This is a genomic window from Clostridium sp. AM43-3BH (assembly GCF_003479985.1).
Classification (GTDB): domain Bacteria; phylum Bacillota; class Clostridia; order Lachnospirales; family Lachnospiraceae; genus Otoolea; species Otoolea fessa.
The window spans coordinates 57,672-115,342 of the sequence record NZ_QUIH01000006.1; the positions used below are offsets into that span (position 1 = coordinate 57,672).

At 50.5% G+C, this 57,671-nt stretch carries 52 protein-coding genes (2 of these 52 cut by a window edge); 7 read left to right on the top strand and 45 right to left on the bottom strand.

Features of this window, described 5'->3' with window-relative positions:
• From DW931_RS10560 to DW931_RS10630, 15 genes are all read right to left on the bottom strand, one after another.
• On the bottom strand, positions 1–467 hold the 5' portion of the coding sequence (locus DW931_RS10560) for a hypothetical protein (protein ID WP_181357194.1). 127 nt of this gene lie to the left of the window's left edge; the window shows 467 of its 594 coding nt (coding positions 1–467); the start codon lies at positions 465–467; its stop codon lies off the left edge, out of view.
• Positions 468–655: 188 nt separating this feature from the next.
• Entirely contained in the window at positions 656–2,401 is a 1,746-nt protein-coding gene (locus tag DW931_RS10565; RefSeq protein WP_107000690.1) for a D-alanyl-D-alanine carboxypeptidase family protein, read from the bottom strand.
• A 14-nt stretch (positions 2,402–2,415) separates the two neighbouring features.
• Complete coding sequence (locus tag DW931_RS10570; protein ID WP_107001004.1) at positions 2,416–3,372, bottom strand: glycosyltransferase family 2 protein; 957 nt, start codon at positions 3,370–3,372, stop codon at positions 2,416–2,418.
• Between the two features lie 110 nt (positions 3,373–3,482).
• Positions 3,483–4,376 carry a LicD family protein gene (locus tag DW931_RS10575; RefSeq protein ID WP_107000691.1) on the bottom strand — a complete coding sequence of 298 codons (894 nt, stop codon included), beginning with the start codon at positions 4,374–4,376 and terminating at the stop codon, positions 3,483–3,485.
• 121 nt (positions 4,377–4,497) lie between these two features.
• Positions 4,498–5,853, bottom strand: coding sequence for a lipopolysaccharide biosynthesis protein RfbH (rfbH, locus tag DW931_RS10580; protein ID WP_022360072.1), 1,356 nt, complete (start codon positions 5,851–5,853; stop codon positions 4,498–4,500).
• Between the two features lie 94 nt (positions 5,854–5,947).
• Entirely contained in the window at positions 5,948–7,012 is a 1,065-nt protein-coding gene (gene rfbG, locus DW931_RS10585) for a CDP-glucose 4,6-dehydratase (protein ID WP_107001005.1), read from the bottom strand.
• 295 nt (positions 7,013–7,307) lie between these two features.
• The gene (gene rfbF / locus DW931_RS10590) at positions 7,308–8,081 is read right to left on the bottom strand and encodes a glucose-1-phosphate cytidylyltransferase (protein ID WP_022360069.1); all 774 of its coding nucleotides are present in this window, start codon (positions 8,079–8,081) and stop codon (positions 7,308–7,310) included.
• Between the two features lie 26 nt (positions 8,082–8,107).
• Positions 8,108–9,571: a hypothetical protein gene (locus tag DW931_RS10595; RefSeq protein ID WP_107000692.1), complete on the bottom strand. Its 1,464-nt coding sequence runs from the start codon at positions 9,569–9,571 to the stop codon at positions 8,108–8,110.
• Positions 9,568–10,503 (bottom strand): glycosyltransferase family 2 protein, encoded by a 936-nt coding sequence (locus DW931_RS10600; RefSeq protein ID WP_107000693.1) that lies wholly within the window; start codon positions 10,501–10,503, stop codon positions 9,568–9,570. The genes DW931_RS10595 and DW931_RS10600 overlap by 4 nt, the downstream gene beginning before the upstream one ends.
• Before the next feature lie 16 nt (positions 10,504–10,519).
• A complete protein-coding gene (locus tag DW931_RS10605; RefSeq protein WP_118482410.1) occupies positions 10,520–12,709 on the bottom strand; it encodes a hypothetical protein in 2,190 nt (729 codons plus the stop codon).
• 78 nt (positions 12,710–12,787) lie between these two features.
• A complete protein-coding gene (locus DW931_RS10610; protein WP_107000695.1) occupies positions 12,788–13,423 on the bottom strand; it encodes an SIS domain-containing protein in 636 nt (211 codons plus the stop codon).
• Between the two features lie 37 nt (positions 13,424–13,460).
• Entirely contained in the window at positions 13,461–16,058 is a 2,598-nt protein-coding gene (locus DW931_RS10615) for a potassium transporter KefB (protein WP_147353629.1), read from the bottom strand.
• Positions 16,059–16,117: 59 nt separating this feature from the next.
• Complete coding sequence (locus DW931_RS10620) at positions 16,118–16,735, bottom strand: HAD family hydrolase (RefSeq protein WP_022360062.1); 618 nt, start codon at positions 16,733–16,735, stop codon at positions 16,118–16,120.
• Positions 16,728–17,798, bottom strand: a complete 1,071-nt coding sequence (locus DW931_RS10625) for a GHMP kinase (RefSeq protein ID WP_117796297.1) — start codon at positions 17,796–17,798, stop codon at positions 16,728–16,730. Before DW931_RS10625 ends, DW931_RS10620 begins: the two co-directional genes overlap by 8 nt.
• Positions 17,792–18,499 (bottom strand): nucleotidyltransferase family protein, encoded by a 708-nt coding sequence (locus tag DW931_RS10630; protein WP_117796298.1) that lies wholly within the window; start codon positions 18,497–18,499, stop codon positions 17,792–17,794. The genes DW931_RS10625 and DW931_RS10630 overlap by 7 nt, the downstream gene beginning before the upstream one ends.
• Positions 18,500–18,843: 344 nt before the next feature.
• On the opposite strand from DW931_RS10630, the gene DW931_RS10635 reads away from it, so the two are divergent.
• Positions 18,844–20,187: an MATE family efflux transporter gene (locus DW931_RS10635; protein ID WP_117796299.1), complete on the top strand. Its 1,344-nt coding sequence runs from the start codon at positions 18,844–18,846 to the stop codon at positions 20,185–20,187.
• Positions 20,188–20,354: 167 nt separating this feature from the next.
• A complete protein-coding gene (locus DW931_RS10640; RefSeq protein ID WP_207664449.1) occupies positions 20,355–20,594 on the top strand; it encodes a hypothetical protein in 240 nt (79 codons plus the stop codon).
• Between the two features lie 119 nt (positions 20,595–20,713).
• Here DW931_RS10640 and DW931_RS10645 read toward each other — a convergent pair whose 3' ends face one another.
• Both DW931_RS10645 and DW931_RS16405 read right to left on the bottom strand, forming a co-directional pair.
• Positions 20,714–21,709 (bottom strand): hypothetical protein, encoded by a 996-nt coding sequence (locus tag DW931_RS10645; RefSeq protein WP_118481825.1) that lies wholly within the window; start codon positions 21,707–21,709, stop codon positions 20,714–20,716.
• Between the two features lie 39 nt (positions 21,710–21,748).
• Positions 21,749–21,967: a transposase gene (locus DW931_RS16405; protein ID WP_118481826.1), complete on the bottom strand. Its 219-nt coding sequence runs from the start codon at positions 21,965–21,967 to the stop codon at positions 21,749–21,751.
• 26 nt (positions 21,968–21,993) lie between these two features.
• Here DW931_RS16405 and DW931_RS16485 point away from each other — a divergent pair, with 26 nt between their 5' ends.
• The gene (locus tag DW931_RS16485) at positions 21,994–22,164 is read left to right on the top strand and encodes a hypothetical protein (protein ID WP_347559443.1); all 171 of its coding nucleotides are present in this window, start codon (positions 21,994–21,996) and stop codon (positions 22,162–22,164) included.
• 209 nt (positions 22,165–22,373) lie between these two features.
• Here DW931_RS16485 and DW931_RS10660 read toward each other — a convergent pair whose 3' ends face one another.
• Entirely contained in the window at positions 22,374–26,366 is a 3,993-nt protein-coding gene (locus tag DW931_RS10660; protein ID WP_117796862.1) for a glycosyltransferase, read from the bottom strand.
• 16 nt (positions 26,367–26,382) lie between these two features.
• Positions 26,383–27,963 carry an ABC transporter ATP-binding protein gene (locus DW931_RS10665; RefSeq protein WP_117796861.1) on the bottom strand — a complete coding sequence of 527 codons (1,581 nt, stop codon included), beginning with the start codon at positions 27,961–27,963 and terminating at the stop codon, positions 26,383–26,385.
• A 199-nt stretch (positions 27,964–28,162) separates the two neighbouring features.
• Here DW931_RS10665 and DW931_RS10670 point away from each other — a divergent pair, with 199 nt between their 5' ends.
• The 3 genes from DW931_RS10670 to DW931_RS16490 all read left to right on the top strand — a co-directional run bounded on the left by DW931_RS10670 (position 28,163) and on the right by DW931_RS16490 (position 30,464).
• Positions 28,163–28,627, top strand: coding sequence for a methylglyoxal synthase (locus tag DW931_RS10670; RefSeq protein ID WP_117796860.1), 465 nt, complete (start codon positions 28,163–28,165; stop codon positions 28,625–28,627).
• A gap of 87 nt (positions 28,628–28,714) precedes the next feature.
• Entirely contained in the window at positions 28,715–30,028 is a 1,314-nt protein-coding gene (locus tag DW931_RS10675; protein WP_118481828.1) for an MATE family efflux transporter, read from the top strand.
• Positions 30,029–30,302: 274 nt separating this feature from the next.
• The gene (locus DW931_RS16490; protein WP_338108853.1) at positions 30,303–30,464 is read left to right on the top strand and encodes a hypothetical protein; all 162 of its coding nucleotides are present in this window, start codon (positions 30,303–30,305) and stop codon (positions 30,462–30,464) included.
• Positions 30,465–30,598: 134 nt separating this feature from the next.
• Here the strand turns inward: DW931_RS16490 and DW931_RS10690 are convergent, their stop codons facing one another.
• The 18 genes from DW931_RS10690 to DW931_RS10775 all read right to left on the bottom strand — a co-directional run bounded on the left by DW931_RS10690 (position 30,599) and on the right by DW931_RS10775 (position 48,221).
• On the bottom strand, positions 30,599–30,805 hold the full coding sequence (locus tag DW931_RS10690; RefSeq protein WP_107000704.1) for a hypothetical protein: 207 nt from the start codon (positions 30,803–30,805) through the stop codon (positions 30,599–30,601).
• A gap of 436 nt (positions 30,806–31,241) precedes the next feature.
• Positions 31,242–31,520: a helix-turn-helix transcriptional regulator gene (locus tag DW931_RS10695; protein ID WP_107000705.1), complete on the bottom strand. Its 279-nt coding sequence runs from the start codon at positions 31,518–31,520 to the stop codon at positions 31,242–31,244.
• Between the two features lie 17 nt (positions 31,521–31,537).
• A complete protein-coding gene (locus DW931_RS10700; protein ID WP_107000706.1) occupies positions 31,538–32,668 on the bottom strand; it encodes a type II toxin-antitoxin system HipA family toxin in 1,131 nt (376 codons plus the stop codon).
• Between the two features lie 364 nt (positions 32,669–33,032).
• Positions 33,033–34,169, bottom strand: coding sequence for a hypothetical protein (locus DW931_RS10705; protein WP_181357195.1), 1,137 nt, complete (start codon positions 34,167–34,169; stop codon positions 33,033–33,035).
• 116 nt (positions 34,170–34,285) lie between these two features.
• Positions 34,286–35,692, bottom strand: coding sequence for an MBOAT family O-acyltransferase (locus tag DW931_RS10710; protein WP_107000708.1), 1,407 nt, complete (start codon positions 35,690–35,692; stop codon positions 34,286–34,288).
• 137 nt (positions 35,693–35,829) lie between these two features.
• Complete coding sequence (locus DW931_RS10715) at positions 35,830–36,645, bottom strand: ABC transporter permease (RefSeq protein WP_022360049.1); 816 nt, start codon at positions 36,643–36,645, stop codon at positions 35,830–35,832.
• Positions 36,646–36,663: 18 nt separating this feature from the next.
• Positions 36,664–37,218, bottom strand: a complete 555-nt coding sequence (rfbC, locus tag DW931_RS10720) for a dTDP-4-dehydrorhamnose 3,5-epimerase (RefSeq protein ID WP_022360048.1) — start codon at positions 37,216–37,218, stop codon at positions 36,664–36,666.
• 90 nt (positions 37,219–37,308) lie between these two features.
• Positions 37,309–37,692, bottom strand: coding sequence for a DUF2304 domain-containing protein (locus tag DW931_RS10725; RefSeq protein ID WP_107000709.1), 384 nt, complete (start codon positions 37,690–37,692; stop codon positions 37,309–37,311).
• A 4-nt stretch (positions 37,693–37,696) separates the two neighbouring features.
• Complete coding sequence (locus DW931_RS10730; RefSeq protein WP_107000710.1) at positions 37,697–38,434, bottom strand: glycosyltransferase family 2 protein; 738 nt, start codon at positions 38,432–38,434, stop codon at positions 37,697–37,699.
• Positions 38,424–39,374: a glycosyltransferase gene (locus tag DW931_RS10735; protein ID WP_107000711.1), complete on the bottom strand. Its 951-nt coding sequence runs from the start codon at positions 39,372–39,374 to the stop codon at positions 38,424–38,426. Before DW931_RS10735 ends, DW931_RS10730 begins: the two co-directional genes overlap by 11 nt.
• Positions 39,371–40,246, bottom strand: coding sequence for a glycosyltransferase family A protein (locus DW931_RS10740; protein WP_338108854.1), 876 nt, complete (start codon positions 40,244–40,246; stop codon positions 39,371–39,373). Before DW931_RS10740 ends, DW931_RS10735 begins: the two co-directional genes overlap by 4 nt.
• 230 nt (positions 40,247–40,476) lie before the next feature.
• On the bottom strand, positions 40,477–42,537 hold the full coding sequence (locus DW931_RS10745; protein ID WP_107000712.1) for a DUF2142 domain-containing protein: 2,061 nt from the start codon (positions 42,535–42,537) through the stop codon (positions 40,477–40,479).
• 128 nt (positions 42,538–42,665) lie between these two features.
• Positions 42,666–43,385, bottom strand: a complete 720-nt coding sequence (locus DW931_RS10750) for a phosphocholine cytidylyltransferase family protein (protein ID WP_022360042.1) — start codon at positions 43,383–43,385, stop codon at positions 42,666–42,668.
• Complete coding sequence (locus tag DW931_RS10755; RefSeq protein WP_107000713.1) at positions 43,382–44,473, bottom strand: aminotransferase class V-fold PLP-dependent enzyme; 1,092 nt, start codon at positions 44,471–44,473, stop codon at positions 43,382–43,384. Before DW931_RS10755 ends, DW931_RS10750 begins: the two co-directional genes overlap by 4 nt.
• A 196-nt stretch (positions 44,474–44,669) precedes the next feature.
• A complete protein-coding gene (locus tag DW931_RS10760; RefSeq protein WP_338108855.1) occupies positions 44,670–45,953 on the bottom strand; it encodes a lipopolysaccharide biosynthesis protein in 1,284 nt (427 codons plus the stop codon).
• Positions 45,953–46,813, bottom strand: coding sequence for a LicD family protein (locus DW931_RS10765; RefSeq protein WP_118481829.1), 861 nt, complete (start codon positions 46,811–46,813; stop codon positions 45,953–45,955). The genes DW931_RS10760 and DW931_RS10765 overlap by 1 nt, the downstream gene beginning before the upstream one ends.
• A 119-nt stretch (positions 46,814–46,932) precedes the next feature.
• Positions 46,933–47,415, bottom strand: coding sequence for a threonine/serine exporter family protein (locus DW931_RS10770; RefSeq protein ID WP_243015195.1), 483 nt, complete (start codon positions 47,413–47,415; stop codon positions 46,933–46,935).
• Positions 47,415–48,221, bottom strand: a complete 807-nt coding sequence (locus DW931_RS10775) for a threonine/serine exporter family protein (protein WP_022360037.1) — start codon at positions 48,219–48,221, stop codon at positions 47,415–47,417. The genes DW931_RS10770 and DW931_RS10775 overlap by 1 nt, the downstream gene beginning before the upstream one ends.
• Positions 48,222–48,465: 244 nt before the next feature.
• On the opposite strand from DW931_RS10775, the gene DW931_RS10780 reads away from it, so the two are divergent.
• Positions 48,466–49,059, top strand: coding sequence for a cupin domain-containing protein (locus DW931_RS10780; RefSeq protein ID WP_022360036.1), 594 nt, complete (start codon positions 48,466–48,468; stop codon positions 49,057–49,059).
• 138 nt (positions 49,060–49,197) lie between these two features.
• Here the strand turns inward: DW931_RS10780 and DW931_RS10785 are convergent, their stop codons facing one another.
• The 8 genes from DW931_RS10785 to DW931_RS10820 all read right to left on the bottom strand — a co-directional run.
• Positions 49,198–50,397 carry an amidohydrolase family protein gene (locus DW931_RS10785; RefSeq protein WP_118626969.1) on the bottom strand — a complete coding sequence of 400 codons (1,200 nt, stop codon included), beginning with the start codon at positions 50,395–50,397 and terminating at the stop codon, positions 49,198–49,200.
• Between the two features lie 260 nt (positions 50,398–50,657).
• On the bottom strand, positions 50,658–52,325 hold the full coding sequence (gene leuA / locus DW931_RS10790; RefSeq protein ID WP_118626970.1) for a 2-isopropylmalate synthase: 1,668 nt from the start codon (positions 52,323–52,325) through the stop codon (positions 50,658–50,660).
• Positions 52,326–52,634: 309 nt separating this feature from the next.
• Complete coding sequence (locus tag DW931_RS10795) at positions 52,635–53,189, bottom strand: phosphatase PAP2 family protein (RefSeq protein ID WP_270231201.1); 555 nt, start codon at positions 53,187–53,189, stop codon at positions 52,635–52,637.
• A gap of 23 nt (positions 53,190–53,212) precedes the next feature.
• Positions 53,213–54,565: an MATE family efflux transporter gene (locus DW931_RS10800; protein WP_118481830.1), complete on the bottom strand. Its 1,353-nt coding sequence runs from the start codon at positions 54,563–54,565 to the stop codon at positions 53,213–53,215.
• Between the two features lie 153 nt (positions 54,566–54,718).
• A complete protein-coding gene (locus DW931_RS10805; protein ID WP_118481831.1) occupies positions 54,719–56,008 on the bottom strand; it encodes a hypothetical protein in 1,290 nt (429 codons plus the stop codon).
• Positions 55,995–56,843, bottom strand: a complete 849-nt coding sequence (locus tag DW931_RS10810; RefSeq protein WP_022360030.1) for a DNA adenine methylase — start codon at positions 56,841–56,843, stop codon at positions 55,995–55,997. The genes DW931_RS10805 and DW931_RS10810 overlap by 14 nt, the downstream gene beginning before the upstream one ends.
• A gap of 188 nt (positions 56,844–57,031) precedes the next feature.
• Positions 57,032–57,427, bottom strand: coding sequence for a prepilin-type N-terminal cleavage/methylation domain-containing protein (locus DW931_RS10815; protein WP_118481832.1), 396 nt, complete (start codon positions 57,425–57,427; stop codon positions 57,032–57,034).
• Between the two features lie 212 nt (positions 57,428–57,639).
• On the bottom strand, positions 57,640–57,671 hold the 3' portion of the coding sequence (locus DW931_RS10820) for an MATE family efflux transporter (protein ID WP_118481833.1). The gene runs 1,312 nt beyond the window's last position; the window shows 32 of its 1,344 coding nt (coding positions 1,313–1,344); its start codon lies off the right edge, out of view — the gene reads right to left on this strand; it ends in the stop codon at positions 57,640–57,642.

Here is a 57,671-nt window from a genome sequence, read left to right on the forward strand (position 1 = left end):
GAACCACTGATAAACCATGCGTCCTCGTTATCCTGGTCGCTCTCCGGAACGATGCTGTAGGACAGTGCATACTGTTTCCACAGTCCGCCGTAGGAATCTTCACCGGACATCTCAATCGAGAAGTCCTGGGTGTGGACAATGTCGTTGAATCCCTTGATTAAATCTTCCGCATAGGTTCCTATCTGATCATCCGGCAGATCATCTGCCACTACCCAGATCAGCATGATCTGTTTCTTGTTCGGCTCCATATAGAAATGGAAATCGCGGCCGTACTCGTAGGTACTTGTATCCTTAAACATGTCTTCCGCGTCCGTGCTGACCTGTGTCCAGTCGATCTCAACATTTTCCTGGGTCTCAAAATTCGGATCTCCGACTACCGTCTCAGAAGTCGGTTTTACAATCGTACTCTCCGTGCATCCGCTGAGCAGCGCCATACACGCAACCATCATTATCAGAAGTTTTTTCATCGTGTTCTTCTATCCCTTCATTCACTCATTCACAGCCGGAACCAGCCCGAACCGCATGGCTATTATATAATATCGCCTTTTGTTTTTGTAGTCATTTTAGAAAAATTCAAAAAATCTTCATACTTTCCAAAATTTCCCGTAAACAATCCATCTGGACCATTTTACCGCCATTTAGCGCATCCAGGTTGTCAATCCAAATCCTCAACCGTAAGCTCTGTGTCATCCTCCTGCACACCCTGCTGTGTTTTGGCATCCTCTGCCTCTTTCTGTGCAGGTTTTTCTTTCAGCGGCTTCTTTTCCGTGGAACCAGTTCCTACTTTTCCACTCTCTGCCAGCCGGGACGCGGCTGCATCTGCCGCCGGAACCTGTCCTGAACCAGATCGCACATCCATGTCAGACTCCGCCTGCTCTGTGCTCTCATCTGCATCCGCTGTGCCAGGCGCCCTGTAGGACGCGCCCATCCGCTTTTCAAGCAGTTTTTCAAACTCTTCCCGCGAACAGCCGATCTCCTGCAGACGCTGTCTTCTCCGTTTTCTCCGCTCCTCCTGGCGTCTCTTTTCTTCCTGATGACGCTGGTAGAACAACCATACAAGCGCCGCACACGCCGCTGCCAGAAGCACACTGACGACCACAATCAGCACCGTTCTCACCGATACTTTCGGAAGTTTCGGCAGGATCAGGTGGAACGAAGATTTCGCCTGCTTCGGTTTTCCGGACGCGCCTGTATTGGATGCTGCCGGATCCGATGCCGTATTTCCGTCATCCGGAGCCGTCTCCCCGTTTGCTGCCGCTTCTGCCGCCGATGCGCTGATCAGATACACCTGTCCGATCTTGCGGTCGTTGTATTTGTAAGAAAGCAGTGCCACCGCGCCCAGCGGTGCATCCTCCGGCAGATCCGTTACCACCGTCTTCTCCGCATCCGCAAACGAAGCATCCTTCGGGATCGTGATGACTGCCGACGTATCCATCGATAAATCGGACGGCTGATAGCTATTGTCTCCGATCTGCACCGGCTGATCGCCGCTTGTGTATGCCGTCTCATTTTCCGAAATATTTACATTTTCAAACCGTAGAAAGCCGAAATCCAGCAATGCAATCGTATCCTGATAATGGGTCGCCTGCGTACTCTTCATCGTGACCGCAATCTGGCGTCTGTCATCCTTGATCGCATAGGTAACAAGCGTCTGCCCGGCAATCGATGTGTAACCGGTCTTTCCGGCTACCGCATATGGATAATAGTTCGGACTCTCTGTGTCAGTCGTGATAAGAAGCTTGTGCTCCGGCTGGATGGTCACACCGTCCGGATTGTTCTTCGTCGCCGGTAATCGGTAGCTCTTATCCTTACTGATCGTTAAAAGCGTGTCATTTTTATACGCCGCCGATGCGATCAGCGCCATATCATACACCGAAGTGAGCTGTGTGTCGTCATTCAGACCGGACGGATTCGCAAAATGGCTGTTCTCACAGCCAAGCTCCGCCGTCTTCTCGTTCATCATCTTCACAAAACCGTCGCGGCTTCCGCCCACATGCTCCGCCAACGCATTCGCCGCCTGGTTGGAAGAACGCATCAGCAGCAGGTAGAGACAATCGCGCACCGAAAGCGTGTCGCCCTCCTCGATGGCGTTCTTGTTTCCGCTGCCATCTTCCACGTTGTAAACGGCATCGTGGGAAAATGTGACCGTATCATCCAGACTGCTGTTCTCAATGACTACGAGCGCCGTCAATATTTTCGTGATACTTGCCGGTGCCTTCTGCACATGGATGTTCTGCCCGAATAAAACCGCCCCGGAGTCCGCATCCATGACAATGCCTGCCTCCGACTCGATCCCCGTATCCGAGGGCCAGTCCGGCTTTGCAAATGCCGTCATCGGCATTCCGGCAGCCATCAGTGCCGTGATCATCAAACTTATCAGTAAACGTCTTAATCTCTTCATACGATTCCTTCCTGTCAGCTTTCCTTTTCCGGAAATCCTTTTGTATCATGAACGATATAAATTGGACGATCCTTCAATTCTGTAAACAGGATCGCGATATACTCCCCGATAATTCCCACAATCACGAACAGCATCGCGAACATAAAGCATAAAAGCACTACGATCGTCGCGTAACCATTGGGCGTTCCTTTGACCGCCCACTCATAAATCGTTTCCAGCATCACGAGCAGCCCCAGAAAGCCCACGATAATTCCCGAGTAAATGCCGAGCTTTAGCGGCAGATCCGAAAAGCAGAGAATCGTATTGATCGAAAATTTAAATAATTTCCGAATACTGTACTTGCTCTCGCCCGCCACCCTGGCTCTCGCCTCATACTCGATGGTCGTCCGGTTAAATCCGATATTCTGCACATAGCCGCGCAGGAAACGCACTTTTTCCCGGTAATTGGTCTTTAACACCTGCGCCGCATTGGCAGTCAGCGCAAAGAAATCGGATGCGTTATTTTCCAGCTTCACATCTGAAATCTTGTTCAAAAATTTATAAAAAGCAGAAGACGTCAGGTTTTTGATGAATCCAGCCGATTTATTTTTCGTCCGGACCATGTTGATAACCTCATAGCCCTCTTCGAATTTTTCGATTATCTGCGCCACACATTCCGGCGGATGCTGCAGATCGGCATCCATACACACGATGCCCTCCCCGATGCTGTGATCCAGCCCCGCAAGCATCGCCGCCTCATGGCCAAAGTTGCGGGAAAAGTTGATCACACGTACCCGCGGATCCGCTGCTGCCAGTTCTGCCAGAATCTGCCCCGAGGCGTCCGCACTTCCGTCGTTGACAAAAATCAGTTCGTAATTCCACGGCAGCGCCTCAAAAACCGGAGTTGCCTCCCGATAGAACTCATGCAGCGCCTTTTCCTCGTTGTAAACAGAAATCACGATCGAGATCGTCTTTGGTTTCTGTCCGTTCATATTTTCCATCCTGTTCTGCATGGTCGACTGTCTGGTTTCATTTTTCTTCTTATCTTCCATGCTGTCTGTCCGTTTTTTCTTATCTTTCTTACTCATATTTCATCTTTCAATTAAGCATCCGGGTCATCCAAAATTTCGATCGCTATCGAAGAATGTGCCGGAACCCGTTTTTCCACCGGCGGCAGCGTCATATAGTCGCCGTAAATCCACTCCAGCACATGCTCATAGCCCACCGGCACCATCAGCTTTGTGTCCTCAAACGGCAGATCCACCGCGTGCTCGCACCATGCGCCCTCCAGCGTTACATAGAGATAATCCGGCTGGTAATTGCTGTAATACCAGTGTTTCGTTTTCTTTTTGCGATCCTTCGCCGCTGCAAGTCTCTGCAGCTTAAATAAAACCGGCATCGGGACAAGGTGTCCCACACCTGCCAGCACACCAACCCGCAGCTTATCCATCAGGCTGTATTTGCTGAAATCAATCTGATCACGGTGTGCGATCGCCATTCCATAAATAATCTTCTGAAGAAATTTTGCGCTCCACGCGCCCACCTTACTATCCGGCAGGCGGTCAAGGACGAACAGATCCACCCAGAGATGGTTTAATTTTCCCTCATAAAACTGCATCTGCTCATTGTCCTCATGGACGCGGCTGTTGTCATAGATGACGCGCGTTGTAAAATCATAAAACACCTTGCCACCCCGGATCTCCTCCGGGCGCAGCAAGGACATTCCCTCCGGCAGCTCCCGCGGCGCTACCTTCAAAAACATCTCATAATTGGCACGTGTAAATGCCAGATCGACATCATCATCCCACGGGATAAATCCCTCATGACGCACTGCGCCCAAAAGTGTCCCAGAATCCAGCATATAGGAAATCTTGTATTTCCGGCAGATCCGGTCTATCTCCTTCAAAAGGCGCAGATTCGCCCGGTGAACCTTCTCAAGCCCCGGATACGGCGGCAGTTTGACCGCCCTGCGGCTCTCTGATTTTTCCTCATTCATGATGGTTGTCCCCTCATTTTCTCCTGCAACTGCTCATTCTCTGTCACAGCTGCTCATTTTCACAGGCATTTTCTTACAGGCAGAGTATCTCCCCGCCTGTGAATTGCCGCGGTCCCCGTCCCTACTGACGGCATGCCTCACGAAGTGTCTTTGCCATATAATCAATCATTTCATCTGTCATGCCCGGATAAACGCCAACCCAAAAGGTATCGCGCATGATACGGTCGGTATTTTCCAGAGTTCCGGCTACGCGGTAGCCGCAGTTTTCTTTCCGCATCTCATCAAAGCACGGATGCTTGATCAGGTTTCCGGCAAAGAGCATACGCGTCTGCACGCCCTTTTCCTCGACATATTTGACTACCTTGTTCCGATCCACGCCCTCTTGGCAGGTCAGAAGGAAACCAAACCAGCTCGGATCGGAATGCTCACAGGCAACCGGCAGGATATATGCGTCCTCGGTTCCGGCAAGTCCCGCTTTCAGACGGGCGAAATTGTGTTTTCTGCGCTCCACGAAGGATGGAAACTTTTCAAGTTGCGCGCAGCCGATCGACGCCTGTAGATCGGTCGCCTTTAAATTATATCCAAAATGGGAGTATACATATTTATGGTCGTAGCCAAGCGGCAGCTCACCATACTGGCGGTCAAATCGGTGACCGCATAGGTTATCGCAGCCGGACGGGCAGACACAGTCGCGTCCCCAGTCGCGGAAGGAACGGATAATCTTGTTTAAAAGCGGATTGTCCGTGTACACGGCACCGCCCTCGCCCATCGTCATGTGGTGCGGCGGATAAAAGCTGGACGTTCCGATATCTCCGATCGTACCGGTAAAATGCCACTCGCCGTTCAGCTCATAGCGGCTTCCGAGGGCATCACAGTTGTCCTCCACCAACCACAGGTTATGACGGTCACAGAATTCTTTTACCTTCTGTAAATCAAACGGATTTCCCAGTGTATGGGCGATCATAACCGCTTTCGTCTTCTCTGAAAGCGCCGCCTCCAGCTTATCGGCGTCGATGTTGTATTGTGGAATCGTCACATCCACAAACACTGGAACTGCGCCATACTGGATCGCCGGGGTTACCGTCGTCGGGAAACCTGCCGCAACCGTGATAATCTCATCGCCGCGGCACACCCGGCGCTCTCCCAGCAATGGGGAAGTCAGCGCCATAAATGCGATCAGGTTCGCGGAGGAACCGGAGTTTACAAGGGAACAGTATTTGACGCCCAGGTAGTTCGCAAGCCCCGCCTCAAACTGATCGGTGTAACGTCCGGAGGTCAGCCAGAACTCCAGCGCACTGTCTACCAGATTGACCATCTCATGGTTATCGTAAACGCGAGACGCATACGGAATCCGCTGTCCCTCGGTAAATTCTTTTTTCTGATTATGATATTTATCACAATACTCTGCCACCAGATCGAGAATCTGCTGACGCGCAGCCTCTTTTCCGTCCGACAAGGTTACTTTTTCTTCTGACATGTTTCTCCTCCTGCTTTTGCTACCGTTCTCTACCGCAGCCGTATCAGCTCTGCCTGCTGCCAGACACACCTTTCGTGCAGCCGCCTGCATCTATCTATTTTTCTTCAAACCGAGCCGCATACGCCCGGATCTGCTCATCCGTCACCTCGCGCATATCCGCTCCGGCAAGCCACTTCTTCGACCATTCCACCGTCGCAGCCATCGCCTCTTCTACATGGAAGTGCGGCTTCCAGCCAAATACCTTTTTCACTTTGGAACAATCCAGTTTCAGAAAATTCGCCTCATGCGGACCTCCATCATAGCGGTTGATCCAATGCATCCCGCCGCCCCATGTTTCACAGAACAGATCCGCCAGACGTCCTGTATTGACGCAGTCACAGTCATCCGGTCCGACGTTATAGCAGCCCGCCAGCTCCGCATTTTCCCACTGCGCCTTTGCCACCGTCAGATACAAAAACAGCGGCTCTAACACATGCTGGAACGGGCGCGTCGAATGCGGATTCCGCACGATGATCGGCTCTTTCTTTTCCGCTGCGCGCACGCAGTCCGGCACGATCCGGTCCGCCGCAAAATCACCGCCGCCGATCACATTGCCAGCACGACAGGTTGAGACGGCGCAGCGGCCGTCCGTGAAGAACGACTGCTTATAGCTGTGTGTCACCAGCTCCGAACAGGATTTGCTATTGGAATACGGATCGTAGCCGTCCAGCGGGTCATTTTCGCGGTAACCGTACTCCCATTCCTTATTTTCATAAACCTTGTCCGTCGTCACATTGACGAGAGAGCGGACGGATTCACACTGTCTGGCGCATTCCAGCACATGAACCGTACCCATGACATTCGCCGCATACGTGCCGACCGGATCCCGGTACGACTCGCGCACGATCGGCTGCGCTGCCAGATGGAGTACAATCTCTGGCTTCGTCTCATCAAACACCTGTTTTAAATGGACAAAATCGCGCACATCCCCATCCACATGGTGAATCGTCTCCCCCAGATGCAGGATCTCAAACATCGACGGCTCGGTCGGCGCTTTCAGCGCATAGCCGGTCACCTCCGCCCCCGCCAGATGGAGAATGCGGACCAGCCAGCTTCCCTTAAAGCCTGTGTCACCGGTCACAAGGACCCGTTTTCCTTTATAAAAATCAAGAAGTTCCATGGTTTTCCTCTTTTTAATTATTTCGTGTTCGTTCGTTAATGGCGCAAGAAAAGAATATGTCTGCTTCGCAGCCGCATTCTTTCCTTCTGCGCTCATTATATCATACTTTCTTACAGGATTTGTGTCTATTCCTTGAATTTTCCCTTACAGTATATTATTGTTACTGTTCACGGGTAGGCACTTTTGGAACCGAAAGTGCCGTAAGAAAACGTGGTGGCAGCAGGAATTTGCCGTATTTAAATGCGAAGCCACGGCAAATTCCGTTACTGGGCACGTATGCGTGTACAGTAACATATTATTTCCACAGCTTCCAGGGTGCATTGCCTTCCTGCCACATCTGTTCCAGCTGCATCTTGTCACGCTGGGTATCCATACATTTCCAGAAACCGTCGTGGCGGTATACCATCAGCTGTCCGTCCTTGGCAAGCTGCTCCAACGGCGCTTTCTCAAAGACGGTATCATCGCCCTCGATATAGTCAAAGACGCCCGGTTCGAGTACCATGAAGCCGCCGTTGACGATCTTGCCGTCATCATCGTTCTTCTCACGGAACTCGCGGATGTGTCCGTCGCTGTCAACATCCATGACACCGAAACGCTGTCCGATGTTGACGCCGGTCAGGGTCGCGATCTTGCCATGCTGCTTGTGGAATGCCACCAGCGCGTCCAGATCCACGTTGGAAACGCCGTCGCCGTAGGTCAGCATGAACGTCTCATCCCCAATGTAATCGCGGATACGTTTGATACGACCGCCCGTCATCGTGTGCAGTCCGGTATCGACCAGCGTCACGCGCCACGGCTCGGAATAGTTGTTATGCACCTGCATCTCGTTCTTCGCCAGATCGAAGGTCACATCCGACGTATGCAGGAAATAATCGGCAAAATACTCTTTTACTACATACTGTTTGTAGCCCAGACAGATCACAAAATCATTGAATCCATACTGGGAATAGTGCTTCATGATATGCCAGAGAATCGGCTGTTCTCCGATCTCGATCATTGGCTTTGGTTTTAAATGGCTTTCCTCGCTGATTCGTGTGCCGAATCCACCCGCTAATATTACAACTTTCATTGCACTTCTCCTTCCGTCCATCGTTTTTATCGAAATATGTTCAAATGGTTTTCTTCCAAAATTCTCATCGCATCCCGCACTGCATCCGGGTCGTTATGCAGGTAGGTTTCCAGATCCTCATCGCTCGCCGTCCGGTAATTCAGTCCCAGCTCCCTTGATACCTGTAAATATGCTTTCCGGTACGGCGCTGTCCGGATTTCTGCCCGGGTTGTCCATGCATTTCCAAAGACCGTCAACACGGTAAATGCCAGCATACAGACCTTTAAAGGTGTGCGTACTGCCCGTTTCTCCGGTGCGCGTGTTTTCGCCTTATCTGCCTCTGTTTCCTGCGCCTTTTCCCGGCACATACTCCAGACGAGTGCAAACGTAAGCAGAATTCCTACAATTCCCATCTGATACTGTATCTCGTACCGCGAGGACATCCCGTACTCGTCCTTCAGGAAAATCCACCGCGCCGCCAGCACCAGCAGATGGTTACAGCCGCCGCTGAGAACCAGCAGAAGCGGAAAAATAGTCTTTTTATAAAGCTGAAACCGCACATTCAGATACAGTGCCAGCAGATACGAAACAAACACTGCCAGCCCCAGCAGATACACCAGATGCAGCCGGACAAACCAGGGGCTTCCTGCCTCCAGCTCCTGAATCTGCGCCACGCCGATCACCGACGATGCCACCGCTTTCAGCAGAAACCGCAGGAAAAAGAGCGGCTGGGCGACAAATTCCTGAGCGATTGAAACATCAGTCACTGCTCCACGGTGTACGTAAACTGCCTGTGAACTGCTCCAAAGATATAATACCATCGCAAGAACCGTTGTCAATGCCCCGATGCACCAGGTTCTCCGGCACTTTCGGCTCCAGGAGCGGCTGCTTGTTTCAGCACCCCCGCGCCGATCCGCCAGCCACAGTGCGCCGTATGCCAGCACCAGAATCACCGCATAGCCGCCGCTGTACGGTCCTGCCACCAGCACGACCAGCAGGATCGGCAGAATTGCCAGAAGCACCCGGTCAGACATATTCCGGCACCGGGTCGCCGCTGCATGGTCGAGGACTGCAAAATGGAATAAAAATCCGGAGATCGACAGAGTGCAGACCCAGCCGGTCCCGTTCGTCATCATTTCCCATTTATTCAGGCTGAAATATACAAACTGAATCAACAGGAAGGAAAGATAGCCGACCGAGCGGTTCCGCTCTGCGTAGAGCGCCAGCACCGCCGCGCCCGCACCCAGACTCAAAACACCCAGAATCATGTCAAAATACGTATTATAGCCAAATAGTTTCACATTGATAATGCGCCCCAGATACGTGATCGGAACGCGCGTCAGGATATCCGGTACAAAGAATTTCGCCGGATTTGTCACATCCGGCAGATATGAATTGATCAGCCGGATATAATCCGAATACGCCACATTGTCTGAGGCATGAAATATATACCAGATATAAAATAAAATCCCCAAAATAACCGGAAGCCCTAAAAATACACGGCGTTTCATCCGTCTCTCCTCTTTAAAATGCTCAGCTGGTTCAAGTAAAGTTCAAATAACTGACGGTGTTTCTTCGTGATAACCTCCAGAATCACACCGCTGATCCACAGCAGGAACGAAATCACATAAAGCCCGGAACACGCGATCAGGGTCGGGAACTTCGGCACCATGCCGGTTGCCAGATAGCCGCCAAGCACCGGCGCGAAAAATGCCGTTGCAATCGCAAAACAAATGAGTCCCAGCCATCCAAAGAACGCAAATGGCTTGTAATCCCGGAAGAGTCTCGCGATCGTGCGTAGCACCTTAAATCCATCCGAAAATGTATTTAACTTTGACACACTTCCCTCCGGGCGGTCACGGTATCCAACCGGGATCTCCACCAGCTTAAAGTTCTTGTCCAGCGCATGGATGCTCATCTCCGTCTCAATCTCAAATCCGGTCGAAAGAATCGGGAAGCTCTTGACAAATTCATAGTTAAATGCACGCGCGCCTGTCATGATATCCTTGATATTACTCTTGAAAATCAGGTTGATAAGCCCACGCACCAGACGATTTCCCGTATTGTGGAACGGACGCTTATTTTCGGTAAAATACGTCGAAGAAAGGCGGTCGCCGATGACCATATCCGCTTTTCCCTGTAAAATCTGGTCTGCCAGCTTTCTCGCGTCCTCCGCCGGGTAGGTGTCATCGCCGTCCGTCATGACATAGCACTCCGCGTCAATGTCGCGGAACATGCTGCGGATGACATTTCCCTTGCCCTGCTGGTATTCATAGCGCACAACCGCGCCTGCCTCCCTGGCAATCTCATCCGTGTGATCCGATGAATTATTGTCATATACATAGATCGTTGCCTCCGGCAATGCCTCGCGGTAGTCCTTGACCACCTTGGCAATCGTCTGGCCTTCATTATAACACGGAATTAATACCGCTATCTTGTCCATTTTTCTCCTCCCGTTTTCACTCTTCCACCGTTTTGGCGGACCATTCCGGATTGATCACAACAGCCCGTTTTGTCTCAGCTGTACTTACCAGTTCCAATTTTATCTCTCCCTGAAGCCCTGTCAGATCAAGCTGTACTTCCATCGGTTCATATTCCTTCTGCCCCGCCTGGATCACAGCTGCCGTCCGGCTGTTTGTCCCATCCGAGACGATGATCTCCACTTCAAATGGCTGCTTCATCATCCAGTAGTCCGGATCGCACAGAACCGCCCGGATAGTCGGATGATCGTCCCCGCTGGCATTCTCCCAGCGCCATTCTGGTACTTCTTTTTCCGTTTCCTGTGCATCCATGAACGTCTTCTGCGTGCGGTACCAGCAGTTTTCGCGACCATGCGCCATCTCAAGCCCTGCCAGCGTAAAAGACTGGACACCCTGCAGGATTGTTTCCTGATATTCCATATCATGCACGTACCATCCCGCCTCATTCATCCATTCCAGATAGCCTTCCAACGTCTCAAGCCCCTGCGGTATCATGTCATAGACGCCCTCGCCTGTCTCCATCGCCGCCTCGATTTCATCGATATAGGCGTCTTTCTGCTCCGACAGCTCATTGACGATCGAATACCGGTTCCAGACCGGCACATCTTCGCCCGCAAGCCGCGCATAACTTCCCACATCCGACCAGGTCAGGAAAATGCGGTCAATCTTGGAACGTTCTTCCGGTGTAAACAGCTGATGATCGTGAAATACGTAAGGCAGGTTGCTGCGGATACTCTCACGGCTCACCGCCCGCATCGCCCATTCCCCGCCGTTCCAGACACAGGTATAAGCATCGTAAGCGCGCCCGGCGTAAACAACTATAAACATAATTGCAAATACAACGCCGCCTGTCAGCCTGGGAGAAACGGAAGCCATTCCCTGCAGCGCCAGGAACCCGCAAAGCATTCCGGCAAATAAGATTCCGCCCATAAAATAGCGGCTGTGTCCCGTCGTTGCCGCCCAGAGAATAAAGGATGCGGCATACAGCAGAAATAGGGTTCCCGTCCTGCTGCTAACCCGCTTCCAAATCCAGCAGAGCCCGGCTCCCGCCGCTCCCAGATACATCAGCGCCAGATCCAGGTTGTATTTCGCCGGGATCTCACTCAGGCGGTAATCTGGATGCCGGATCATCGAATATGCCCACAAAAGAAACTCTTTTATATTGCTGGGTCCCCATCTCGGGTCCTTAAAGTCCGTTTCCCCAAAATACGGCGAATGAAACAGGCTGTTATAATAAGGATAAACTGGATTTTTCATCGCTATCCCATTGTAAATCAGGTACACGCTGACGGGAATCACCCCCGTCACCAGACACCCCAGAAACAGCTTCGGTGTCAGATACTTCCGGATTTTCCACAGATACAGGAGCACCAGCGGCACCAGACACACGATATTCGTCATCTTGAGGCAGAACAGGATTCCACCAAACAGGCAGAATAAAACCGCCTCGCGCTCCCGCTTCGCCTCATCCAGCCCGCGCAGAAGCAGAAATACCATTTCCAGCAGAAACGGCAGCGCCAGAAGCTCGACCATGTAGCTACCGCTCTCCTGAATCAACTCCAGGCGGCTGACAATCAGAAATGCCAGTACCGGCGCAAGATGCTTCGACCAGCTGCATTTTCTTTCCAGCCGGTCTGCCTCCATGCTCAGGAACACAGTTACCTGCCGATAAATCACAAGCATCGCCAGTGCGTTTAACATTGTCCCCATCCGAAGCCCAAAAAGCGCCCTGAATGGATAAAACATCCGGTCGCCCAGCCGGAAACCGAACATCTGGAACCGTCCCGGTATCACATGATAATGAAGGTTGTCCACAAATCCGGGTATCTGCGACAGCAGGTGATAGTTCTGCGTATCATAGCTCTGATCCGGGGCAAATCCCTTGACCGAAAAGAACGCCAGGATGAACAAGCTTCCCACTATAAAAAGCGGACTCACTCCCGCATGGTCCCATTCAAATCTTCCGATTGCCACCATGACAGCGCCACATAAAACGAGCGCTGCCGCCCGCGACAAAACCGTTCCCTGTGGTACATGTAAAAGCCATGCCAGAAGATCCAGCACTTCCAGCCACCAGATAAAAAGCGTATAGGCAAGCAGCACTGCAAAGCTGCGGGTACTGACTCTCCATTTCGCCGTTTTGTCTGCCGGCCTGTTTCCAAATAACATACTTTTCCCTTGTAATCATCCAGTTTTCTTCATGAACCTGCTGAATCATTACTTCCTTTCCATGAAACAAAATATATCTTAAAAGAAATATTCTTCCAGCATCAGGCACAGTGCATGGTACACCGGAAGATGCAGCTCCTGAATCTTAAATGTCTCCTGCTCCGGCACGACAATCGCAGTGTCGCTGTACCCACGGATCCGCCCGCCGTCGCGTCCCAGAAGCCCGATAACCTTAAGCCCCTTTGCCTTTGCCGTCACGGCTGCATACAGGACATTTTTTGAATTGCCCGAGGTTGAGATTCCGAGGAACACATCCCCCTCTTTTCCATATCCAAGCACCTGTTCCGCATAAGTCATGCTGCCGTCCACATCATTCATAAATGCGGTGGTCAGTCCTGCATGACCAGTCAGCGCGATCGCCGGAAGTCCCTGCTGCAGCTTTTCGGAAAGTTCCGCTCCCATCTGCGGATCCACCGTTTTCAGTGCCTTTTCTATCTCTTCCGAAACTGGGCGTTTCTTCACAAACCCCTTCATCAGCTCGCCCACGATGTGCTCCGAATCCGCACAGCTTCCGCCATTTCCGGCAATCAGAAGTTTTCCGCCGCGCTCATAGCACTCTTTCAGCGTCTCATACGCAGTGCGAATATCCGCTTTCACCGGTGCAAGAACCGGATAGCGGCTGATCAGCTCGTCTAGGTACTCGTATTCCTTCATGATTTCTATTTCCTCCTGTCAGTTTTTTCGATGTCTATTAAGCTTCTGCATCATAAAATAAATACTCCCGCTCAAACAGTTCCAGATTGTTCTGCGCTTCTTCCTCCGGCACCGCTGTGTCGGATACCCGCGCAAGCATATTTCCATTTTCAAAAAACAGATCGGTCAGGCTGCCTCTGCGGATCAGCTCCCGCAGAAGATCCAGACTCCACTCCCAGCTTCCCGGTCCCAGATAGCCTGCTTCCGCGTAGACATAATCTGTCTTCGCATACGCCATATAGGTTTCAAACGCCTCCGGCGAGTTGACGAGTTCGACGTTGCCCCACGGCGATGTAATATCCTTATACGACTCCACATTGCACGGGAACTGCAAACAGTACGGATGCGTTCCAAATGCGATCACCCGGTTTTCCGGATTCTGCGACACTTCCTGCCAGATCAGCGTATTTCCCTTTTCCTCTATCCGCGCCTGTTCCTGCGCCCGGTGATTGACACGCCCTTTATTCAGAAGATGAATCTCCGAAAATCCAGCCGTCCACGCCCAGCTGCTGATCGCCGTGACAATCAGATTTAATACCAGCAACGGCGCCAGGCACTTCGACGCGAGCGGATAAAAGCCGATTTTCTTAAAATACACCATCGCCCGGCATGCCCCCAGAATCAGCATAGAATACAGAAGCATGAAATAATTTCCGTCGATCTGGTAAAGCATCGACAGGCTGATCAGGCTGACGATCACAAATGGGAAGAAAATTACCAATGCCGCGTTCCAGATATGGGACTGCTCATCTCCCTTTTTGGAGAAAATCCCATAAAGCACCAGCATCACAATCAGCACCGCCATCAGCGAGGTTCCCCACGCCAGAATTACATGCCCCATATCTTCACCCTGCGGCTGCATCAGCATCTGCCAGATGCGCCGCGCCAGCACATGAAGCGTTGATTCCTCCTGATAATTCTGCGGCAGCTCCGAGGTAGCAAATGGGTATTTCATTTTAAAACCAAGCCATGCAAAAATCGAAGTAAACACCGAAGTGACCGGCATTCCCGTGATCTTCATCGTCCGCGCCCAGATACCGGCCAATGCCCCAAACGGCAGGCATAAGGAGCCAATCAGGCGGACCAGATGGTGAAACAGGTCAGCCGCCGCCCCGCGCTCATGAAACCAGAACCACAGAAGGTACAGCCCCATCATGCCAAATACGGCAGTGGAAAAGACCAGGGAGGTCGGCTTCATCGTGAGGGACAGGAAATAGGAACCGGCTGCCCCGGAGAGGAATATCCAATGATTTTCATACACATGAATATACTGAAAGAAACATCCCAGCATAATAAGCTGCAGCAGCCACGTAATCAAATCCGCCTTGGCTGTAAGCGCCATATTCATGATGCCCGGCACCGAAACCGTCAAAACAGCTGCCATAATTCCCGGCAAGACGCTGTGATACGTTAGTTTCTTCTCTGTTCCCGCCTTCCGGCTCTCTGTCTCCTGCTTTCGATTGCCCGTCAGCAGCACCGCATTCCAGACCATCGCCCCAATTCCCAGAACTGCCAGCCAGAGGTTAAAGAACGTCAGGTAGCTGTGGCTTGCCAGATCGCAAAGCGGCAGAGTCAGCACCTCAAAGCCCTTCGAATACACATAAACCATGCCGACCAGCCCCGGATTCTCATACAGCCCGGTTCCGCCTGCCACAATGTACTGGGAACGCACACCATACCAGAGTGTATCAAAGTCGAGTGCGATATTCAGGCGTCCCACCTGAATCAGGAACATCAGGGCACACCAGCCAGCCGCCAGCGTCCATGCCCGGCGCACCCGGCGCGGTATTTCCCGCGATCCCCCGCTGCCAGCCGGTTTGTTACTGTTCACGCATACGTGCCCAGTAACGGAATTTGCCGTGGCTTCGCATTTAAATACGGCAAATTCCTGCTGCCACCACGTTTTCTTACGGCACTTTCGGTTCCAAAAGTGCCTACCTGTGAACAGTAACGCCTGTTTCCCTGCCTCAATCACATGAACCGACACCTTGTCCCTGCCATCCAGCATCCAGGAAAGCGTCTGCCATCCCATGATGCACTGGCAGGAAATCGAGGAAAAATCAAAGCCCAGCGCCGCCACACCCAGAGCATAGACGCTCAGGCGCATCCAGGCGATTTTTCCAACGCCAAGGGCAGAAAGGAGGCAATACACAACGATTGCAAAGGAGGCGCCAAAAAGGAAGTCCATATAAAAAGAAAAATAAGGCCGCTCCCAGACCGTTCCCCTGAAAAACACCTGTTTTCTCAAAAACCGCCCGATCGTCAACAGGCTAATCAGATACACCGCCGACACCACCATCGGCAGAAATACCACATGAATCCAGGAAAACACCAGCACAACCGCCGTCAGCCAGTACATCCGGCTGCGTCCGCGCTTCAAAAGCGCCAGCCCCCCAAAGATCAAGACTGCCAGAATCGCAATCTCCACATACATCCGTTTCGATTCCGTAAAATGAATGTAATCCGCAAAAAAACCATTTCCCGTAAACAGCGTTTTCGCCGGAATCAGAACCGCCGCCACACAGAACAGCACCAGAAAAAGACCAGCCATGCGCACGGCTGCGTCTGGTCGTCCGTTTTGTCTCCGATTCTGCATGTCGATGGTTCCTCTCTTTCTAGTTTATGTACTCCCGGAATCTTTTTGTGAGCCGCATTCTATATACGCCCGCCTAAAATCCCGCGCACCGCATCCAGCAGCGTCTCCGCATACGCATCATAACCGCCCGCCGGACAGCTTCCGTCCTCTTTTATAAGTCCAGCCGCCCTATCTTCCGCGTGTTCTTTTGCCCCATAGCCAGTTCCGACAAGGACTCCGGTCACGCCAAAGTTTTTTCCTGCCTGCGCGTCGATGCGCTTGTCCCCGATCATATAGGAATGCACCTTATCAATGCCCTCCGGCAGATCGCGCTCTGCCATCTCAAACATTCCCGTCTCCGGCTTGCGGCAATGGCATTTTTTCTTATAAAGTCCAATCCCATGCTCCGGGTGGTGCGGGCAATAGTAGAACGCATCTACGTGTGCTCCGTCACGCTCCAGCACCTCATTCATATAATCATGAAGGATTTTTACATCCGCCTCGGTATAGTAACCTCTCGCCACACCCGCCTGGTTGGTAATGACGATCACCTTATATCCAGCCTCGTTCAGGAGACGGACTGCCTCTGCGGTACCGTCAATCAGCTTCAAATCTTCTTTTCGGTGAAGATAATTGACCTCCACGTTCATCGTGCCATCACGGTCGAGGAATACTACTTTACAGCTATTTTTACACATGGAATGTATACTCCTTATCCGGCATCTGCACCTGAATATCGCGGTAGTCCCAGCGGTCCTCATCGCAGATCCAGCTCTGAGCGCCGCGCAGTTCGAAATTCCAATCCATCAGCTGTCCGCCTGCCGCTTCCAGACGGCGCGCCACCTGATGTTTAACGTTGTATGGGCAGTACACAAGAAGGAAGCCGCCGCCGCCAGCACCTAAAAGCTTTCCGCCGAGGGCGCCCGCTTTTTTCGCCTCGTCATAGAGCATATCAATCTGCGGATTTGTGATCTTGCTGCTCATCCGCTTCTTGCTCTCCCAGCCGTAATCCAGGAGGCGGCCAAAATTGTGGAGATTTCCCTTTAAAAGCTCGTCCTTCATCGCATAGGAAAGCGCCTTTACCTCGCACATCGCCTGAAATGCGTCTGGTTTCTTATAGTTGCTTACCTGATCCTTGATAATATTCGCGGATACATGGATATTGCCCGTGTAGCATAACAACAGGTTATACTGCAGCTCATTGATAATATCGCGGCGGATGCGGAGCGGGTTTACCACGACGTTGTTGCGTCCGTGAAATTCGATAAAGTTAAAGCCACCGAAGGTCGCCGCATACTGATCCTGATAACCGCCGGAAATTCCCAGATCGATCCGCTCCACGCCGTAAGCCAGATCCGCCATCGCATAATTATCCATCGTAATTCCTTTCCAGCGCGCCATCGCGGTCAGAAGACTTACCATGACAGTCGAGGAGGTTCCAAGTCCCGAACCAGCCGGAGCATCACACTGTAAATAAACCTCGCATCCCTGCTTGATATCCATCGCCCGCAGCGCTGCCGTGACAAGATCCAGCCGTCCATCGCAGACGTAATTTTCCTTCGCATTGTACTTGACTGTCATATCAAAATCCAGGGAATGAACCGTGATCTGGTCATCATTCCTCGGAATGATCGAACAATATGCATATTTATTGATAGTACTTCCGATAATGGCACCGCCCTGTTCTACACAGAATGGTTCTACATCCGTACCGCCGCCGCCAAAGCTCACGCGCAGCGGCGCTCTTCCTCTGATTACCATGTAATGTCTCCTTTTCTTACGTCCTCCTGAAACCGGAAATAATCCTCCGGCACACCAATATCAATAAAATAGCCGTCATTTACGATGCCGCCGAGACGTCTTCCCTCCTGCATCCACCTGGGAATGCACTCATTTTCCAGCGAAACTTTTCCCTCCGGAATCTCATCCAGCAGCGCCCGCTTCATCAGGTACACACCGCCGTTGATCGTGCCCGCCCCAGTATTGCCATTTTTCTCATTAAAAGCGGTCAGCAGCCCGTCGGTCAGGCGCGCCGCCCCATAGCGGGAAATATCCGGCACACCGCGCAGAACCAGCGCCATCTCCAGATTTTTTTCCTGCTGAATCCGGCTTAAATCGCCGAAATCCATCTGATAAAATGTATCGCCATTCAGGACAAAAAACTGCTCGTCCGTCACATAATTCCCGGCATTCTTGATCGCGCCCGCCGTGCCGAGCAGCTCTTCCTCATACGCATACCGCGCCCGGATGCCAAACTGCGATCCGTCTCCAAAATATTCTTCCACCATGCCGCCCTTATAACCGACGGCAAAAATAACATCGTCAATTCCGCTTTTTTTCAGCCCCTGAAGCACATACTCCAGAAACGGCTTACCCGCAACCAGCGCCATCGGTTTCGGACGGTCGCTTACCACACTGCGAAGCCGCGTCCCCAATCCGCCAGCCAGAATGATTGCCTGCATACTGTATTTCCTTTCTGTCTGTTATTTCCAACTCAATTTTTACTGTTTTGTAACTGTTCAGTTCCTTCACAGTTACGAAAGATCCATTTTTTACTCTTGTCAATCTGTCAAATGCTATTAAGTCCAGTTTAACTTATATATCTTACCACATTTCCCTAGTGATTTCCACTAAATAGGACGGTTTTATGCTGTTACCACTTTCCCATCGGATCCGCAGCGTTTCCTTGCGGAAATCGCAACAATTTGTTGATTTTTTGGCATAATGCGACAGATTTTTTTATTTGGCAGGCACTCTGTTCCGTGCTACAATCTTAGTTATAAATTGGGATTTGGAGGAAATGCTTATGGCTCGTGATATGACAAAAGGGAATATAACCGGACACCTGATCGCCTACGCGGTTCCGCTGGTGTTCGGCAACCTCTTCCAGCAGCTCTACCACACGGTCGATTCGGTAGTCGTCGGACAGTTTTACGGAAAAGAGGCGCTGGCGGCAGTCGGTGCGGCGGGTCCGATCATGAATATTCTGACCTTTCTGATTGTCGGGCTGTCGCTCGGCGCATCAATTCTGATGGCAAGCTATTTTGGTGCGAAAGACTATCAGGATTTAAAGGATGAATTTGCGACCTCGGTGCTCTCCGGGCTGCTTTTAACCATTGTCCTCTCCGGTATTTCACTGGCAGGAAGCCGCCTGTTTATCCGCCTTACCCAGACACCGGAAGAGATATCGGCACCGGCGTCCTTGTATTTGCAGATTATCTCACTGGGTCTTATTTTTACCTTTTTTTACAATATTTTCTCCGCCGCCCTGCGCGCAATCGGAGATTCCAGAGCGCCGCTCTATGTCCTGATCCTGACGACCGTTGTCAATGTATTCCTGGATGTATTCCTGGTTGGCATCTGCCGCCTCGGTGTTTCCGGTGCGGCAATCGCTACGATCATCTCGCAAGCGGTCTCTGCGCTCGCCCTCTTCGTCTATATCTGGGCGAAAGTGCCCCTCTTACGCCTCGGCATCCGGGATCTGAAACTGAAAACCTCGATGCTCAAAAAAACGATCGATTTCAGCTCCATTTCCGCCGTCCAGCAGACGATTCTCTACGTCGGCCGCCTGCTCGTCCAGTCCGGCGTCAATGCACTCGGCGTCGATGCAGTTGCCGCTTTTAATGCCGTCTCCATCATCGACAGCTATGTGCTCGCCCCGGGCGACAGCCTTGCAGCATCTATCACGACGTTCTCCGCACAGAACCTCGGCGCGAAAGAGTATGACCGGATTCCGAAAGGGCTTCGGAAAATGCTGGTGATTGCAGAAATTTATATTATTTTGACAGCGGTGGTCGTGCTGTTCTGCCGTCACCCGCTGCTCGGTATTTTCTTAAAACCAAACGAAACGGAAGCGCTGCGTCAGGGCATGTCCTATCTGGCGCCGATGGCTGGTTTTTACTTCATCAGTGGTATCACCAATACCTTTCAGGGATATTACCGTGGAATCGGGCACCTGATGATCACCCTGTTCGCGACTCTGGTGCAGATTCCAATCCGCGTTGTGATCAGTTATGCGCTGTTTGGACGGCTGGGGATTCAGGCTGTGGCGATTGGTACGACGATTGGATGGGCTTGTATGGTAATATTTGAGCTTTTAATGTATCGGAGATATGGACGGGTGGAGGCGCTGCGGAAGAACGATCGGTAATATAGAGTGCTCTATCCGGTAGTACAAGGAAAGAGCCTGCAGCATACCGGCGTAGCTGACTCTTTCCTTCCTTAGATAACTTTAAATTATCCTTACGCAAGAAAACGATCAGAAGCACATTCCCCTGATCGTTTTCTTTATTATACCTGAATTATTCATCATGACATTTGCAGCCTAAGAGAACACAAGCAAAGAAAGTAGCGGTTGAGCTTTTGCGGAAGATCAAGGATAAGATTTCTCAGCTAGATCACTGGACGGATAAGCCGGAAACGAAGACTGTTGTAGATAATTTGATCCGGGATACATTGTGGGAAGAATTACCGGAATCCTATGATGAACACGCGATAGGCAAGTACCGGATGCAGATTTATGAGTATGTTTTCACTAGATACAGAAGCGTATCGTAAGCAGAATATTTAACCCACATCTCGAAAGTAAGCGCTCAGCTAGCACTGAGCACTTACGATGCTTTGTTTTCTTCTTAATAAAAATCACGGTAAAAGCAAACTACATTCAACAGGGGGCCTCAAAAATTAGGACCATATACAGCCGCCTTATAATTTCCCGCTAGATAATTCATTCGATTCATATAATCAAGTTCTTTCTGGGTTTGACTTGAAATGTACTTCTGAATTTCGGAGTTTTTATGTAAACTATCAATTGTAGCGTTTGTGTTCTCTCCGGCTGTCACCAATTCACCTAGCCTTTTTTCTATATTAACACTATTTTCTACTAATGCAGAACACTGATTTTTCGCCTCTTGTATCGCATAATAAATCGTGTACTGGTTGTCTTTTATTTGATTTAATTTTTGTATGATGTTATCAAGTTTCCCCTCAATCCTATCTAATCGCAGTTCCATTTCTAATATATTATAGGCTCCTTCATGCCCCTCTAAGGTAGAACATCGTCCCGAGCAAATATATTCATGGATAGAGGATATCATAACGAAATTTTGATACTTCGGAAAAACAATTCCATAGGAATAGAGGGTCTGTAAACGCATTTGAGAGTCACGCAGTTTTTCTTCAACTCTCTTAATCTCGGACTCCAAATATATTTTTTGAACTTTTTCTTGCGATATCCGTCTTTGATTTTCCTTTACTGCTTCTTCGTATTCTTGCCATGCCCTAAATGATTGCATTTCTGTATCATCCATCGAAAGTGATTCCATCCATGCGCTAGCAAGTGATATTATACCAACTATCAGAAGCACAACGGAAGCCATAAGACCTAAAACTCCAAGAAACCCCAATGCGCCGTGCCACCAAAAATCCACATAAAAAAAGCAACACCAGCCAACAACAGCGCCCAAAGTCAGTCCCACGCCACAAGAAATGACCCATCTATGCCCGCTCTTAATATCATCCACTTTCTTGATAGTCGGTTTTTTTATAAATGTTTCAACACAAAGTCTATTTTTCCTATCTAACAATTCACTTTCTAATTGTTTTTCCATATAGATTTGTTTTTCCATATCCAGCACTATTGTCAAGTATTCCTGTAATCTTTTTCCTTCCATTTTCTATCTCCTTGGCATATTATCTCCATCAAGGCACTTTTATCGGTCACCTATTTCGGTCATTTTTATTTTCGTTATACTTTCGCTGATTTCATTCAGCTGCTCCAGCATCGTTTCATCCATGCGATTCCAGGATCCTGAAATCGTAGGCTGCGACGCAAGGTGTGCCTTCTGAAGAATTTCTGTAAAGACAGGTTTGTTTGTGAGCTCATCCGCACAGTCATCTTCGAAGTAGCCGGCGATGATCTGAAAAATCATCTGAAAAAATTTTAAGAGTCCTTTTGATGCTGATGCCGAGTGGTGCCATTGGTTTTGAAAAGCTTCTCGATCAGACAGGTCAGACCGGTTTTGGCAGCGAATTCCTTGATGAGGAGAAGTCCTGCATCGGAGGAGAGGTCGCCGCCGCCAAAATTTATTTTCACACGCTTATTGCTTTCAAGGGATGTAGTGGCTAAAATGTTCATTGAGAGCTCCTTTTGATATTTTGTGGTTTCGTCGCTTACATTTTGTCAAAAAGTTGAGCTCTTTTTTATCATCTATTAAGTGAAAGCAATAATCACGAAAAATATAGTAGTTACGCGGCTTTCAGCCGCATTGTCCCAAATAGGATGAATAATTCAGGTTATATATATAATATATACAATTTTCTATCTTTTACTATTTTTTATTCAAAATCTTCCTTAATCACATCCCAAGCCGCATCAATACTGAAATGCTCGCGGATATAAACCTGCGTTTTCTCTGCCAGGTCTTCCAGGCGTTTTTCGTCTTTGTAGAGTTCTACGACTGTCTCGGCAAATTCGTCCGGCTGATCCTTGACGAGGAGAACTTTTTCTACATCCGGGATTCCCTCGCTGCCGACGGAGGTGGTGACGATGGGGGCACCGTTATAGATAGCTTCTACCACCTTGCCCTTAACCCCTGCGCCGTAGCGGAGCGGTACCACTACAATCCGGCAGTTCCGGTACAGGTCTGCCAGTTCTTCTTCACTTACAAAGCCTTTGACGATGATGCCATTTCCAGGCTGTTCCAGCGCTTTGATCTCGTCGGTCACTTTGGAACCGACGATGTAGAAGTTGACCTTGATCTGTTCCCGGATCTTCGGGAATACTTCTTTCGCGAACCAGAGCACCGCGTCTGCGTTCGGCGGATGCGCAAAGCCGCCGACAAACAGAAGTCCTTCCCGTTTGGCGAAGTCTTTGTTCAGATTCTGTAAAAACTCCTCATAGACATATGCCGTGATCGCCTTGACCGGAATCGTCTCATCAACGGCGTGGATCGCCTCTTCCTCAACGTAGGACGGATAGTAGGACACCGCCACTTTGTGGAAGAGTGAAAACTCGATCGATTTCCAATATTCGGATTCCTGACGCTTCTTCACATCGCCGGTCAGCTCATACTCGCGGAACTCACGCATAAAATGAAGGTCGTGACCGTAATAAATCATCTTGATATCCGTGTGTTCTTTGATAAAATCCACATATTTTGTCGCGATATGCGGACGGTTCAGATATGCCACGTGGATATCTTTTCCATTTTTCACCAGCCAGTCCCAGATACCGGTCAGGTATTCCTGTCCGTAGAGGACCTCGATTCCCATCTGCTGCAGCGTAGACGTATACGGTTCCTCATGGAGGTAATTATCTCCGATAAATTTAACAACATACCCCTTTTTCAGGAACATTTTCAGGTACTGGAACGTTGTCTTGGAACCGGCGTCTTTGTCAAAGGTCGGCACATAGTGATCGATCACGACAATGATCTTTTTGCCCATGCTGCGCTCGCGTGCGCGGAATGGATTCGGATTGCCGTTGTTGACGCACTGATTCTTGAACTCTTCTTTCCATTTTTCTTTGAGTTTCTCGCTGTTTTCCACCTGATACCGTTTCAGACCGGTTCCGTTGACATCCGTTCCGTTGGAAATGCCTTCGAAATGGATGACCTTGGATTTTGGCTGGTAAACGACGCGGTAGCCCGCTTTCCGCACCTCAAATGCCAGATCCGAATCTTCGCAGTACGCCGGGGCAAACCGCTCGTCGAAACCGCCGATCTGCTTCCAGAGTGCGGTGGATAAAAGGATCGCTGCGCCGGAAATATAGTCTACATCCTTGACGTAGTTATATTCTGCCTTGTCCGGATCGTCGAGGCGGCCGTAATTCCAGCCGGAACCATCGCTCCAGATGATGCCGCCTGCCTCCTGTAAACGTCCATCCGGATATACCAGCTTAGATCCTACCATACCGATGGTGGAGTCAGATTCAATGAGATTTACCAGGGAGCTGAGCCAGCCTTCTGTTACCTGGGTATCGTTGTTTAAAAACATCACATATTTGCCGCGCGCCGCCTTCGCCGCCTGGTTGCAGTTGCGCAAGAATCCCTGATTGGTCTGATTGCGGCAGATCACCAGGTTATCGGCAAACTCCGCCAGATGCTCGGTGGCATCGGTTGAAACGTCATCTGCGATGATAACCTCATAACTCACATCCTTCGTATGCTCCAGAATCGACTGCAGGCACAGATAGGTATAGTGAATCTGGTTGTATACCGGAATTACGATGGAAACCGTCGGATTTTCTTCCTTCGGAAGGTGGATTTTTCCGTAGGTCAGATACTCCTCACCGATCTCAAAATCACCTTTGATAAGGTTCTTTCCTTCCTCTGTGGTGTACATCTTCATCATTTTACCCGGATGGAGAATCGTCCGTTTCCAGTAGCCGAGCTTCTTGCGGCGTACCGTGCCCTTTGGATAGCACCGGTTAAATGCCTGTCCGAGCTTGCGGCGCACCTTGAAAATGACCGCCTCATGACCATTTAAGTAGGTCAGCGTCTTGCCAAGCTCTGCATTTTCATGGCGCAGATCAGAAATGATAACGTCCAGATTCGCCACGTGGTTATTCGTCAGGCGCTGTACCTCCTGCACTTTGCGGAGTGCCGTATCTTTTTCCGAATTTTCTGCCCGGAGCGCATCCAGACGTTCGTTTGCCCTTGCAAGTTCTCCGTCCACATGGGAAAGATCGGCTAATGTCTTCGTCTTTACCATGTAATCTTCCTGGTAAGTGCGCTGGTTTTCCCCGTGCACGTACTCCTGGAAGCCGCGTTCCATCGCCTCGTAAAGCGAAAGCAGCTTCTCATCCGCCTTCACATACTCCGGGAACTGTCCGATAAATTCCCGCTCGGCCTGACCGCCCAACAGACTCTTATAACGGCGGTAGAAATAAACCAGTGTCCTGTATTTCACAAAACCAGCCGGAACCGGGAATAAGAAGACCCACTCATAGTCGATCGCATAAGTTCCGTCCGCCGTCACCAGCATATTTTCAAAAAGGGCGTCAATGTTGGAGGCGCTGCAGCTCTCGTCCGCAAGAACTGCCCCTAAAGAAGCCCATCCGCCGCCATTTTCTGTCTCTTTATCCCGATAGGAATCCAGCTCGCCCAGCGCATTAAATACCTTGATAAATTCCGGTGTCACCGCAAATGGTTTGCGTTCCTCCGGGCGGATGCTGTAGATCTCATCCATCGCAGCCCGGATCGCGGAAACCTCCGCATCCGCGCCCTGGGCAGTCAGAATTTCTCCCAGAAGTTCCGCCCGCGTTTTTCCCTCTAAATACGGAAATACCGCTGTCATTCCCTCGTCCTGAAGCTCCGGTTTTGCCAGTTTCAGGGACGGATTCTGACGGTCAAGCACCTGATATTTTTCTTCGAAGGACTGGATGTGCGCCTTTCCCTCCGGATAGAGCGCCGTCTTCCAGACCTCGCGGGTTCCATTCTTTTCACGGATCTCTGTCCGGATCTGGAAGCGGTCTTCGCGGGTGCGGTTGTATTTCACATAGATAACGTCCTGTGAAGCATTCTCAGCTTCCGGCGCAGCCTGTCTCTGCCAAAAAACCAGAAATGCATTCGCAAATTCCGGGAACCGTCCGTCTTCGCAGGCTGCATCGAGCGCCGCCCCCATATCCATCAGCATATACTGCGGACAGTCATAGACCGGTAACACACCGGTCAGATCGCCTTTTTTCGGCAGATAGGCATCTGAAAAAATCTCTCCCGCCGTCCGGTAATCCGGCATCGGATAGTAAAATTCCCCGCCCGGAAGCAGCTGCTTCATTTCGTTCCAGGAAAGTGCGCCCGTCTCCCGCTCTGCGCCTGCCATGTATTTCACGCCAAACCAGTTGGAAGCCGCCGCAATCAAGGTTCCATGAGCAGAAAGAAGCTGTTTTGCGGCTGTCATCTGTGCCGCGCGTCCCGCTTTATCTGCCGCCGTCAACCCCCCGATCAGCATTACATATCCATATGTCCCGCCACGCTTTTCCGCTTTCATCGCATACGTCTCCACATCCGCACAGACATAGCGGATCTTCGCCGCCAGCTCGGGCTCTGTCTGGAAGCGGCGGCGTACTACCTCCAGATTTTCTTCGGAAGCATCCAGCACCGTTACCGACGATAAACGCCTGGCAAGCAGCCCTGTCAGCGCGCCCGCGTCCGCCCCGATCTGCAGCGCCTGCTGTTCCGGGTCAAATTGGCACCAGTCCAACAGGTTTTCCCGCAAATCTGCCAGTGCGTACAGATAGGAAAGCTTCTTATTTTCCCGCAGCGCCTGGCGCCGGTCACTGCCGTATTTATCAAACAGAGCAATCAGCTCCTGATTGATTTTTTTCATCTTATTTCTCCTTTTATCATGCCTGCAGATCTTCCTGTGCCGCCTCATCCGCACTAAGCGACTCCGCCTGCTTCGCTGCCTCTCCGGCCGGCGATAACCTGACCGCTACATCCGGCTCCATGTCGTAGACACCGACCGTGTTCTTATTAGAAATAACGGTAATATTTGCCACATCGTAGAGACGGTGGTACACCACGTGCTCGCCGCCTTCAAATCCGGTACAGCTCATGGACAGCAGGTATTCGCCGCCCTGCAGAGTCATCTTCTGCGTAAACGCGACATCGTAAATATCGCCCTCCTTGACCGGATGGACATCCGTTCCCTCAAACAGGGTGTTCGTGCCGGTCAGGTCGGTTCCTTTCTTATCCTTGATCGTATAAGTAAAGATCGGTGCCTGAATCGGTGCATTGAAACGGATGCGCTCGCGGATGGTAAACTCTTCGCCTTTTAAGAGCAGGTTAGTGATATTGCCGCGCGCGTCCACCAGTCCCAGATCGAAGATCTGCGCCCTTCCGTCGCCGTACTCCTCGCGGTTTGCGTTGATCGTCAGCTTGTCGCGCATTAAGCCCGGCTTTTTCGCCGTTTCTCCGTTCAAAGCAGCCGGATTTCCGGTGCCGTCCGATGCTGAAGCGACTCCATTTTCTGCGGTGCCATCCACTGCCCCGGAGCCGTTTATATTTCCGGCATCGTTATTTCCAGCCTCATTTCCAGATGCACCATTCTCCGCACTTCCGGCTCCTGCTTTCTCCGCTTTTACTACCTTGTCCCCGGAAAAATCGTTCATCACTTCCAGCTCGGCGCGCAGCGCGTCCATCTGTCCTGCCAGAATCTTTTTGTAGAGATCGACCATCTTGCCCGCCGAACCCTGTGCGATAAATTCTCCCTTATTGAGCAGCACTACCTTATCGCAGTATTTGATGATACTTCCCATATCATGGGTTACCATGATGATCGTCGTGCCGTTTTTGCGGATCTCCTCCATGCGGCGGTAGCACTTGGACTGGAAAAAGACATCCCCGACCGAGAGCGCCTCATCAACGATCAGGATCTCCGGCTCGACGTTGATCGCAAGCGCAAATGCCAGACGCACGAACATACCGCTCGAGTACGTCTTGACCGGCTGATAGACGAAATCGCCAATCTCGGCAAAATCGAGAATCTCCGGCAGCTTTGCATCCATCTCTTTTTTGGTATATCCCATCATAGTACCGTTCATATAGATATTTTCGATACCGGTGTAGTCCTGGTTAAATCCGGCTCCCAGCTCCAGCAGCGCCGAAATTTTGCCGCGCACCGTCACCTCGCCGGTCGTCGGCGTGAGAACGCCGGTAATGATCTTAAGGATCGTCGATTTACCCGAACCATTCGTACCGATGATGCCGACCGTCTGACCTTTTTCAACCGTAAAGGAAAGATCGCTCAACGCGTAGAAATCCTTGTGGTATTCTTTATGGCTGACGCTCAGCGATTCTTTCAGCCGGTCGATCGGTTTATCATACAGCCTGTATATCTTGGTCACATTTTTCACTTCGACCGCGTACTTCTCTGCGTTCTCCGCCTCTTGTGCCCCTGTGTTTGTTGTATTTTCAGCAGACATATATCTTTTTCGTTCCTCCTGTTCCACTATTCTCGTAGTATAGCATGTTTTCTATGTTTCTTGCAATTCCTGTACGCAGAAAAACACACCTCTTTCTATGTACTCACGAAAAACATTCGTATTTTTTTGTGAAATGTTTTGTATTTTCTTGACAATATCCAGATGCTATGCAAAAATCATGGCAAAGGAGGATGATTCTATGGATTTTTTAACAATGACAATTCGAAAACAAAAAAATATTGCACTCATCGCACACGACAATAAAAAACGTGAACTCATCGACTGGTGTGAGGCGAACAAAGAGATCCTCAAAAAACATTTCTTATGCGGAACCGGCACAACCGCCCGCATGATTACGGAATATACCGGGCTTCCGGTCAAGGGCTATAACAGCGGTCCTCTGGGCGGCGACCAGCAGATCGGTGCAAAAGTCGTCGAGGGACAGGTTGATTTTATCATCTTCTTCTCCGATCCCCTGACCGCCCAGCCGCACGATCCGGATGTCAAGGCGCTTCTTCGAATCGCCCAGGTTTACGATATCCCGATCGCCAACAATAAAGCGACTGCCGATTTTATGATTACCTCGCCGCTGATGGATGAGGAGTATGAGCATGACATCATCAACTTCCATCAGAATATTAAAGAGCGGGCCAAGAAGCTGTAAAAAAACACATTCTCCCTTGTATTTATTTCCATTCTTCGGTACAATGGTCGTTACCGTTTATGAGAATACATACAAGGGAGATTTTTTATGTTACAGAAATTTTTTAAATACATTTTCCAAAGCATGGCGGGCATGCTGGGAATTTCCGTCTACATCCTCGCAGACACCTATTTTATCTCGGTCTACTCCGGTGCAGATGGTCTGGCGGTCTTAAATCTGATTTTACCGGTTTACGGACTGATCTATGCGATTGGAGCAATGATCGGGATCGGATCGGCGACCCGTTATGCGATCGACCGTGCGCAGGGCAAAAACGCCAGCTTCTATTTTCTCTCCGCCGTAACCTGGGATATTCTCATCAGCATTCCGCTGGTGCTGGCAGGCATTTTCATCCCGGATAAAATCTTGCAGCTTCTCGGCGCAGACGCGGGGCTGACCGCGCTCGGAAAGCAGTATCTCCGCATTATTCTGGCTGCCTCGCCTTTTTTTATGTCCAACTACGCATTCACGGCGTTTGCGCGCAATGACAGCGCTCCGGCGATCGCGATGCTCGGCTCCATCGCCGGAAGTATGTTCAACATCGTGTTTGACTACATCTTCATGTTTCCGGCAGGTCTGGGACTGACCGGCGCGGCGTTAGCGACGGCATTCTGCCCGCTTGTGACGATGAGCATCTGCGGCACGCACTACCTGGGAAAACACAATCAGGTCGGATTCCGTTTTCGCGCTCCATCCCTGCGCCACCTGATCGCCTGCTGCCAGCTCGGCGTATCCGCCTTTGTCGGCGAAATATCCTCCGCCGTGATCGCGATCGTCTTTAATTTCCTGCTTCTGGGACTCGCCGGAAATATCGGTGTCGCCGCTTACGGCGTCACTGCCAATCTCTCCGTCGTTGCCATGTGCCTGTTCAACGGACTCGCGCAGGGCACGCAGCCGCTCATCAGCGAAAGCTACGGAAAAGGCGATCACACGCAGAGCCGCCAGTTCCTGACCTGGGGCGTCATCGCCTGCCTGATCGTGGAAGCGATCATTCTGGTGCTGACCTGGAGCATGACCGATCCACTGATCCAGATCTTCAACCAGGAGCAGAACGCCGAACTTCTGCATTACGCCCACAGCGGGCTCCGGCTGTATTTCCTGGGCTTTCTCTTTGCTGGCATCAACATCCTGCTGGTTGCCTATTTTTCCGCCGTCGCGCAGCCAAAACCAGCCATCGCCGGTTCTCTGCTGCGCGGGGCCGTCGCTATCATCCCCTGCGCTGTCACACTGGCGCGCCTGTTTGGGCTGAACGGCGTCTGGCTGTCTTTCCTGGCGTCGGAAATGATCACTTTCTTCGCTATTTTGCTGCTGGCAAGGCTGGGACATACTTCCAAAGAATCACATAATTTTAAAAAAATTTAATTTTTTCTCAAAAAATATTTGACACTTTACATCATCATAGTATATTGATGAAAAATCGAACACACCAAAACCGTTGAAGCGGAGATCAAAGCAGCATATGCGCGCACAGAGAGTCCGGGAGGCTGAGAACCGGGTCGAGATGCAGGCTGCCAAATGGACCTCTGAGGGCGCAGCCAAAAGCTGGATATATTTTCAGCCTAGTACTCTGCGACGTAGGGCTTATGTTAGTTGCCGGAGATATGCAGGTATCTCGCAAAGCGCATGGAATCACTCCATGAATCAAGGTGGCACCGGCGTCCGGAGTGAGATCACGACCGATATCGGCGCGATGGTAAATCTGATAAAAGAAGAAAGCGATATCCCGTGTGCCGTATGTGGCAGAATACGTGAAATCAATGAAAAACGCGATTCGGTAAAAAAAGAAAACCGTCTGTAAAAGAATCTTTCATTCTTTCTCAGACGGTTTTCTTTTTCTGGCTTCAGAAGCCTTGTTCTGTCGTAAATGCTTTAGGTTGGTGGTAACTCATCCAATTCTGCCGGATGGTTATAAGCTTGCGAGCAGATTATCCATTACATTTCGCACAGAAACTCTTTTTCTACTTCTGCCTCAGACTCGGTATAACCTAACTGTGCAGCTAAACGATGTACCAGTACCGGCATTGCTTCCTGCTCTAAGGACTCGGAAACTACATGCTTTTCTGCTGGTGTGTTGTAATATGCCTGATATAAATTCTCCTGATATAAACCGTTATTGAATGTTCTTGTTGCTTTCATCATGATAATTACCTCCATCAAATAAAATTATATTTTTTCATATGATAGGCGGAAATCCATTGCAATATTCTTATGATACTATTACGATATCCGTCTGTGAAAATCTCTTGTTTCTTTCGATGGCAATAATATAACACTGTCAAACAAAAAGTACCATCCCCGGAAGTGGTATAAACTTATAAGTCATTTGCAATTATATAAACATAAGTTAATATATGTAATAAGTACCAATTTTGACACCCTGACTATGTACAAAAGTTACAAAAACAGCCATACTTGAAATATAAACAAAAACGTCCGGCGGCGATTTGCGGATTTGTGCATCCCGCCTAAAAAAGAATGTACCTTGGCTCATTCGGGCGTCTCGCGCGGTCGCCTGCGAACGGTTCTGGCAGGGCTACGCGGATGGGTGCTGCCTACACAATGCGTGAACGGTGGCTTAACGGGATTCGCGGATTACCTCCTCAATATTTTTGTACGGAACCCGCGTAAAAAGCCCCCGCAGCTCTTCCGCCAAATCCAGTGCCATCGCGATTTTTGTGAGTGACAAAAGGGAAATCTGCCCCGTCGCCTCAAATCGCTTAATTGAGCCATAACTCACCCCACTCATGTCCGCCAGTCTCTGCTGTGAAATAGCGCGGCGTTTCCGGATGTTACGCAGCCGTGATGCCAGTTTCTGATCCAGTTCATCTGCAGTTTCCCAGATAAGTGCTTCCATATTGCTCTCCTGCCTCTCTAAAGATAATGACCTAACATGTCCTGCACACATGTACGAATCTGTTTTATCATTTCCATGCATCTCGTTTTTTTCATTCCGGCTGCAAGCCCAACTGCAAGCAGCTCCTTCTCACCCGGATTTCGTCCATTGCCATCTACGCTGGTCGTATGTTCCCCATAATATGTGTTGCTGTACGTCAGATCATACGCTGGTCCCAGGCGCCATTGCTCTTCCTCCTCCCGATATATATAAGTAAAATTCTTTGAATGATCATCCCGGTTGTGGGCAAACACATTAAAACACATACGGCGGAACATGTTTTCTATATCTTCTGCCTTCCCATTCGTCAATATTTTCGTTAATTTCATCAATTGATGGTAATCCAGACTTGGCTGTTCAAAATCCAGTTCTAATAACGCCGCTGCCGTCAGCATATGAACCCGCTTTACCATCCCATTTTCTATTTCCCGATCAAATCGTCTGGTTCCAAAATATCCTTTGCATCGCCTTGAGGGAAACAATCTCGATTCACTCATGACAATTCCGCACTGTTTTGCACAGCACGCATAGTCATACTCCATCTTCCCTGCATCTTTTCCATCTATATGTGCCGGAAATTTAATCAGCCAGTCCTCTCCCTGAATCTGCGTCATGATTTTTGGGCGCGCACCTCCGCTTGTACCGCCCAGCCGGTACAGTTCATCCAATTTGTCCGAGTATTCGGTATTTAATATTTTCTGGCAGGCCTCCGCAAGTTCGTCCAGATTATCATTTTTCTCCTCAACCGAAAGTTCCCGCTGCGGACGATAGGTCAACGCCCCCATCCCAGATCTTCCCACAACCGCCAGCCGGTCTAACACTGTCCAATCGTCTGGCTGCTGCTTATGCGCCAGCAAAAGACGCCGCAAAAGCAGGCGCCCCCACGCATCTGGCAGGCTATCCGCAAACACCCCAAACAAACCTTCAAAATAATCCTTATTTGGAATAAACACCTGCTTTTTCAAAGGCAGTGAAAACGGACTGATCGAAAATCCCTCTTCCAGCCATGCATCATCATACTCAAATGCCACCTTGTGATTCGCTGTTAATGCAAGAGTTCCTACCAGTCTGTCTTCATACATAACCTGAAGTTTCTTTCCTGTCTCCATCCGCCCTATCCTTTCTCCTTTATTATCCCATAAACACAAACTTTAGGGAAATTCTATTTTAATTTTTTCCATTTAAATCATGGATAATATATTATCCATTAATGCTATTTTTTATTTGTTTTGTATAATATATTATCCATTTATTTTAATCTATCCACCCCTGATTTTCAAGCCTTCTACCTTCGCTTTTCAAAATTTCCCTCTTTACATCCTCTTCCATTTTTTTATAATAACCCTCGCGCAACAAAATATGGAATCAAGAGGCATAAAAAAAGAATCACCCGAACTAGCACTTTACGAGTGATTCTTTTTATTTAGTTTTAAAAAAACTTTGCATCCCCCTTCCGCCCGGACATCCGGCACCTTACCCGTCCTTCTCCGGCACCTCATCCCGCCAGACAACCGTCTCCACATCCTCAAACAGCTCCTGGTTGCGCTCGACCGTCAGATAGACAAAATCATCCGGCTGGTATTCATCCAGAAGCGCCTCCGTGTATGTGTCAAAGGTCGCAAACACCGTTTTCCGGTATAGCTTCGGCATAAAATATTTAAGGTTCTGGCTAAAGGAATCGCCTACCACCAGAAGTGTTTTATCATTCGGCGAATCCGACTCAAATACTGCAAAGCTGTTGTCCTCGTTCATATCCACCGTCGTAGCCGTCACCTCCGGCAGATAATTCTGAATCACATATTCGGTATCGTCGCTGTACTCTGCTGCCATGTTAAGCATCCGCGCCAGGTCTCCGGACGCCGGTCCTGCCGCCTCAATCGAGACTGCACTGAGCGGTGTAGAGGTTCCAAGCAAAGTCTGTGCAATCTGCTGGCTTCCGATAAAAGAGCCGATCTGGTTCCAGTGCGTATCATATTTGTAATAAAGCTGATACGTGTCCGCCTCTTTCAGAAGCTCCGGCTTCATGTCATACACCGGAAGTCCCTGCGCCGCAAGCTCCGGGAGCGCCGCATCCAGACGCGACTCACTTCCGTATACCCGGACCGAATCCGGCATATATTCCGCATAGACACTTTCCTTGTTGGGTGCCTCAAACATCACAAACCGGATGCCGCGCTCTTTCATTTTCTCGTTTACCGAGGTAATCGCGTCCGCCAGCGCTGTTTTCTCATCCGCCGTATAGAGATTTGTCCGCTGATAATCCGCCAGCGCATCCTCGCCGTCCTCCGAAACGGTGTAAAACAGCCAGTTTTCTTTTCCGACCGTCACATCCGAAATCGAGCTTTCATTTAAAAGCTCCAGATCCAGCTTTGTCTTCGCCTTGACAAACAGATTTTTAAACGGAACATGGTCGTTGTAATACGCTTCAAATTCCGTCGGAATATTGTCAAAATTGGCAGCCGACAGTTCCGGAAAGGATGCCAATTCCCTGTTTTCATAATTCTGCTGGTCCAGATGGCTCCTAACCGCCGGATAGACAAGCGTCGGCAGCACCAGGCTCGCCGCAAAGGAACCAATCAGAAGTATTTTTGTCCCTGTCTCTCGATTCATATCTCTCGTTTTCTTCTCCCTGCATGAATCCATCTTTCTGTACTTTCACGCCCTGCCGCCCATGCTTTCATTTTTATGTTCTCATCGCACAGGCAAGCATGCTTTCTACACTGCTTTTAAAAACGGAAATAAATAAATGGATTGTATGTATTGTTGACAAGCAGCAAAATGGAAAACCACAGGATCGCCATGTAGCCGATCCAGCTTGCGACCGTCACCGAGCCATCCTGCGCCAGCACGCGCCCTTTCCATTTCATCCAAAACCACTGCACCGGACCACATGCCAGCAGCGCCGCCGCCAGAAACATCCAGAGTTTCCGGTTCATGTAGCGTTCCATCAAAACGACTGCGCTGTGCGGCACAAACATATACCGGATAAAGGAAAATGCCTGCCCGATCGTGTCCGCGCGGAAGAAAATCCAGCCGATCAGCACGACAAACACCGCATAGATATGCGCCAACGGCCGGAATTTCTCCTGCTTCAGCCATTTTCCCAGAAAACAGCGCTCCAGCACGTTGAAAAAGCCATGGTAAATGCCCCAGAAAATGAACGTCCAGCCCGCTCCGTGCCAGATGCCGGTCAGCAGAAAGACCGTCCAAAGGTTGACATACGTCCGCGCCGTGCCCCTCCTGTTTCCGCCGAGCGGAATGTACACGTACTCTTTAAACCAGCTGGAGAGGGAAATATGCCATTTCCGCCAGAAATCCTGGATCGAAGTCGCTGTATACGGCAGCCGGAAGTTTTCAATAAATGTAAAGCCAAACATTTTTCCAAGCCCAATCGCCATGTCCGAATAGCCAGAAAAATCGAAATAAATCTGCAGCATATAGAGAAGCGCCGTCAGCCAGAGCATCGCCTGGCTCACATCCGCCGCCTGATACGCGTAGACCGCGTCCACCACCTCGGCAAAGGTATTTGCCAGGATGACCTTCTTTCCCAGACCGAAAATAAAGCGTTTCACGCCGTAAGAAAAGCCCTCCAGCGTGACGGTCCTGTTTTCGATCTGCTCCTCGATGTCATGGTATTTCACGATCGGTCCCGCTATGAGCTGCGGGAAGAAGGAAATATAAAGCATCATGTTGAACGGATTTTTCTGCGCCTGATTTTCGCCCCGGTACACATCCACCACGTAGGAAAGCGCCTGGAAGGTATAGAAGGAAATTCCGATCGGCAGCGTCACCTGAATCGCCGGAAGCGCTATATCAAACCCGCGAAGCAGCGGATTCAGCACCTCGGCGAGGAAATTGTAATATTTAAAATAGCCGAGGATCAGAAGATTGAGCGTCACGCAGAGCGCCAAAAGCCATCTCTTTTTCCCGAATTTCTCCACCAGACGCCCGAAACCGTAGTTGAGCAGAACCGAAAAAATCATGAGCACCACATACCGCGGTTCGCCCCAGGCATAGAAAAAGAGGCTGAATACGGTCAGGATGCCGTTTTTGAACGGTTTGGGGCTCACGTAGTAGAGGAGCAGGATGCAGGGGAGAAGAACCCATAGGAAGATGATTGAACTGAAAACCATTTTATGTAAACTCCTATTGATAAGTTGTCGCAGAAGGGAGCTGCCGGAGGCGGCACTGGCAGCTTCTCAGATTATCGTTGTTCGCATCTCGATAATCCAATAGCTGTCAACACCATCTACAGCAGCTCCCTTCCCATCTACAGTACGTCTGAGAAATGGGGACGAAGTTTTTTGAATACCTTCAGTCCTATTATCATCAAAATAAATGTTACCACCCAGAAATAAATCGTCATCGTCGGCCGCTCGAAGAACCAGCTTCCCGTAAGCATGCTGTCGCGGTAGCCTGCGGCGATGTAGTAGAATGGGTTAAGCTTGAATACCCACTCCAGCCAGGATGCGCGGCTGGTGAAGATTGCCTCGTCGTACATGATCGGGGTCAGCCACATGCCGAACTGGAGGCAGATGCCGACGATCTGCGCCATATCTTTAAAGAACACCTGCACGGCGCTGGTAAAATAGGTAAGCGCCAGTCCAAGCATCGACGCCGCAAAAGAATAGTATAACACCTGAATCCAGGTTGCAGACGGCATACGCCCGTCAATCAGGTACAGCCCTGCCATAATGATCAGGAAGCAGGCGTGTACCAGGAAACAGGAGATAAGCTTGATAACCGGAAGCATCTCCACCTGGAATACTACCTTTTTAACCAGATAATGGTACTCCTGCAGGCAGTTTGTGCCCGTATTTAAAATCTCGCTGAAATAAAACCACGGGATGATACCCGGCGTCAGCCAGATGACATAGGTCGCCCCCGGAACCGGCGGCGCATTTTTCATGCCATGTTCACCGAAGATGAACGCATAGATCGCGATCGTAACCATCGGCTGAATAAACATCCAGACAATTCCAAAGTACGAGCCGACAAAGCGCTTGCGGAAATCCGCCTTGGCAAGCTCGGTGACCAATTTTCTTTTTCCTATCAGTTCCCGAAACAGGGAAATCAGTTCCCGCATTCTATCCTAACTCCATTCTTAAAATTTGAATGCATCCCGGAAGCCGCCCCATTTCTGGTCTTTCTCCGAAATAATCAACTCCATGCCTTCCTCGATCGGCCACTCAACGCCAATCTCCGGATCGTTCCATGCCATACCGCCCTCATCGCCAGGATGATAAAAATCGGTACATTTGTATGCAAATTCTGCCTCATCGGACAGTACCAGGAAGCCGTGTGCAAATCCTTCCGGAATGTAGAACTGCTTCTTGTTCTCCGCGGAAAGAACCACGCCAAACCATTTTCCGTAGGTCTCAGAACCGGTACGAAGGTCTACCGCCACATCAAATACGGTACCGCGCACTGCACGCACCAGCTTGCCCTGCGGATACTGTTTCTGGTAATGAAGTCCGCGCAGAACGCCCTTGACAGACATGGACTGGTTGTCCTGTACAAATACCATGTCGAGTCCCGCCTCATGGAAATCGTTCTGATTGTATGTCTCCATAAAATAACCGCGCTCGTCCTTGAAAACAGTCGGTTCAATTACATAAAGTCCCTTGATGTCACATGGTGTTACTTTAATCTTTCCCATTTTTCTATCTCCTTCTTATGCAGGTATTTCAATTCATTTTTCAATACGTAACTGGCATCATCCTTTTCGGCTGTGCCATCTTTAACTATATCATTCGTTTTTCTGGCTGACAACCTTTTTTACAGATGTTTGTGCCTCTTTCCCCCGCTCATTTTCATCCAGCGCAATCTTCTGCGCCAGATCCTTGACCTTCGTCTCCAGCTGCGACTGTTTGATCGACATATGGAACATTTTCACAATCAGAAGGAAAATAACCGCCAGATAGATAAAATTGGCAGTCGTGTACGTTCCCGCCAGCTCCGCCAAAAGATCCGGCAGCCCCGGAAAGATACTGAACACAATGAGAATGGACGAGAATCCCAGCCAGAAAATCGAATCCTCGATCTGGAGTTTTGACTGCCGGATCTTCCGCATAATCATAAAGGTTGTCAGGATCGACACGACGATCAGGACAACTCTGAGTGTTGGCGTCATGGCGCTACCTCCTCTTTCTGAAATTCTGGATTAACAGAATCGAAATCAGCATTTTAAGCATATACCGCATCGCATTGACCGGTGTCAGGTAACTGACTCCCAGAATCCGTTCATCCATGATGACCGGCACCTCCGCCACCCGCGCGCCCTGGCGGATCAGGTAGGAAACGGTGTCCGGCTCCGGACCGTAGTTAAGCCCCGATGCAAATTCGCGGATCATGCGCTTGCTGAACATCCGCATTCCCGAGGTCGGATCCTTGATATTGACACCAGTTGTGAAGCGGATCGCCATCTCGATCAGATTACTTCCAAGCATCCGCATCGTAAATGGCTTTTTCTCCCCGACAAACCGGGAACCGATGACGATATCGTAACCTTCTTCCATTTTCTTGATCATGGATTCCAGATACTCCGGACGGTGCTGTCCGTCTCCATCGAGCTGGACCGCATATTGATATCCGTACTTGTCGGCATATTTAAGTCCCGCCTGAAATGCTCCCGCCAGTCCCAGATTGACCGGAAGGTTCAACAGATTATATCCATTTCTCTGGCAGATCGCCGCCGTCTCATCGCGCGATCCGTCATTGACGACCACATAATCATACTGCGGAAAATTGGCAGTCAGATGGTTCACAACCCGCTCTATATTTTCGGCTTCGTTGTACGCCGGTATGACTATCAAAAGTTCGGCTTTTTCCGCCCCAGAAGCTTCTTCTGTGGACAATAACGCCTTATCTTCCATCGCCCGCTTCTCCTTCCCAGTATGCCGGATTCATCGTCAGGCTTCGAATCAGCCCCTCCGGCAGCTTTTTATAATGCTTTCCCAGCCAGTACCCGGCATATTTACTTCCGCTCGCCATCACAAGCTGCGGCAGAAGAAGCACATGACCATTTTCCACCAGCCATTTCGCTGTTTTCTTCACCAGACGGATTCCCTCGCCCTCCGAATGAAGGCGCCCAAACACCTCAGGGTGATCCGCCTGCGATACGCCAAGGTCGAAATTCCGGTGCAGCTGCTGCATCGCCGTATAATTGTGGGAATGGATGACCTGCGCGTCCGCCGCGTAGGCAATCTGATACCCGGCTTCCACCGCGTGTCCGGCAAAAATCATATCCTCGTTGAAAATGGTTTTCTTCGTAAATCCGCCAAGCTTCAGGTAAATATTCCGCCGGTATGCCGCGCAGACATTGGAACAGAAATACGTCTTGATTCCCAGCTCGTCCTCGTCCTCTTTCCCTTTCAGACGGCTCACCGCCGGATAATTAAAGTCCCTCGTATACCGTTCAATCACACCGCAGTCCGCCGCCGGAAGCTGTCTCGCATATGCTGCCGCCACACGTTCCGAAGCATCCAGCGCCTCCAGAAGCTCTTTCACCAGATTCCGGTCATACGGCACGCAGTCGTGCGTCATGCAGATGCAGACATCCGCATCTGATTTCAAAATTCCCTCATGGCGCGTCCTTCCATGGTCAAATTCCGACTGGCGGATATGGCACACGGTCAGCTTCGTATCTTCCCCCTCAAATAAGGACTCAAACCGCTCAGCATCCCAGTACTTTTCTTCCGTATTCATGATGATCACACGGCCCACCGGCACACTCTGTTCCAACAGCCGCCGCAGAAGTTTTTCCAGCTTATCCCCCGGTTTGAACGTAGGTATAATCACATCGGCTTTTCTCATTTTTCGTACTCCTTATAGGCTTTTCTGTAAAAATGCATCAGAATCTTTACCATCCAGTCCGGCCACATTTTCCGGAACATCGCCATCTCATCCGCCGGGCGCCGGTTGTCCTCAATGCAGGCTTTCGTCGTCGCCGCCGCATGGACGCGGTAGGCAATCAGCGGTTTTTCTGAACAGATAAAACGCCCTTTTTTGCCCGCCAGCTCGTAAAGGTTGTCCCAGTCCAGCGCAAAATCATACTCCGAATGGAACATATCGTCCCCAATCTGTTCTTTATTGTACGTGCAGGACGGACAGCAGATCGAATTGCCAAACCAGACACTGCTCCGCTTGATCCATGTGCGGTTTGCCAGGAAACGAAGCCGCAGCGGCAGGCGCAGTATCTTTTTTACCAGCCAGACCATGTTAAATGGCTCCGGAATGGCTTTCATTTTTCCCTCTTTCTCCGTCATGCGGATCGTGAGATAATCGCTCGCAAACAGCAGCAGATCCGGATATTTCTTCCATGCCTTTAAAAGCTTTTCGGCATAATCGCTGCGGTATCGGTCGTCCTGATGGGCGATCGTGACGAAACGCCCCTGCGCCTTTCCATAGGCAAACATCCAGTCCTCACGGATATTGCTCGCCCCGTCCCGCACATAGAGCGGCACCTGATACCGCGCTGCCAGCTCCCGGATATAGCTGCTCGGCGTCGAGGTACAGCAGATCACCTCCGATTTGACCGTCTGTCTCGTCACCGAACGCAGACATTCTTCCAGATACGGCGAATCCTTGTATGCACAGACCGCAAATGTATGAATGATTTCCTGCTGCATCTCGTTCCCTTTCTCTCTCGCTCTTTCATGCCGCACTTCTGCCTTCTCGTTTTTCAAGAGCGGTACCTGCTTGAATTTATTTTTACCAGACTTATGATAGATTTTAACGTTTCAAACATCTTTGCCTGTTACTGTTCACGCATACGTGCCCAGTAACGGAATTTGCCGTGGCTTCGCATTTAAATACGGCAAATTCCTGCTACCACCACGTTTTCTTACGGCACTTTCGGTTCCAAAAGTGCCTACCCGTATACAGTAACCTTTGCCTTCTTCTAGCTTGCTTATGCTTACCGGCAGAACTTCATCCAGATATCCAGATAAACCGTTGCCGCCAGAATCAGCGCCGCCGCCCCTAACACCAGCGCATGATAGTTTTTATTCTCCATCCGCACCATCACCCGCTCCGGGTTTAAAACCAGCCAGACAAGCGGCAGAAATGGCAGGTAATAGCGCCCCTGTACGCCGTCGATATAGGTATTACCCGGTCTGGTAAATGCGATGTACATCGAAGTCCAGACCAGCACCGCCGTTCCCACGCAGAGTATAAATATCCACAGCTTCTGTTTTTTTGACAGACGTTTTCCACAGGATGACTGCCCGGCTGTGAGGATAACGGCCGCCGAACCAGCATACAGCGCCCACGGAAATGACATCGTTCCCGTGTGTCCCAGAAGCCCCAGGGAATTTTCGCCCAGCACATAGGACGGAAGCGTCCGGAACAGGTTGCACATCAGCACCCATGCATAGGCAAGCGGCTGTCCCAGAATGTATGCCATCTGCCCTTTCTCGCTGGTGCTGTCGCCTCTCGTATCCCCGATATCGCGCGGCGCGATCAGAACCGGCAGGATGAAAGATAACATCATCAGACCGCAGATCACGATAAATCCACCCTTCATCAGGTACATTTCCCGTTTAGAACGGAACTTTTCTGCCGGAATCATCAGTCCCAGCAGAATGAGCGGCGCATATACCGCCTTGACGCGGCAGCCCCATACAAAGGTAAGCACGATAAGCGCATACGCTTTCCAGTCCATTTTCCGCCCGCCAAGCGCCGCTTCCAGAATGCCCGCGAAAGACAGCCACAAAAATGCCGTGACGGTCGGGTCATAGGAATATGCCCCCGCCAGCATCATCGGCTCGGGCATCAGCGCCAGAAATGCCAGGATCGCCTTGCCGACCGGTGTCTTTTTGATGGCAAAATACAAAACTGCCGCATAGACATAGAGATTTCCCAGCCTCCCCAGCTTATACAGGATTCCAAATGGGATATGAAGCAGCCCTCCCGCTTTCAGCGCCAGCGCCGAACCCACATATCCAGTCATCGTCGTTTTGTTGAGATCCGTACTCCAGAGATGTTCACCGTGCCGGTAACCCGCATTCTGATTCAGATACGAAGTGAGCGCCGCCTGCTCGTCCCGACTCTCCGGCTGATTGTACGGCCAGGTATCTACGCCCGTCGTAAACTCCTGTAAAAGCGCCGGTTCCGCCTGCACCGGCGTCCGGTAATTTGCCATCCAGAATGCCTGCGCGAAATGCACTTCCTCATCCCAGCTCACCTTATTTGCCGGGAGCGACAGTGAAAATATTGTTCCAAACGTCAGGGAGATCAGCAGAAATCCAACCTCGATGCGCTTTGCCACGAAATCCCGGAAACAGAGAAGTGCGATCAAAACCGCCGCCGCACACCAGAAAAGTCCCAGCCGGTACCAGTTGATACCTGCCCGCGCCACCGTCGCAAACCCGGTCAGTGCAAGCGGCATCCCGCCAAAATTCATGTAGGAAAGCCCTTCTTCGTCTAGATCCTCCCGCGTAATCAGAAGATCCACGTAGTCCAGCTTCCCATTCACCGGAACCGAAGAAAATTTCAGCACCCGGCAGTTGCGGTCCATGACCATCTTTGCGTTGTGCTCCCGCTGCTCGCCATAGATGTTGCGGTAACCGAGGCGGACGGTAGCATTTAACAGACCATCGTAATCATAATGGTAAAGAAACTGGCTGACGTAGCTGCCGTCCAGTGGAATGTGAAGATAACCGCTTGCATCCGAAAGCTGCAGCACCTCTGTATTTTCCACCTGCCGCCTATTCTCTCCAATGGTTTGCCCCGGCTCTCCGGTGATTTCACCCAAACCGTTCTTTTCTGTCTCTACCCGCTCAAATCCGCTCACCTGCACCTCGTCCAGAGCGATCGTCCGCGTCGCCTGCCGCGTCCATCCATTTGCCCGGAGCGCCGGGAAATTGCAGACAAACTCGCCCAGAACACCCATCACAAAGACTGCCGCAAGCGCCAGAAGCAGCCGCAGCACATCTTTTTTCTCTATTCGATTGATAAAATGCCTGTTAAACTGCATCTGTACTTCTCCCTTATTTTTCCCGTTTAAATTCGGTAAATTTCTGCTGCCACCACGTTTTCTTACGGCACTTTCGGTTCCAAAAGTGCCTACCCGTGAACCGTGTTTTGTCTTTCAAATCAAGCGCTCTAGCGCACTATCTTCTCCACGCCCCTGTGTTCCAGGATGCGCTCATAATCCTCAATATAATCAACCTCCGCCCAGAAATGCCCGCTGACGTCCTCGACATAGACCGGCTGCTGCCCGGTCATGCTGTAAACAACATTTTCCCACCAGACGCCGTGCTCCTGGCGGTCGATCATCTCCTCCATCCGGCAGATAAATTCCGGCATAAATGCCGCTGAAAACCGTCCGATTCCGATGTACTCGCCCGTCACATCATCCCCGGTCAGCTCTTTTCCATATTTTTTCAAAATTCCATCTTCATAGAAGAACTTATAATCCGCTGTCTCCCGGCGGCTCTCGTCCGCAAACATCACCGGGCTCCTGCCCTGCGCGAGGATCCGGTCAAGCAATTTTTCCTCCAGGTATACGTCACCGTTCATGATCAGCAGATCGTCCCCTGTCAGGAACTCCTTCGCAAACCATGCAGACGCAATGCTGTTTGTCACATCGTAAAACGGGTTGTAGAAAAAGGAAACTCCCTTGTCTGCCAAGACCTCGCGGATTACCTGCGCCTCATAGCCCAGCACGATGCCGATATCCTGGATGCCGCGGGAATGAAGCAGGTCAATCGTGTACTCGATCAGGCACTGTCCGCCGCCGATATCCACCGTACATTTTGGTTTTCCCGACAGATAACGCGAGATCCGGGTTCCCCGTCCCGCTGCCAGAATCAATACTTTCACAGAAGTCCCCTCCTTTGCATATCTTTCCATGCCGCAATCAGGCTGTCATTGTCTTCCGGCGTCAATGCGCCGATATGACCGACACGGAACACCGTGTCGGCAAGCGCGCCGCCGTTCGGGCAGATCCAGATGCCGTATTCATCCTTCAAAATCTCAAAAATCCGATGCGCTGAGACCACTTTCCCCTCTTTGTCCACGCCCGTCGGGTGAAGCGGCGTCAATGCCGCCGAGAGAGAATTGGAAACGATCTCAAACGGAAGATCTTTTATTTTGCTTCGGAAATCCTCCGCCTGACAGCGGATCCGTGCCTGTTCTGCCTCAAGCCCTTTTTCCTCGATCATCGTCAGCCGTTTATGAAGCTGTAAAAGCACTCCGACCGCTGGTGTAAACGGCGTCTGCCCCCGCTCGCCATTTTTCAGATAGTCGCGCAGATCAAAATACATCGAGCGGACCGCCGTCTCCTGCACTCTCGCGATCGCACGCGCCCCCAGCACCAGAATCGAGAGTCCCGGCGGAAGTGCCAGCGCTTTCTGAGAACCGGTCAGCACCAGATCAACGCCCCATTTTCCCATCCAAAATGGATCGGCAAGAAACGAGCTGACCGCGTCAACCGCCAGAATCAGCTGGTTTCGTCTGCAAAAGTCCGAAATCAGCTCCATATCATAGAGAACGCCCGTGGAAGTCTCATGGACATTGACTAAAAATCCGGTAAATCCTTTTCCCTCATACGGTGCCAGGTCTTCTGCCCGAAGCGCCCGTCCGCTCTCCAGCTGGATCTCCTCATGAGGAACTTCATGGATCTCACAAATTTTCGCAAACCGCGCGCCAAAACTGCCGCCGTTTACGACCAGCACGCGGTCGCGCTCTGTAAAAAGGTTCATGACTGCCGCTTCCATCGCCGCCGTGCCCGAACCTGTCAGGAAAACCGCCCGTGCATCCTCAGGCGCCCCGGTGAACTGCTTCATCAGGCGCTCATTTTCCTTCATAATTGCAGAAAATTCCGGTGTGCGGAAATATGGCACTTCTTCCGCCCCGATCGCCCGGATTTCCTCGTCCATCTGAACCGGTCCTACCGCAAAATTAATCATACATTTCCTCCAAATCTATCTAATGTACTCTCGAAATCTTTCTGTGCTCGATTTTGTGAGATGATTTTTTGTCAGTTGTGCCCAAATTTCTGAGGCGTACGCGGTGCGTACGTTGATGAAATTCGGGTGCGGCTGGCGGAAAATCAGCCACAAAAGCAAGTGCAGAAAGACTCCGAGAGTACATTCTAAACAAGTTCTATATCCCGCGTACCCGTCTCCGGTACATCACAAGCGACGTCAGTCCAAAGCAGGCAGTCAGTGCCGCCATCAAAAGCAGATACGAAAGCGATCCTCCCAGCAGTCCCGCCGCCCGTACACAGGGCGAAGAAATAAGGAGCGCCGCTGCCGTCACACCGACATAACCCAGAAAAATTCGTTTCTGCTCCTGCATAATGATGAGTGCATAATAAAACAGATTCACATACGCATTAAACGCGCCGCCCAGAATGATAAACGCCAGCGCCAGGCGGCATTCCCGCAGCATATACGCAATCTTCGGATATAACATTGAGAGAACCGGGATTCCGAGAATCCAGGCACCCCCGACTGCCAGCGCCGTAAGCGCCGCGATGATTGCCGCCAGCCGGCCTACCGTCCCGGCAAATTCCGGGAGCGCATTCCGCTCCCACTGATCCGAGAGTTTCGTGATATACGGGCGGATGACGAAGCCTGCCACCAGATTGATGACGCTGGTCGGCATAAAGATCGCACCGAATACCGCCTGATACTTGTCCGCCATATTGCCCTCGATCGCATATTTCGCGGCAGAAAAAACATAAAAATCCAGAATAACCGATAAAAACAGGACTACATTTTCTTTAAACAACAGCCCGACACGCCCGGAGCGGACCTCCCAGTCCACCTGCGGCAGATGACCGATTACCGAAAAATCAAACAGGCACACGCCCGCCAGCTGCGCCAGTACCGCCGCCAGGCAGGAGCCAACCAGGTTGTGGGTCGCATTCAAACTGCCTAAAAAGACACCGACCGATAAAACCGTCCGGAATGCGTTTGATTTGCCCGTCAGATACAGGCGTCCATCACGCTGAAATTCTGCCTCGTAAGCGTCCGCGAAACCGTCGATCACCTTGTACGCGACCATTAAAAACACCGTCGCCGCCTTGACAAAGGCATAGTCCCGGTTGATCACCGTCACATAAAAAAGCCCGGCTACCAGCGCCGCGCCGCAGGTCATCAGGCGCAGCCGCAGATATTCGCCAAACGTAAACCGCCGCCTCGTATCCGTGATCTGGAACGGGCGGATGCCAAAATAGGCCACCATAAACATATGCTGACCAAATGTAGAATACGCAAAGGAGAAGATACCGCCCTCATCCTCGCCGACAATCTGGATGACCGCGATCGTCAGCACCATGGACGCCAGTGCATAGAGAAAGCTCCCTATCATATTCCAGCTCATATTTCGTTTTTCAATCTGCCCGTCTCCACCGATCAGGGCGTTCGCTAAATATTTTACCACTACAGTATCTCTTCCTTTGAAAATTCCAGCCGGCTCGGCGTGTGTGTTTTGCGTTTTTCAACCGGCGGAAGCTGCATGAAATCGCCATACATTTTTGTCAGCATTTCCTCGATATTTCCTGGGAAATTCATGCGTCTGCCCTCAAATTCCAGCTTTCGGAGCGGATAACAGCGTGTCCGGTCCACGACATTCCAGTATGGGCTTGTGTCCGGCAGAAATGCCATCCGGCGTGTCCGGTATTTATTGTATTTGCGGCAGACCCGCTCACAGCGCATCCGCAGCCACTGAGGCGAGATATGGAGCAGCTTCATCGCCTTGTAGACCATCCCGCAGACCGCCCAGATAAGCTTCGCCTTGATGCCCCGCTGCTGCAGCGTCGGGCGCGGAATCGCCCGCAGAATCATCAGCTTACTCCAGAACCATGCCGTCCACGACTGAATCTGGTATAGAACCGGGTTGTCCGCCACATTGTCAAGCACATACAGATCCAGAAAGATACCGAACGGACAGTCCACATCCTTCATAACCTCCTCGACAAACACCGTCCCCTTCTTCACCAGACGGGTCGTCATCAGCGGATAATTGGGATATCGCTCTGCATTGAGAACCAGATACCGGTCGCTCATCTTCTTTTCCACGATCCGGAGCAGGTGCTCAAAATCTCGCCGCGGCATCGCAATATCGATATCATCGTCCCAGGGAATAAATCCCTTGTGCCGCAGCGCACCGATTCCCGTTCCGGCTATCCCGAAATATTCCAGATGATAGTCTTCACAGATCCGGATAAAATCATCCAGAATCGACAAAATCTCTCCCTGCAGCTGTTTCAGAACTTCTGGCTCATAAAATTTACTGTCCATATCGATGTCTGTCCCCTCCACCAAGCCCGCAGAATACCCCACTCCTGCCGCAGCCGATCATATTTTCCTTAATAGTACGAGGGTATTCTACTATATTTTAAAGGAAAAGTAAACCGCGGCTACTTTTTACCTTCTTTCTCAGGTTCCCACACCTCTATCTCCCGCTTCCATCCAAACAGATGTCCCGGAAGCGAATATGCCGCTCCGATCCCCAGCCCGATTGCGATCGCCATCTTGATTGTATCCATGCCATACTGGAGCGCCAGCGCTTCCTGTCCCATGAAGAAGTTGTAGGCGGTATAGTAGATCGCCGCTCCGGGCACAAGCGGGAAGATGCCGCATACCAGAAAGAGGATCGTCGGCGCTTTCCGCTGTATCGCCAGACAGCGCGACAGCATCGTCAAGACCGCGCTCGCCGCGAAGGTCCCGATGATCGGCGTCTGATAAGCTGCCATGACCGCCAGATACACGCCCCAGCCGACTGCCCCGCAGATACCACAGTCCAGCCAATACTTCTTCGGGACTCCAAACAGTGCCGAAAAGGCGGCAGTTCCGACACAGGCCGCCAGAAGCTGCCCCAGAATTTCCCCTGCCATTTCCATCAGAGCATACCTCCCATCGCAAACATCCAGAACCGCAGTGCCACACCAACTCCGATCGCAATACAGCCCGCCGTCAAAAAGGCGTCTACAAAACGGATCAGACCGGATAAATAATCATTTTCCAAAAAATTCCGGATCGAATTGGTCAGAGGCACACCCGGCGCCAGCGTGAACACAGCTCCGATCATGACATGATCCAGGCTTTCTCCCAGCCCGATCCAGCACAGCAAACAACAGCACAATGCAAGCACGCTGCTCGTCATGATCGTCTGCATCATCCGGGACGAAGAAAAGCGCGGAGCTGCGTATAAAAGGAACAAATACAGCAGCACTCCCGCCACAAATGCCGCCGCCGTATCGCGCAGGCTGCCCTGGAACAGGTAACAAAATCCAGCGCTTCCAATTCCTGCCGCCAGAACCTTTCCCCGATTTTCGAGCACTTTCATGTGTTCAATCTGCTCAAGGCGCATCCGCATCTCATAAGGACCGCATTTACCCGCCGCAATCTTTCTCGACAGATCATTTAAGGCATCCACCCGGCATAGAATCGTAGGTGCCAGCGGCACATAACAGATACGGCTGGAATAAAACCGCCCGTCAATCACCACATTTGAAAAAATCCCATTCGCAATCACATACGCATTAAATGCTTCAAGACGCAGCGCCCGCGCCGCATACTCCATCGCCTGCTCCGCCCGGAATACCTCCCCGCCGTTGGAAAGAATCGCATTTCCCAGACGGGTCACCAAACGGAAGCGCTCGATCTGGGAACAATCCTCGATCGAAGCACGTACTATTTCCTTCATTCTGTTTCTCCCCCTGTTTTTATTTTCTGTCCACCCGTTTTCTCTATCCCATTTTCTCCCCCTTCTATCCGCTCACTGGTTCACTTCTCCAAATCCGCCGCCCATTTTGGTTTTTTCCCAAAAAATCGTTCCATTTCGAATTAAATTTACCCGTCAAAACTACCCCTTTAGTTGACGTTCCAACAAAAATCCTGTATAGTGGATATGTTATATTAAAGAATGATGCCGCAAGGGGGATATATCTATGGATCATAATGTTACCATCGGTGCCAAGGTGAAGGCCTTCCGTACCGCAAAAAAATACACACTAAAACAGCTCAGCGAAGAGTCCGGTCTGTCCATCGGCTTTCTTTCCCAGTTGGAGCGCGGTCTCTCTTCGATCGCAATCGACTCTCTGGCAAAGCTTGCTACGATCCTCGGAGTCAGTCTGTCTTCGTTCTTTGACTCCTCCGCCGATCAGGAGAAATCCCCGGTCAGCCGGAGTTTTGCCATGCACTGTTCCCAGATCAACCCCCAGATCGTACAGTACCTGGTCAATGGAAATGCACAGGGATTTGCCTGTCTTCCGCGTATTTTCCACCTGATGCCGTCTGCCACCACAAGCTCTGAAAACCAGCTTGAGATGAATCAGCACGACGGTGAAGAATTTATCTACGTTCTGGAGGGTATCCTGACCGTATATCTGGACGGCAGCGAATACTGCCTGAATCCGGGCGACAGCATCCAGATCCACTCCCAGACCCCGCATGACTGGGTCAACAACACAAACCGTGTCGTTAAGATTCTGACCGTACACACGCCGAATCCGTTTGTTCATGGGAATGAAGTCGTATTTTAAATAGTCTGCGCGGTATAGAAACATAATAAAAGCTGTCTCTTTTAGAATTTCAAGATGTTTTTATTTTCTTTTTGGTTTTTCCCATCTCAGGAAACAAAAACTCCTGCATTTCTGAAAAAGACAGCTTTTTCATATCTTTTACACCGTATACACTATTTCTCCTGCCAGATACACTTCCTGCACATCATCCAGCGCACGAATATTCTTTGAGACATCCCCCTTTACAACCAGCAGATCCCCCGCCAGGCCCTCTTTCAGGCTACCCGTCTCCTTCTCGATTCCAAGCACGCTCGCCGCATTGTAGGTTGCGGTTCTCACTGCCTCCACCGGCGTGATTCCATAGTCTACCATATAGCCGAGTTCCTGATGAATCGGAAGCGGCGGTGCTTTGTAGAGTACCATGTCGCTGCCTGCCAGCACCGTAACTCCCGTGTCATAGAGCTTTTTGAAATTGTCCCGGTACGCCTCAAACGCCGGTTTGAAAAATGCCTGATCGTGAACGGCTCTGGCGGCGATCGGGTTGTCCATGTCCACACCCGCCTCGATCATCTGCTTCGTCTGCTCATACAAATACGTGTACGCCGTGATCGTCGGCGTCCACGCGATTCCTTTTTCCGCCATCTGGCGCGCCTGCGCCTCTGTTAAAAAGGTTCCGTGCTCGATCGTGTCAAATCCCGCGTCAATACACATCTGAATCGACGGCTGTGTACCCGAATGAACCGCGATCTTCACCCCCTGGCGGTGCGCCTCATCGACCGCTGCATCCAGCTCTTCCTGCGTAAATTCCGGGATATCGCCACGGTTGCTCGTCAGGATCTTGACCCAGTCAGCTCCCGCACGCAGCTGTCTTCGGATAGCGGCGCGCACACCCCACGGGCTGTCCGCCTCCTCGACCCCATCCTGATGTCCGTGTCCACCGGTCATGCAGATACCTGCGTCCGCATGGATGATACGCGGAACCGTCACATACCCCTTCTGCCCTGCCAGACGCAGCTGCTTCATCAGATTGGGCGGACAGGACAGATCGCGCACCGTCGTGATGCCGAGCCGCAGCGACTGTTTCGCCTGTTCCAGCGCATAGTATGCCACCATATAATCGTCATAATTATCCAGATCCGGCTGGCTGTAGTAGTAGCCGAAATGTACATGCATATCAAACAGTCCCGGCAGGATCGTCGCCTCGCCGTAATCCTTTACCATCTCTTCCGGGTAGCGCCCCGCCGCTTCCGCAGCGTCTCCTATCCAGCCGATTTTTCCCTCTTTATCCAGATACACCGCCTGATCCTGCAAACAGGTTCTGCCATCTCCGGTAATTAAATACTTCGCCCTTAGAATCATTTTCACGGACTTCCTTTCTCTTTTTCATAAGCATGAAATTTTCAGTCGAATATCGTCATTTCACGCAGTTTTTCAGTTTTCTATATCGTAACACCGGAATTTTGTTCTTGTCAATATTGGAATGCGGAGTATCCGGTGAAACCTGTTTTAAAAAAGATGGGCAGGCAGAAAAAGAGCGGCACACATTTCTGCATACCGCCCAAACCAGCGACTGTCCACACGTACACAAGCAGTCACCCTGAATTGATTCATTTTAATTTTTAGTAGAACAATCTGTTTACCGCACTGAAGATACCGCGGATAGATGCTCTCGTAATGTTGGAGCTGATGCCGACACCGTAGGTTGCCCGGCCGCTCTTTACATCCATCAGGTGGATGTAGGAAGCTGCCTGTGCGCCGGAACCGGAACGAAGTGCATGCTCGTTGTAGTCCAGAACACGGATCTCAATGCCAAGTGCCTCCTCGATCGCTCTCTGTACCGCATCGATCGGTCCGTTACCTACGCCCTCAACGGTACGCTCGGTGTCATGATCGGTAAAGGTAAGAATTGCAACGGTTGCGAATGCGCCGCCCTCGTACTCCTTGTCTGTGATCTGGCATTTTTTGAAGTGCATCGGCTCTTTTCTGTCCAGATAGTTTGCACGGAACTCGTCCATGATCTGCTCCGGAGCTACCTCGCCCTGCTTTTCTGCAATCTTCTGGATAATGTCAGCAAACTCTTTGTGCATTCCCTTCGGAAGACGGAATCCGTAGAAGGAATCCATAACGAAGGCTACGCCGCCCTTGCCGGACTGGCTGTTGATGCGGACAACCGGCTCGTACTCGCGTCCGATATCGCTCGGATCGATCGGCAGGTACGGAACCTCCCAGATGCCATCGGTTCTCTTCTGAAGCGCCTGCATACCCTTGCTGATCGCATCCTGATGGGAACCGGAAAATGCGGTAAATACCAGCTTGCCTGCATACGGATGTCTCGGGTCAACGGTCATCTTTGTGCAGCGCTCACAAACCTCGGTGATCTCCTTTACATTTTCCAGATTTAACTCCGGGTTGATACCCTGGGAGAACATATTGTAAGCGATATTTAATACATCGATATTACCAGTACGCTCGCCGTTTCCAAGCAGTGTACCCTCGACACGGTCTGCACCTGCTAAGAGCGCCAGTTCGGTCGCTGCAATGCCGGTACCACGGTCATTGTGCGGATGGATACTTAAAATAATGCTGTCACGGTTCTTAAAATGCCTGTTCATCCACTCGATCTGGTCTGCATATACGTTCGGAGTCGTCATCTCAACCGTTGCCGGAAGGTTGATGATGATCTTATTGTCCGGTGTAGCGCCCCACTCTTCCTGTACAGCGGTGCAGATATCCAATGCGAAATCAAGCTCGGTTCCGGTAAAGCTCTCCGGAGAGTACTCAAGGATTACTTTTCCGTCGTAATCTTTCATATATTTCTTTACCATGCGGGTACCATCGATCGCGATCTGCTTTACTTCCTCGCGGTCTGCATGGAATACAACCTCACGCTGTAAGGTAGAAGTTGAATTGTAAATATGTACGATCGCCTTCGGAATACCCTGGATGGCATCAAAGGTTCTCTTGATCAGGTGCTCGCGGCACTGGGTCAGAACCTGTACAACTACGTCGTCCGGGATAAGCTTGCGCTCTACTAACTGGCGCAGAAAATCGTACTCAATCTGGGAAGCTGCCGGGAAGCCAATCTCGATCTCTTTAAATCCAAGTTTTACCAGGAGGTTGAACATCTCGATCTTCTCCTCTACGACCATCGGCTCAACCAGTGCCTGGTTGCCGTCGCGCAGGTCAACGCTGCACCAGATCGGCGCTTTCTCAATCTCTTTATTCGGCCACTCACGCTCCGGGTAATCTACCACCGGAACTCTCTTATATTTCTTGTAATTTAACATGTCTTTCTCCTCCATCACGCTATCCCTGATCTCGTTCCAGGTACCTCATCATCAAAAAACGCAGTTCCTATCATCCTAAGCTTTGGAGTCGATAGATCACGCCGTACCTTTTAACAATGAATAAAATTACTGATTCTGGTCTAACCCCATCATAATCATCCCTTTTCTATCATAAAAGAAATTATTTCGATTATAGATTATACCATCGGAAATAAAGGATATCAAGAGAAAAACGGGGCAATTACAGGTGTTCTGGCATTACTGTACACGCATACGTGCCCAGTAACTTCTGGCATCTCTTACATAAAATTATCTATTTTTTCTGTCCTCTGGTTTTTTCATCTTCTGTCTCCAGGACCGTATCAGATGCGCCGCCAGCCGGTTTCCAAAATACCCCGCCGCGCATCCCACAATCATGCCGCCCAAAACATCGGTCGGGTAATGCACATATAAATACATTCTTGAAAACGCCATCAGGATCGCCAGAGGCAGTGTGATTTTCCACCATTTTTTCGCCCCGGCAAAGTACAGAGCCGCGACCGCAGCAAACGAAGCCGCCGTATGTCCCGACGGGAAGGAATAGTCCGCCGGGCGGGCAATGAGCAGCTGAACTGTCTGATTCACATCGCACGGGCGGATCCGGCAAACCATAGGCTTTAGTAAGATATTACAGATGATCGCATCCAGACAGAGCGCTGCCGCCAGCGCAGCTCCCCATCTTCTCGTCCGCGGAATCATAAGCAGCAGGCATGTAAACAGAATCCAAATCATTCCTGCATTTCCAAGCCGCGAAATAAACACCATCCAGACATCTCCCACCGGTGTCCGCATCTGCTGAATCCAATCCAGTATTTGTAACTCCATTTTCATTTTGCTCCCTCTGTTTTTTACACAACTTTATGCGCGAGCCATCTCCGTCCCATAAAGCGGAATGTGAATACGATGCCCCGGATCGTCCAGTCTGTAAACATGCCGATCCACACCGCGATCGGTCCGAAGCCATGGACGCGGCAGAGATAAATGCACAGCGTCACCCGGAACGCCCACATACTGATGCAGGAGAGAATCATCGAAAACCTCACATCCCCGGCAGCCCGCATTCCATATGCCGGAATAAATGCGAACGTCCAGACGATCGGCTTTACCACCGTGATCCATCCGACCATGTAGAGGCACATCTTCGCACTCTCCGGCTCCATGCCGCCCAGAATCGTGACCGGTTTCGTCGCCAGAAATACGAGCGCACAGCTTGCGATGATGACGACCTCCGCCACTGCCGTCAATTTTTTGATATAATAGATCGCCTCATCCTTGCGCCCCGCGCCGAGACACTGTCCGACCACCGTCATCATGCCGATTCCGATACCGATCGCCGCGATGCCGTTTAAGTTTTCCAGAATATTCGTCATCGCCTGGGCTGCGATCGCGATCGTCCCGAGGGTCGAGACGGTTGACTGAATCGCAAGCTTTCCAAACTGGAACATCGCATTTTCGATACCGTTTGGGATTCCCAATGAGAGAATCCGCATAATCCGGCGTCCGTCCGGACGGATATGCAGATAGTCACGCACCGCAATTTCCTGGCTGGAATTGTGCAAAAAAGCGAACACCACCACTGCCGAGATAACGCGGGAACCGAGCGTGGCAATCGCCGCACCGGCAACTCCAAGATGGAAGTCCCAGATAAGCACCGCATTTCCGGCGATATTTAACCCGTTAGAGACGACCGCGATCGTCATCGGAAGCCTTGTATTTCCCTGCGCCCGGTAGATCGAGGAACCGGCATCATAGAGGGCGATAAATGGGAACGAAAGCGCCGTGTAGAAGAAATAGATCTGCGCCGCCTCCATGACATCCGCCTCGACGCTGCCGAAAATCAGCCGCAGCAGCGGTCCGCGTGTCAGAAGGCAGACTGCCATGACCGTCGACGAGATGCACGCCACCACAAAAGATAACTGTCTCGCGGATTCCTCCGCATTTTTTTTATCTTTCTGTCCGATGTACTGGGAGCAGACGATCGTGCCGCCTGCCGCCAGCGCATAGAATGCCTGTATCACTAAAATATTGATGGCGTCAACCAAAGAAACCGCCGAGATCGCCGCCGATCCCACGTTGCTGACCATAATGCTGTCCGCTGTACCCATCAGGGAGTTTAAAATCTGCTCTACGATCAGCGGAACCAGAAGAATCCGCAGATCGCGATTGCTGAAAAGATGATTTGTCTGCTCTTGTCTGCCCATATGCTGTCCTGTAACTTTCTATATTTTATTCTCTGTCCAAATGGTCTGTTTTTCTAACGGTCTGGCATCACATGCACGGACGCCGCCGCATCTGAGACGAAATTACCCCCTTAGCATGATAACGGATACATATAATAATTCCGCACCATTTCCCTATCCTTCGTTCACCAGCGTCAGAATCCAGTACAGCCATGCCCGCACTGAACTTGACCTTCGCACGATCAGATTTTCCCCGCAGACCTGGTATTCCCGCATTTTCTTTGCAACATACTCCTTGTCCGGAACATCTCCGATCTGAAGGGCAGCTTCAAATAAATCGTGGAAAATCGGGTGTTCCAGAATCAGGCGGACGTATTCGAGCTGGCGCGCCCTATACGGCAGTTTCAAAAGCCGTCTTCCTATCGCCGTGATATGCACTTTCACGCCGTCCTCATCCGTCTGCTTCTCCGCCAGCCCCAGATAGCGGCACGCGTTGAAATAATAGTCCGACTGTCGCTCCTTAAATCCAAAAAGCTGCGCGATCTCCCCGCCCGTCATCGGATTCTCGTTCAGCCGTTCCACCAGTGAAATAACCTTGTAAAAGCTGTCCGCCTGGATAAAGGTAACCGCCGGTTCCGGCTTGACCTTTGTCCGTGCCCAGACATCGTATAAATCATCCAGCGTGATCTCGATTTCCTCTAAGCTGTAATTTCGCTCCTGCACCAGCCGCAGCGAATTGTAGTAGCGCAGGTCCGTAAATTCATATTCCAGCAGGCGGAAAATATTATTCGAATACACCATAAACACCGGACGGATCGGCTTGTGTATCTTCTCCGCCCAGAGTCTCGCCGGATAATAAAGCTGCCGGATCAGAAAATTGCTGTGAACGACGTTTTTTCCCTCGATCAGCGTAAATACATTCTCATTTTCAAATCCGCCGTCGATCTCGACCTGCGAATTCTGTACCTGGATAAGCGGCTTTTTTTCAATCAGCTCTGATTTTTGATAGTCGCTGACATAAAACTCAAAATTTCCAGACCCCATCCGCCCCGAAACCGTCTGCACCATGCGATCTTCGCCCAGAAAATCATCCAGAATCCCCGTGATGCTCATAACGTTGATCGCGCTGGCTTCCGAGCGGATGTCATGAAGGTCGATCGACTCAAAGTAATCGGGTATCTTCGCGCTCGTCACCCGTTTGATATCGGACGGAATCTCCGGAAAATCCTGATACAAGTCAAACTCGCCCAGCACATAGCCGCCGCGCGACACCGGAAGAATCGAAATCTTCTTTCCAAACACCCGCGGCAGGGATTCCCGCGTGTCAAATTTCGTCATCAAACGCGGTTCCTTGACTTCGCGGATCTGGTCAGCGGTGATGTAAAACCGCCCATGTTTCTCAATTTCCCGCTCAATCCGGTATTTATCAAATAAAATTCTCCATTTATCATCAATCAAGCTCATAATTGCGTACCAGAACTTCCTGAATCTCTCCGCGCTTCTCCGGTTTCACGTTGATCGCGCGCTTGGCATCCACGTGGTCGATGATGTAATCTTTATATAAATCCTCGATAAATTCGCAGGACGAATTGGAAAGCAGGAACTTAATGCCCTTTGCATTCAACATGTCGCACTGCTCTTTTAATGCGATCTGCTCTTCCTCCCCGAAGCCGCCCGCGGTGTAGCCCGTGAACGACGCCGACGAGCTGATCGGCATATAAGGCGGGTCAAAATAGACGAACGCGCCCTTCCGGATGCCCTTTAACGCCTCGCGGTAATCGCCGCATTTGATCGTAATATTCGCTTTATTTAAATACGTATTCAGCGCATGGATAGTCGCCTCGTTCGTGATATTCGGGTTCTTATATCTGCCCCACGGAGAATTGAACTCGCCGGAGCTGTTGACGCGGAACAGGCCGTTGTAGCAGGTCTTGTTCAGGTAAATGATCCGCGCTGCCCGCTCGACGTTGGTCCGCGTCTGATACGTCTCCTTGTCGCGATCCCACGCCCGCACCGTATAATAATACTCCTCGCAATTCTGTTTCTTATGGGCGCTCAGCGCCGCAATCAGCTCTTCCGGCTCTTCCTTGATCATCCGGTATACATTGATCAGCTCTTCGTTGGAGTCATTGATCACCGCCTTGTTCGGCTGTCTCCCAAAGAGCACCGCACCGCCCCCGATAAACGGCTCATAATAGGTCGAACATTCCGGGATCAGCGGATTGATGCTGTCCAGCAGCTGCCGTTTGCCGCCTACCCATTTGAGGATGGGCATGACGAACGGATTTTTTCTTGACATCGGATAGGGTACCTCCTTCTGTTTGTCTTCCGGATACATTGCAATACAAAAACGGGAAATCAGATGTCCGCTTGTGCTCTGATTACCCGTTTATTATAATCGTACAACTGTTCTAGTTCATTATACTTGACTTTGGGGTGGATGTCCAGCATTAGAACCGGAAATTCCTTATGTATTCTCAAGCTATATCATTGACTCGTATACTTCTCTCCTAAACCTAAGTCACATTTTGCATGACCTTTATTACAATTATATGCAATTGAATATCCTTTATCCGTAGTAAAACTAACTGCACAGGTTCCAGCCTTTATCTCAGCCTTATGCCCATCTAAAAAAGTCACCGAATGCCAGTCATAGTTGGGATTTGTATGCCAATCCGTTTTAACTTTCGGATTCTGTTGCTGGGTAGACATATAATCTGCTTGTATTTCCGCATAATATGCCCTGAGATTCGCCCAGTCTGCCGCCACCTCTGCCTTGTGCATCTGTGCCGTAAAAATCGGGATTGAAATTGATACCAGTATTCCAATAATAACAACCACTATCAAGAGTTCAACCAGTGTAAAACCTTTCTGTCTCTTCATCACAAATTTCTCCTTCTGTCAGTTTATGTTATTATATTCGTTTTTTCCTCCTAAAGCAATTACATGATGTTGGGGTCAAAAATTTTCCCGCAAGCAAGCTTGCGTCGAACTTCTGACCTTTTGACCCTGGTATCATTACATATTTTTAACAAAATCGATATTCATAAATCAAACAAGACAAACGTATGTATTTCGTTTCCGTACATCCAAATTTATCGAGACGGCTCCACTTTCTCAGTCGGCC

Bases quoted from the DNA above. Each gene is read 5' to 3' on its own strand.
- DW931_RS10610 (WP_107000695.1), bottom strand. From the start codon at position 13,423: ATGAAGGAATACGAGTACCTAGACGAGCTGATCAGCCGCTATCCGGTT.
- DW931_RS10700 (WP_107000706.1), bottom strand. From the start codon at position 32,668: ATGGAGACAGGAAAGAAACTTCAGGTTATGTATGAAGACAGACTGGTA.
- DW931_RS10595 (WP_107000692.1), bottom strand. From the start codon at position 9,571: ATGAAACGCCGTGTATTTTTAGGGCTTCCGGTTATTTTGGGGATTTTA.
- DW931_RS10625 (WP_117796297.1), bottom strand. From the start codon at position 17,798: ATGGTAATCAGAGGAAGAGCGCCGCTGCGCGTGAGCTTTGGCGGCGGC.
- DW931_RS10630 (WP_117796298.1), bottom strand. From the start codon at position 18,499: ATGCAGGCAATCATTCTGGCTGGCGGATTGGGGACGCGGCTTCGCAGT.
- DW931_RS16405 (WP_118481826.1), bottom strand. From the start codon at position 21,967: ATGATTTTTCAGATCATCGCCGGCTACTTCGAAGATGACTGTGCGGAT.
- DW931_RS10565 (WP_107000690.1), bottom strand. From the start codon at position 2,401: ATGAAGAGATTAAGACGTTTACTGATAAGTTTGATGATCACGGCACTG.
- DW931_RS10705 (WP_181357195.1), bottom strand. From the start codon at position 34,169: ATGAATCGAGAGACAGGGACAAAAATACTTCTGATTGGTTCCTTTGCG.
- DW931_RS10780 (WP_022360036.1), top strand. From the start codon at position 48,466: ATGGATCATAATGTTACCATCGGTGCCAAGGTGAAGGCCTTCCGTACC.
- DW931_RS16490 (WP_338108853.1), top strand. From the start codon at position 30,303: ATGAATCAAGGTGGCACCGGCGTCCGGAGTGAGATCACGACCGATATC.
- rfbG (WP_107001005.1), bottom strand. From the start codon at position 7,012: ATGGAACTTCTTGATTTTTATAAAGGAAAACGGGTCCTTGTGACCGGT.
- DW931_RS10695 (WP_107000705.1), bottom strand. From the start codon at position 31,520: ATGGAAGCACTTATCTGGGAAACTGCAGATGAACTGGATCAGAAACTG.
- DW931_RS10770 (WP_243015195.1), bottom strand. From the start codon at position 47,415: ATGGAAATGGCAGGGGAAATTCTGGGGCAGCTTCTGGCGGCCTGTGTC.
- DW931_RS10605 (WP_118482410.1), bottom strand. From the start codon at position 12,709: ATGTTATTTGGAAACAGGCCGGCAGACAAAACGGCGAAATGGAGAGTC.
- DW931_RS10755 (WP_107000713.1), bottom strand. From the start codon at position 44,473: ATGATTAATTTTGCGGTAGGACCGGTTCAGATGGACGAGGAAATCCGG.
- DW931_RS10725 (WP_107000709.1), bottom strand. From the start codon at position 37,692: ATGACGCCAACACTCAGAGTTGTCCTGATCGTCGTGTCGATCCTGACA.
- DW931_RS10670 (WP_117796860.1), top strand. From the start codon at position 28,163: ATGGATTTTTTAACAATGACAATTCGAAAACAAAAAAATATTGCACTC.
- DW931_RS10615 (WP_147353629.1), bottom strand. From the start codon at position 16,058: ATGCAGAATCGGAGACAAAACGGACGACCAGACGCAGCCGTGCGCATG.
- DW931_RS10775 (WP_022360037.1), bottom strand. From the start codon at position 48,221: ATGAAGGAAATAGTACGTGCTTCGATCGAGGATTGTTCCCAGATCGAG.
- DW931_RS10730 (WP_107000710.1), bottom strand. From the start codon at position 38,434: ATGGAAGATAAGGCGTTATTGTCCACAGAAGAAGCTTCTGGGGCGGAA.
- DW931_RS10690 (WP_107000704.1), bottom strand. From the start codon at position 30,805: ATGATGAAAGCAACAAGAACATTCAATAACGGTTTATATCAGGAGAAT.
- DW931_RS10815 (WP_118481832.1), bottom strand. From the start codon at position 57,427: ATGAAGAGACAGAAAGGTTTTACACTGGTTGAACTCTTGATAGTGGTT.
- rfbF (WP_022360069.1), bottom strand. From the start codon at position 8,081: ATGAAAGTTGTAATATTAGCGGGTGGATTCGGCACACGAATCAGCGAG.
- DW931_RS10620 (WP_022360062.1), bottom strand. From the start codon at position 16,735: ATGTGTAAAAATAGCTGTAAAGTAGTATTCCTCGACCGTGATGGCACG.
- DW931_RS10660 (WP_117796862.1), bottom strand. From the start codon at position 26,366: ATGAAAAAAATCAATCAGGAGCTGATTGCTCTGTTTGATAAATACGGC.
- DW931_RS10635 (WP_117796299.1), top strand. From the start codon at position 18,844: ATGGCTCGTGATATGACAAAAGGGAATATAACCGGACACCTGATCGCC.
- DW931_RS10785 (WP_118626969.1), bottom strand. From the start codon at position 50,397: ATGATTCTAAGGGCGAAGTATTTAATTACCGGAGATGGCAGAACCTGT.
- DW931_RS16485 (WP_347559443.1), top strand. From the start codon at position 21,994: ATGCTGATGCCGAGTGGTGCCATTGGTTTTGAAAAGCTTCTCGATCAG.
- DW931_RS10805 (WP_118481831.1), bottom strand. From the start codon at position 56,008: ATGAGCTTGATTGATGATAAATGGAGAATTTTATTTGATAAATACCGG.
- rfbC (WP_022360048.1), bottom strand. From the start codon at position 37,218: ATGGGAAAGATTAAAGTAACACCATGTGACATCAAGGGACTTTATGTA.
- DW931_RS10645 (WP_118481825.1), bottom strand. From the start codon at position 21,709: ATGGAAGGAAAAAGATTACAGGAATACTTGACAATAGTGCTGGATATG.
- DW931_RS10795 (WP_270231201.1), bottom strand. From the start codon at position 53,189: ATGGAGTTACAAATACTGGATTGGATTCAGCAGATGCGGACACCGGTG.
- DW931_RS10600 (WP_107000693.1), bottom strand. From the start codon at position 10,503: ATGGACAAGATAGCGGTATTAATTCCGTGTTATAATGAAGGCCAGACG.
- leuA (WP_118626970.1), bottom strand. From the start codon at position 52,325: ATGTTAAATTACAAGAAATATAAGAGAGTTCCGGTGGTAGATTACCCG.
- DW931_RS10665 (WP_117796861.1), bottom strand. From the start codon at position 27,963: ATGTCTGCTGAAAATACAACAAACACAGGGGCACAAGAGGCGGAGAAC.
- DW931_RS10575 (WP_107000691.1), bottom strand. From the start codon at position 4,376: ATGAATGAGGAAAAATCAGAGAGCCGCAGGGCGGTCAAACTGCCGCCG.
- DW931_RS10570 (WP_107001004.1), bottom strand. From the start codon at position 3,372: ATGAACGGACAGAAACCAAAGACGATCTCGATCGTGATTTCTGTTTAC.
- DW931_RS10765 (WP_118481829.1), bottom strand. From the start codon at position 46,813: ATGGACAGTAAATTTTATGAGCCAGAAGTTCTGAAACAGCTGCAGGGA.
- DW931_RS10745 (WP_107000712.1), bottom strand. From the start codon at position 42,537: ATGCAGTTTAACAGGCATTTTATCAATCGAATAGAGAAAAAAGATGTG.
- DW931_RS10675 (WP_118481828.1), top strand. From the start codon at position 28,715: ATGTTACAGAAATTTTTTAAATACATTTTCCAAAGCATGGCGGGCATG.
- DW931_RS10715 (WP_022360049.1), bottom strand. From the start codon at position 36,645: ATGCGGGAACTGATTTCCCTGTTTCGGGAACTGATAGGAAAAAGAAAA.
- rfbH (WP_022360072.1), bottom strand. From the start codon at position 5,853: ATGTCAGAAGAAAAAGTAACCTTGTCGGACGGAAAAGAGGCTGCGCGT.
- DW931_RS10810 (WP_022360030.1), bottom strand. From the start codon at position 56,843: ATGTCAAGAAAAAATCCGTTCGTCATGCCCATCCTCAAATGGGTAGGC.
- DW931_RS10710 (WP_107000708.1), bottom strand. From the start codon at position 35,692: ATGGTTTTCAGTTCAATCATCTTCCTATGGGTTCTTCTCCCCTGCATC.
- DW931_RS10735 (WP_107000711.1), bottom strand. From the start codon at position 39,374: ATGAGAAAAGCCGATGTGATTATACCTACGTTCAAACCGGGGGATAAG.
- DW931_RS10800 (WP_118481830.1), bottom strand. From the start codon at position 54,565: ATGGGCAGACAAGAGCAGACAAATCATCTTTTCAGCAATCGCGATCTG.